This window comes from Streptomyces sp. NPDC002671 (genome assembly GCF_053592475.1).
On record NZ_JBSFVU010000004.1, the window covers coordinates 239913 to 295462 of the forward strand.

The window sequence follows — 55550 nt, forward strand, 5'->3', positions numbered from 1 at the left end:
AGACCGACCCGTCCCGCGCCCGCGCCCTGGCCCGGCAGCACTTCGCGGTCTACCTCCAGCTCCCCAACTACACCAACAGCTTCCAGCGGCTCGGCTTCACCGAGGACGACCTGGCCGACGGCGGCAGCGACCGCCTGGTCGACAAGCTGTACGCGTGGGGCGAGGAGCACCGAATCCGGGACCGCATCAACGAGTTCCACGAGGCGGGCGCGGACCACGTGGCGATCCAGGCGGTGCACGACGGCGAGCGCGACGCGCTGCCGCGGGAGACGTGGAGGAGGCTTGCCGCCATTTTGGAGGCGTAGCCGACAAATAGGGGCGCGGGGAACTGCGCGACCAGCCACGACGAACCCGCAGTCGCCGTACGACCGCAGTTCCCCGGCGCTCTCAGCGGAGCGCCTACGCGTTCTTCAACTCCTGCCGCTGACGCCCGAGCCCGTCGATCTCCAGCTCCACCACATCCCCGGCCCTGAGGAACGGCTTCGGCTCGGGCTGCCCCATGGCAACCCCCGCCGGCGTCCCCGTGTTGATGACGTCGCCGGGGTACAGAGTCATGAACTGGCTGACGTACCGCACGACTTCACCCACCGGGAAGATCTGGTCGGCCGTACTGCCGTCCTGCCTCAGCTCCCCGTTGACCCACAGTTTCAGCGACAGCTGCTGCGGGTCGGCGACCTCGTCCCTGGTCACCAGCCACGGCCCCAGCGGGTTGAACGTCTCGCAGTTCTTCCCCTTGTCCCAGGTCCCGCCCCGCTCGATCTGGAACTCCCGCTCGGAGACGTCGTGCGCGAGGGCGTACCCGGCGACATGCGCGAGCGCGTCCTCGGCCGACTCCAGGTAGCGGGCCGTACGCCCGATGACGACGGCCAGCTCGACCTCCCAGTCGGTCTTCACCGACCCGCGCGGCACAAGCACGGTGTCGTTCGGCCCGACGACGGTGTCCGGCGCCTTGAAGAAGACGACCGGCTCGGCGGGCGGCTCCGCCCCGGTCTCGCGGGCGTGGTCGTGGTAGTTGAGCCCGATGCACACGACCTTGCCGATCCGCGCGAGCGGCGGCCCGATGCGCAGCCCGCTGGCGTCCAGCGCGGGCAGTTCGCCCGACTCGGCCGCCGTACGCACCCGGGCGAGCGCGGAGTCGTCGGCGAGCAGGGCGCCGTCGATGTCGTCCACGACACCCGACAGGTCCCGCAGGGTCCCCTCGGCGTCGAGCAGCGCGGGCCGCTCCGCGCCCGCCGTACCTACTCGCAGCAGCTTCATGGTCACCGTCTCCCTCGATCGCGAGCGCCCGACCGATGGGTGCGGCCATCGCAGGACTGGACGATCCTCCAAGCCGCCAGTCCACTCCGCAAGACCCTGTTCACGTACTGGACCGTAACCGCGCCCTGTCACACAGGGTCGGCCTCCAAGGGCTCCAGCAGCCGCTTCGGCTTCAGCAGCGCCCTGCTGACCGGATCCGCGGGCGCGGGATCGAGCCCCGGCCCCGGCACCATCACGACATCCGGCACGGGTACGACGACTCCGCAGGCGGGACACTCGCCGCACGGCCCGATCTCGGTGCCGCAGTCGGCGTGCCGGAAGGACCGCAGCGGGGCGCCCTGGAGCTGCTCGCGCCCCCAGCGGCCGAGGGCCCGCAGCGCCGGCCACAACGCGATCCCGCGCTCGGTGACGACGTACTCGTCACGCGGCGGCGCGTCCTGGTAGCGGCGCTTCTCCAGGATCCCCTCCTCGGTGAGCGCACGCAGGCGGGCCGAGAGCACGGCGCGCGGGATGCCGAGGTGGACGAGGAAGTCGTTGTAGCGCCGGACGCCGTAGATCGCGTCACGGACGACGAGGAGCGTCCAGCGCTCACCGACGATCTCCAGCGCGCTGGCGATCGAGCATTCCTGCGTCGCGTAGTCCTTGCCCAGTGCCATGCGGTCCACTGTAGCCATTTTCCGGCAGTTAGTTCATTGACCGAACCGAGGATGCTACGGTTCGAGGCATGACGAGGTTCAATGAACGAACCGTGGACGTTCAGGCGGCAGAGAAGGCCACCGGCGGCTCCACGCCCCCGCACCCCCGAGCCACACCGGCCCTGACCCTGGCCCTGACCAGCGCGGCGACGGCGGTCGCCCTGATGACGTACACCGCCCCGATGGTCACCCTCCCGGCCACGGCGGCTGCCCTGCACACCCCGCTCTCCGCCCAGGCCTGGCTCCTGAACGGCGCCCCGCTCGGCCTCGCCGCCCTCCTCCTGGTGGCCGGCAGCCTCGCCGACGACTACGGCCGCCGCCGGGTCTTCCTCGCGGGCACGCTGGCCCTCGGTCTGACGACGGCGCTCGGTGCCTTCACGACCTCGACCTGGCTGTTCACCCTGGCCCGCATCGCGCAGGGCGCGGCGAGCGCGGCGATCCTGGCGAGCAGCCTGGGCCTGCTGGTGAAGGCGTACCCGACCCCACGCGGCCGGCTGCACGCGACCGGCGTATGGGGCGCGTTCGTGAGCGGCGGCATAGCGGTAGGCCCGCTGCTGTCCGGCGCACTGCCGACCTGGCGGGTGGCGTACGGCGTCCTGGGTGCGGCTGCACTCGTCCTGACGGCCCTGTCCGTAAAGCCTCTCGTGGAGTCCCGAGCACCCCGCGGCGGCCGTCCCGACGTGACAGGCGCGGTGACCTTCGGCCTGGCACTGGTGTCCCTGGTGGCGGCCCTGACCCTGGGCCGGGACGGCTGGCTGCGCGCGCCGGTGGGACTGTTGCTGCTGGCGGCGGCGGTGCTGGTGGGCGTCTTCGCCCTGGTGGAACTCCGCAACCGCACCCCCATGATCGACCTGGGCCTGCTCCGCCACCCCCGCTTCCTGGCCTCCTCGGCGGGCGGCCTGTTCACGGGCCTGGCGGTGATCGGCCTGTTCAGCTTCCTGCCGACGCTGCTCCAGCAGACGCTCGGGCTGTCGCCGATGGACACGGCATGGCTGTTCCTGCTGTGGTCGGGCCTGTCCTTCGTAGTGGCGCTGCAGGCCAAGCGCCTGGCGGGCCGGATACCACCGCGCCACCAACTGGCCCTCGGCTTCCTGCTGCACGCGGCCGGCGTACTCGCCCTGCTCGGCGCCCCGGACTCCGGCTCCTGGCCCCGCCTGCTGCCGGGCCTGGTGCTCGCCGGGATCGGCAGCGGCCTGCTGAACGCCGCGCTGCCGCTGCTCGCGGTGGAGTCGGTACCGACGGAGCGGGCGGCCATGGGCTCCGGGGCCCAGCAGACCTTCCGCTACATCGGCTCGTGCGCCGGGGTGGCCCTGACGATCGCCATCGCCACGTCGACGGGCGGCGGCCTGGCGAAGGGCGCGGATGTCGCGATGATGGTCTCGGCAGGCCTGGCGGTGCTGGCGGCGGTAAGCGTGCTGACGCTGAAGGACCGTTGAGCGAAGGGTGGTTGAGCCGCTACCCCCGGGACCGGGGCCGCATGGAGACCAGCTTCCCCCACACCGCCATCCGGTACCGGGAGGTGAACTCGGGCGTGCAGGTGGTCAGGGTGATGTAGTAGCCGGGCTCGTGGTACCCGTACCCCGGCCGGACGAGGGACCGCGGAACGGGCCGTACGACCCCCGAGTCACGGGCGGAGGTCTGCGGCAGGACCTTGTCGACGGCGTACGTGTAGATCGCGTCCCGTGTATCAACCTCCACGGTGTCCCCGGGCCGCAGCCGCGGCAGATACCGGAACGGCTCCCCGTGCGTGTTCCGATGCCCGGCGAGCGCGAAGTTGCCTGCCTGGCCCGGCTGTTGAGTGCCGGGGTAGTGCCCGACATACCCCTTGTTGAGGACGTCCGCCTTGCTCACCCCTTCGGCAACGGGGACGCGGAGCCCCAGCCGGGGGATGACGAGGATGGCGTAGGCCTGCGAGCGGCGGGGCGGGAAGGAGACGGGGACGGACCGGTACGAGCGCGGCGGCGCGGAACTCCGTGGGTTAGACCCGGAAGAGACACCCGTACCTTCGGAACCGGAGCCAGAGCCGGAGCCGGAGCCGGAGCCGGTGACGCCCCCGCCGGAGTCACCGTCGGCGACGCCGCTCCCCCACTCCCGCTCCAGCGCCTCCACCTTCCGCTCGGCGCCGCGCCGGGCCTCCCGGTTGGTCCACCACAGCTGGTGCACGACCAGGAGCATGAGCACGACCCCGACCGTGACGAGCACCTCGGCCCCGCCGAACACCACCCGCCGACGCCGGGCACGCCGGCGCCGGTCCCGGTGCCGTACGACCGGCACGCCCGCCGAAGCCCGCATGCGCACGCCCACCACCTCCACCGGAGCCGCCCGCGCACGATAGGTCCAACCTCGCCAACTCACCAGTGCCAGAAGGGCGTGGCGACGTAAACACACATCCCCGGAACACCCGCGCAGAGGGGACACGCTCCTCCCCCGCACCCCCCTCGGCAGTACGGTGTCCCCCATGCGCCCCGACACGCCTGCCGAGAACGTCGACCACACCGCCGAAGCGGCACGCCTGGAGCGAACCGCCGGCCTGTATCCCGAGGACGCCGAGGCCCTGCTCCTGCGCGCCGCCGCCCACCTGGAACTCTCCGGCGACCGCCCCGCCGCGACAGCGCTCTATGACCGCCTGCTGTCCACCCCGGACACCCTGGAGAACCCCTCCCTCGTACGAGCCCTGAAGGCGTCGAACCTCTGGGAGTACGACCACGAGGCGGAGGCAAGGGCGATCATCGAGGGCATCCGGGTGGCCGCCCCCCGCGACCCGGCCCCCTGGGTGATCGTGGCCGAGTCCCTGGAGTCCCACGACGAGCTGGAAGCGGCGGCGGAGACCTTCACGGAGGCGGCGACGCTGCTGCTGCCGGACTCCCCCTCCGAGCCTCCCTACGCCACCCACCCGGTCCTCTACGGCCGCCACCGCGTGCGCCGCATGCTGGGCCTGCCGCACGACGACTGGGACACGCTGGCGGACACCCTCCACACGTCCCCGGTCCCGTTGGACGAACTCCACGACCCGAAACGCGTATGGTCCCTGGGCTCGGACAACCCGGCCGAGCTGGAGGCGGAAATCTCCCGCCTCCACGCCGAACTGGGCGCCTACCGAGAGGCCCTCTCCCGCCCCTTCCCGGTGGCGGTCCTGCACTGGCCGGCCCCCGAACTGACCGAACTCCTCACGGCGTACCCGACCCTGTCCACGGAGTACTCCACCCACGAGGAGCACCTCTCGACCATAGAGTCCTCCCTCCGCGAACTCTCCACCTCCGGCACCCCCAACCTGGGCATCGTCACGGGAACGGTCCCCTCGTACGAGGCCTTCGCCGCCTCGGAGGGCACGTCCCCGGAGGACATGACACTGCTCCCGCAGTACGCGACGACGCTGGCGGCACGGGGGCGGGCTGTGGCTTGGCCGCCGCAGAGGGGGGCGGGGTGTTGGTGTGGGTCGGGGAACTCGTATGCCGGCTGCCACGGGCCGACTACCTGACTTGCAGAGCCCGCCGGTGCCGAATAGCCCCTCCTTCGCGTCGGGTGTCAGTGCGTCCTGTTAGAACAGAGTCACGTTGATGTGTGATCGAGGGGGTCGCAGTGGCGGGAGTGGGGGATTCGGCGCAGCCGGTCGCTGGGGTGTACGAGAAGCTGATCACCCAGAGCATGCACGATGAGTTGGGCCAGCTTGAGGCCATGGGGTGGAAGGCGATCGACGCGGAGGTCAGCGCCGAGTCCTCACCCCATGTGCTGGCCCGTCACATCGGCGAGGCGGTCGCCCGTAGGCTCAACCAGCTTCCATCTGACCAGCAGGTTCCCTTCGCCAATCAGATACTCGAGTCCCTGGCCAGCGGTACGGCTGGGCAGGGCGACGCCGAGCCCATAAGCACAGTCGTCGAGGGACCGCGACAGTTGCTCGCTCTCGTCAAGCAGGAGGCGCCGGGGGCCTACGCGATCCGCCCGCTCACCCCGCTCTCCGAGACGTCTTTGCTCACGAACTCACCGGAGGACGTCAGCCTGGGCGCGGAGCTGCGCGCAGAGTTGGCCACCGCAGACCGTATTGACCTGCTCTGCGCGTTCGTGAAGTGGTACGGCATACGGGTCCTGGAGGACGCTCTCCGCGCCGCAAAGAAGCGGGGCGTTGAGATCCGGGTCATCACGACCACGTACATGGGTGCCACCGACCGTCACGCGCTGGACCGTCTCGTCCGCGACTTCGGCGCCACAGTCAAGATCAACTATGAGACCCGCTCCACGCGTCTGCATGCCAAGGCCTGGCTGTTCCGTCGCGAGACAGGCTTTGACACCGCCTACGTCGGCAGTTCAAACCTGTCCAGGGCCGCACTGCTGGACGGCCTGGAGTGGAACGTACGTCTGTCGTCCGTCGCCACACCCGCGGTCCTCGACAAGTTCGAGGCGACCTTCGACGCGTACTGGAACGACATCGCCTTCGAGGCGTACGACCCCGATCTTCACGGTGAGCGCCTCGATGGAGCACTGGCCCAGGCGAGCGGGACTACGGCGACTACAGACCTCAAGATCAACCTCTCTGGTCTTGAGGTACGCCCGTTCCCGCACCAGCGGGACATACTCGAGCGGCTCAGTGTCGAACGTGAGATCCGCGGGCGGCACAGAAACCTGCTCGTTGCGGCCACGGGCACGGGCAAAACCGTGATGGCCGCGTTGGACTACCGCAGTCTGTGCAGGCAGTCGACCAACGGACGACCCACGTTGTTGTTCGTGGCCCACCGCAAGGAAATTCTTAACCAGTCCCTGCGCAAGTACCAGGAGGTGCTGGACGACGCCTCCTTCGGGGAACTGCTGCACGCAGGACAGGAACCACGCGAGTGGAACCATGTCTTCGCCAGCGTCCAGTCGCTCAACATCCGGCGGCTGGAGGAGTTGGCACCCGATCACTTCGACGTCATCGTCATCGACGAGTTCCACCACGCCACCGCCGCCACGTATCGCCGGGTCATCGACCACTTCGCACCGAAGGAGCTGCTTGGCCTGACGGCGACCCCGGAGCGGATGGATGGGCTCAACGTCCAGGACGAGTTCTTCGACGGGCGCATCGCTGCCGAGATGCGCCTGTGGGAGGCCCTGGAGAACGACTTGCTGTGCCCGTTCCACTACTTCGGCATCCCGGACGGCACCGACCTGAGGAATCTGGGCTGGCAGAAGGGCACGTACGCCGACCAGGACCTCGACAACGTCTACACGGGCAACGACGCTCGGGCCCGGATCGTGGTGAAGCAGATCCGGGACAAGGTCTCCAACCCTGCGGCAATGCGGGCGCTGGGCTTCTGTGTAAGCAAGAAGCACGCCCACTTCATGGCGGAATTCTTCACCAAGGCCGGGTTCCAGGCCGTGGCGCTCGACAGCGGCTCGCCCGCTGACGTACGCGCCCAGGCGCTGAGAGATCTGAGCGACGGCAAGCTCCAAGTGATCTTCTCCGTCGACCTGTTCAACGAGGGACTCGACATCCCCGACGTCGACACCCTGCTCCTCCTCCGGCCCACCAACAGTGCGACGATCTTTCTCCAGCAGTTGGGCCGGGGTCTGAGGCGCACGGAGACGAAGCCCGTGCTCACGGTCCTCGACTTCATCGGGCATCACCGAGCGGAGTTCCGCTTCGAGGAGCAATTTCGGGCGCTCACGAACCTGTCGCGGAACCGGCTTGTCGACCACATCGAGCATGACTTCCCTCAGCTGCCGTCTGGCTGCCAGATCATCCTGGAGGGCAAGTCCAAAGACCTCGTTCTGGACAACATCCGGACCCAACTGGGAGCCACGGTCCGGACGTTGGTGAGCGAGGTCAAGGCGTACAGCACGCCGCGCCTCGCGGACTACCTCCGCGAAAGCCGTCGGGAGATCAAGGAGCTGTACAAGAGCGACAACTCCTGGACGACCGTCCTGCGCCGGGCCGGACTGATCAAGGAAGCCGCGCCGGCAGGAGAGGCGGCACTACTCAAGCGGGTCCATGCCTTTCTCCACGTGGACGATCCCGAGCGCGCCCAGGCCTACCTCCGCCTCCTTGAAACCGATGCCCCTCCGTACGAGGAACTGGGGCCAACGGATCAGTCGTACGCCCGCATGCTGTTCTTCAACATCTGGGATGACGCTGGCGGCTTCACCAGCCTCCAGGACGGCCTCAAGTCGCTGCTCACTCAACGCGAGTTCCGTGACGAGCTGAGGCAGGTGCTGTCGTACGTCATCCAGCAGGCAGACCACTTCCCCATCCCGCTCTCGGGCCGCCTCAGCAATGTCCCACTGAAGGTCCACAGCTCATACAACCGCTCGGAGATCCTCGCCGCGCTCGGTGTAGCGCGCTTCGGCGGCCAGATGCCCCGGTCCTTCGCGCAGGGTGTGCAGTGGGTCGAGGAGCTCCAGACGGACGCCCTGCTCATCACGTTGGAGAAGAACGAGAAGGACTTCTCGCCCACCATCCGGTACAAGGATTACGCGTTGAGCCCAACGCTCTTCCACTGGGAGTCCCAGAACTCGACGGCCGCTGACTCCCGCACTGGCATGCGATACCGGGAGCACGAGCAGCGAGGAAGCGAGGTCCTGTTGTTCATACGCCGTTACAAGAACACGGACATAGGCAAGGCCCAACCGTGGATGCTCCTTGGCCCTGCGACCTACGAGACTCACACCGGCAGCAAGCCGATGGCGATCACCTGGCGGCTGAAACACGAGCTTCCGGCCGACGTGTGGACGTACTCGGCCATCACGGCGAGCTGACCAAGTCTGCCGGTTTCGAATGCTCTGGCACCATCATGAGCTTCAGCTGCCACATGCTCGACACTCCACCTAGCGCTACCTTCCCCCGAGCACATTGCGAGTAGAAGCGAGCCATGCCTCCTGGTCAGGAAGGGTGCGGCCTTCCTGGGAGAAACGCTGAGGCTGGATGGTGTCAGCAGGACACATGCGCATTGACGGACCATCAGTATAATTTGCCCGTCGCAGCCCGCGACCATGTCCTGAGGGGGGCTTATGGTTTGGCAGGAGCAGCACCCGTCTAAGCAAATGTCGACTCCCGATACACCGTCCATCAAAGAACTGATGGACGATATGACGCGCGGTCGTCTGGCTATACCCGACTTTCAGAGAAGCTACGTTTGGGATCCGGCGGACACGCAAAAGCTTCTCGTCTCTATTATCGCCCGCTACCCGGCTGGAACCCTCCTCTTCTGGGAACAAAAGACGCCACAAATTAAACGGCGCCCATTCGAGGGGTTCGATGTCCAACTTAAAGAATCAGCCACGCTGGTACTGGATGGACAGCAGCGACTCACCTCAATATTTCAAGCACTGACCGGTACGGGCCAGCAAAGATTTTTCGTCGACCTTGCGCTCCTCGCTTCGCTTGACTCTGACGCGTCGGGTCTTCTCGATGCAAGCCGTCTCGATGATGTAATCGTGTACCGGGAGGTCAATGCCAGGTCACTGCGCAAGCGCCCACCGGCCGGCGCCGTAGAGGAGATTAGACAATCCCTATTTCCACTTTCTCTAATCGCGTCCGAGTTCATCGATGAATGGCTCGATCACATGGAGGAGGCGATAGAAGGTGAAGACTGGAGAGCTCGCCGCGCCGAAGTTCGCCAATTGGCGCGTAAGTACCTGCGTCCGATCGGAAACTATAGATTTCCGGTGGTTGAACTGCCGGAGGCTACTCCACTGGATGCGGTGTGCCGAATCTTCGAAACCATCAATCGGACAGGCGTGAAGCTGAGTGTCTTCGAACTCTTGGCCGCCCGCTTCTGGCCCGCCGGCGTTGACCTGCGGAGGAACTGGGAAGATGCCCAGCGAAAGCATCCGATTCTAGCCTCATTCGAAGTCGACGCCTACTACTTGCTTCAAGCCGTCTCACTCCGAGCCACGGCCGATAAATCACAGGGCGCCAGGGCTTCAGCTCAACGTAGTGACGTCCTGGAGCTAACTCCTACAGAATTTGAGAAATATTGGGATCAGGTGGCCCAGGGGGCAGCACGCGCTCTAGCCTTTCTTCGTGATGAATGCGGAGTGCTTGCCCCGAAATGGCTCCCATATTCCATGATTCTCGTTCCCTTGGCGGCCGTATGGCATGAAGTTGAGTCTAAGCGGTCTGTAGAGAGCGGCGCAGCGCTGCGAAAGATTCGCCGCTTCTTCTGGTGCTCGGTATTTTCCAGAAATTATGATCAGGGAGGCAACAGTCAGGCAGGAAAAGACTTTGCAGATCTCACCTCTTGGCTAAACGAAGGCGAGATAGTGCCTGAGGCTGTCGATGGATTCACCTTCACCGGTGAGGTGCTGGATGCGGCTCGAATCAACTTGCAGGCCCTGTACAAGGGGGTTATGGCGTTGACGCTGAGCGGCGGAGCGCGAGATTTTCACTCAGGTTCGAACTTGACCCCTGGGAAGATCCTGGAAGACAGAGTAGACGCGCACCATATCTTCCCCAAGAAATATTTGGAGGAAATGGGTGACTCGGGTAATCCGGAGTTGATCCTTAACCGCGCCCTGATTGATAGGAGAACTAACCAAAGCATCGGAAAGCGTGCTCCGTCTGAGTACCTTGCCACCATGGAAGAAGGCCTGGGAGAGGAAGAGGTGCCTGGGATCCTGAAGTCACATCTGCTGCCGGCGGACCGGAACTCTCCGCTTTGGCATGACAACTATGCGGCCTTCCTTCTCTCGCGTAAGAACTTGGTAGTTAAGGCAATTGAGGCGGTTACTAGCGAGTGAGTCGAGCGGGGACGGGCTGGTCTCCGTCCCCTTGGCAACGCCTCCTGAGTCCGGGCGGCGGGAGGCGAAGAGGTACGTCTGCCTCGTCCCACGAGCCGGCGCCACGGCCTGCGCTACCAGCACCACGCCGAGCAGGGCAGTCACGTCCTGCTATTCCTGCGCCGCTACAAGACCAACGCCATCGGCAAGTCCGAGCCGTGGATGTTCCTGGGCCCGGCCACGTACGACAAGCACACCGGGAGCAAGCCCATGGCGATCACCTGGGATCTGCGCCATGAGCTTCCCGCCGACGTGTGGTCGTACGCAGCTGCCATCACCAGCGGGTGATGCGCTCGGCTCCCGCCTCGAAGTGCGTCTGGGCCCGGTCGAGCACCTCATCCGCGTCGCGGCCACAGGCCTGCATCCAGCGGAGGAGGTCGGCGATGATGTCGATCGCCGCTTCCTCCGCCATGGTCAGGGCCAGCACTTCCGATTCCGCACCCGTCGCATTCAGCGCCTTCTTGGCTCTGTAGCTCTGGATCAGATCCTCGACACCAACGAACTGAGGTCGCACCGTATGGATGCAGACCAAAGGCAAGCCGGTGTCCATCTCACACCATGTCACCTTGCGGTCCGCGCGGAGTTCGACGCCCCAACGATCGGCCGTGGCATCGACGAGGGCCATCCCGCGGCCGGCCTCGGAGTCCAGGCCCGCCTGGAGCAGTGTCGGTAGAGCACGGGCGTCGGGGTCGTGCACCTCAACGCGCAGATAGCTGCCGTTCATGGAGACGGCAAGGGTGGTGGGGGTTTCGTGCCCGACGTGGGCGATCACGTTCGAGACGAGCTCGCTGACACAGAGTTGGGCCGCGTCAATCACTTCGGGCAGGCCCCACACCTTCAGGTGGAGCCGAAGAACGCGGCGTAGAGCCGCTACCTCACGGGGATCCGCCAGGAACGGAAGATCCCACGGCTTCCTGGGCATGCAGGTAATGCAGTCCATGGTTCAACTCCCTGAGCCAGAATGGCGAGTGCCATGCGCAGTCGAGCGCACACACAGAGTTGCACTGGAACTCTCAAAATGGAACTCTCATCATGCGCGGATTGGAGCGCATGATGTGATCGCACGCCCCCGGCGCACCTCGTCTTGCCGTCACAGGGCAGCGGCCAGGAGGATCTGATGGAACGACACGAAGGGCTCACCACATGCCAGTCGGACCCACGACTCGCCGTCGGCAGCTCGGCGCCGACCTGCGCCGACTTCGCGAACTCAAAGGCCTGACCCTTGAGGAGGCGGGGGCTCGGGTCGGCATCTCGAAGGCGACGCTCAGTCGCTACGAGACGAAAGAGGGCATGGTCAAGTGGCCTGCTGTTGACGCACTTTGCCGCGAATACGGCGCATCTGATGAGGAGCGTAGGGCCCTTGTCGAGCTGGCGAAGGGCGCCAAGATCCAGGGCTGGTGGAGATCACTCGCCGACCCCATCCCCGAGTCGATGAACCTCATGCTCACCCTGGAAGACGAGGTCGTACGCGAAGACCACTACGCATGCGTGTACGTCCCTGGGCTCCTACAGACGCGCGCCTACGCAGAGGCCGTGCACCGCGCATCCGAAGTGCAGTGCGGGGAGCGGGAAGTGCAGCACATGGTTGACATCCGCATGAAGCGGCAGGAGCTCCTTCAGCGGGACGAGCCACCACACATCTGGTGCGTGATCGATGAGGCGGTGCTATGGCGCCGAGTAGGCGGGAGCGGCGTCATGCAGGAACAGCTTCGCCACCTGCTCACCATGTCGCAACTGCCACATGTCACCGTCCAGGTACTGCCCTTCTCGACAGGCGCACACGCAGCCGCAGTAGGCAGCTTCGCCATCCTTCGAGGCCCAACGCGTGAGCTGGACGTCGTGTACATGGACCTTCTCGGCGGCGGGCTCTTCATGGAGAAGCAGGCCGAGTTGGAGCGCTATAGGTTGGCGTTCGAATATCTCAGCGCGCAGGCGCTCGATCTTGAGACCTCCGCTGAACTTGTCGACCGTATAAGCAGGGAGTCCTGATGACCGCGTCCTCGACGCTCCGGTGGTTCAAGTCCTCGTACAGCGGTGGCAGCGGCACCGAGTGCGTCGAGTGCGCGCGGTCAGGCGAGAGCACACTCGTGCGTGATTCGAAACATCCAGACGGACCTTCCCTCTCCGTTCGAGGACAAGCATGGATGTCGTTCCTGGGCGCGTTGAGCAGCGGGACGGTGAGAAGGTAACGGTGACCCGCTGATCCCGTGTCTGCGCAGCTCCATGTGCTGCATGCACTTTGATCACACTGCTACGGTCGCCCCATGCCGCTCTCCGCATCCACAGCTCGGTCGGTCGACCTGCGGGTCAAACCGATCGATCAGGTCCTCGATCATGTGGAGCGGTCGCTTCGGACATGCCTGGACAGGGACACAGTCGTACGCAAGCGCCGCACGGTGGGTGCCCGGACAAGCCGCGAGACCTGGGTGCGTATCGAAAGGCGGGCGTGCACCACGATCGGAGTCCAGGGCTGGAACGGCACGGAATGTGCCGCTCGTCTGGAAGGCATCGCGCAGCCCCCATGGCTCGGGTGCGTGGTTTGGCGGGACGCGGAAGAACCCGTGATGTGGCGCGCCGACGAGACGGAACTCCTACCCGGATCACCCATCGGCACGGCTGTGCTCAGCGAAGACCCAAAGCTGCCGGACGAGTGGTGGCAAGCGTTCAACGCCTCGATGGACGCACTTGCCAGTCAGGAGACAAGGCGTGTCGCCACGCCGGATACCGTCACCATCACCCAAGCCCACGTCACGGAGTCCATCCGAGGTGTCTTCTTTGGCGGCGTCGATACGACCGTTGAGCGGTGGATGCCCGCCCACGCCGATCTGAACTGGGCCAACATGACGGCGCCGACGTTCAGCGTCTTCGACTGGGAGGACTGGGGGAACGCTCCGCATGGGTTGGACTCCGCCTCGCTGTGGGCCAGTTCCCTTGCCGTCCCGGCTCTGGCCGATCGCGTATGGGGCGAACGGCACTCCGATTTCGAGAGCCGGGACGGCAAGCTGATGACTCTGTTCGCGTGCTCGAAAATCCTCGGCCCTCACGCGCACGCGGAAGACCCTCGATTGAAGCCCGCACGCCGTATGGCAGAGCAAGTCATCGAGGAGCTTCAGAAGGGTTGACGGCGCAGCCAGTCGCGAAGGGGGCCGCGGTACTCATGGATTGCCCGCTCGTCGACATCGGCGGCCACAGCACAGATCAGTTCGCCCAGGTGCGCAGGTTCATCGGTTCCCACAGCCACTGCGTCGACCTGCAGGTCGCGGACCCTGGTGTGAGTGGCCGGTGGGCCCCTCGTCATTTGCAGCGCCCCTCCTGCACCGCTCCGCTCACGCTCAGGCGGCCCCCGCGTGCACCCGGTAGACGATCTTGCCGTCGAACTCCGCGAAGCCGAGGGACTTGTAGAAGGCCCGGGCGCTCGGGTTGTCGCGGTCCGTCATCCACTCGACGCGACTGCAGCCAGGGCGAGCGTAGGCCAGGGTGCGCAGTTCGTTCATGAGCTGGGCGCCCACACCCTGACGACGGAGGGTGTCACGAACGTACAGCTCCTTGAGGAAGAGCGAGTGGGAGGAGCCCGCGGCCGGCCAGAGGAAGGAGTAGGCGGCGAGGCCGACGAGGTCGCCGCTCTCGTCCTCGACCACGAGGGCGGCTGCGAGAGGCGGTGAGCCGAAGAGGGCCTCCTCGACCTGTGTACGACGCTCTTCGAAGGGCTGGACTTCCGTCGCCCCGTAGAACCGCTCGATCTCCTCGATCAGCTCGGCCAGGGCTACGGTGTCCCGCTTGTCAGCGGTACGGATCGTCACACCCATCGGCATCTCCTGTCGTTCCTTGTTGACTTCACTCGACCAATCCAACGCGTGATCTCTCGTCTCGGCACGGCACAGCTGGGGCTACGTCGGAGCAGCTGCCGGGCCGAGACTCCACCCGTGCTCCCGCAAAGACCTCTGCGTGCCGCATCAGGTCTCCACGTCCGCGCAGTAGACGCAGGGATTCCGGTAGGACGTGGTCGAAGGAGCCAGTGGTGTCGTCCGGGCCGGTGATGCGATCAAGGTCAAGGTTCTTGAGGGAGCGCATCGGCCGCTCGAGCGGGTCTGAGGGGCCCGACCGAAGGCGGTGCCTGGCTGCGCGTTAGCCTCGGACGAGAATCACGACAGCACAGACAACAGGGACACGAGGAGGCACTAATGGCCAAGGTTCCCAGCGCGCTGGTCGCCGCCAGTGGGCTCGTCGGGGGTTACGGGGTCGCCCGTTGGACGAAGAAGCGGCAGCTCGGCGGGGCCGTGCTGGCCGTCGCGGGGGTCGCCGCCGCGCAGCAGTGGCGTCAGCAGGCCGGTGGGAAGGCCGCGGGTGCGCTCACCGCCGCGTACGTCGCCGCCTTCGCCGGGTCCCATCCGCTGGCCAAGAAGGTCGGTGCCTGGCCGTCCGTGTTCGGTGTCGCCGGGGCTGTGGCCCTTGCCTCCTGGGCCGTCGCCGACCGCAAGGCCTGAGCACACCGCAAGGCCTGAGCACGCCCAGGGGCACCGTCGGCCCCAGGGCGCAGCCAGCCCCAGGGTGCCCGTGCAGGCTTACGGCGCCCCCTCCCGGAACGCCCTCCGGTAGGCCTGTGGGCTCGTCCCCACCACCCTTCGGAAGCGTTCCCGGAATGCCGTCGGTGAGCCGAAACCCGCCTGGGTGGCGATCCGCTCCACCGGGTGCGGTGTCGTCTCCAGGAGGTACTGGGCGCGTCGTATCCGTGCCCGGTGCAGCCACTGCACCGGTGTCGTGCCGGTCTGTTCGCGGAAGCGGCGGTTCAGGGTACGGCTGCTCATCCTCGCCCGCGCCGCGATCTCGTCCAGTGTGAGGTCGCGGTCGCAGTTGTCCTCCAGCCAGGTCAGGAGGGGTTCAAGGGTTGCACCCGCCGGGGCCGGGGGCAGGTCGTGGACGATGAACTGGGACTGGCCGCCCTCCCGTTCCAGGGGCATGACCGACATGCGGGCCGCGTGTGCCGCCACCGCCGAGCCGTGGTCCTTGCGGATCATGTGCAGGCACAAGTCCAGGGCCGCGGCGGCGCCCGCCGAGGTGAGGAACTGGCCGTTGTCGACGTAGAGGACGTTCGGGTCGACCTCGATCCGCGGATACCTCGCCGCCAACTCCGCCGCCGCATGCCAGTGAGTCGTCGCGCGCAGGCCGTCCAACAGGCCGGTGGCCGCGAACACGAACGCGCCGACGCAGATCGAGGCGATCCGCGTGCCGTCGGCCGCCGCCGCGCGCAGCGCCTCCGCCACGCCCGGCGGCAGCGGCACGGAGAGGTCCGCCACCCCCGGCAGGATGATCGTGTCCGCGTCCGCCAGCGCCTCCAGGCCGTACGACGCCCGCACCGCGAAGGCGCCGGCAGCCGCCCCCACCTCCGGCTCCGGGGCGCAGACCCGCACCCGGTACGCGGGGCGGCCATCCGGCAGTCTCGCCCAGCCGAAGGTGTCGATCGGCACGGAGAGGTCGAACGGGATCACCTGGTCAAGCGCCAGGACGGCCACGGTGTGCATGGCAGGAAGGTAGCCGGGCGGCGGAATGTCGCCAAGCGGGGGCGGCAGGAGACCATGTCAGGCGGCATTCGCAACGGCCTGGGTGGCGGGAATCCGGTGGGTAGTGGCAATCTCGCCGCTTCTGCGTGATCCCCTTCCCCGCTTACCGTCCCCCCGTGACCAAGTTCCTCCTCGCCGTCCACGTCCTCGCCGCGATCGTCGCCATCGGGCCCGTCACCGTCGCCGCCAGCATGTTTCCGCCCGCCGCGCGGCGGGCCATCGCCGAGCCGGGTGACCTGCGTGCCGCCGCGACACTCCAGCTCCTGCACCGGATCTGCCGGGTCTACTCCGTCGCCGGTGTCGTCGTCCCCGTCTTCGGGTTCGCCACCGCCGGTCAGATGGGCGTGCTCGGGAGTGGGTGGCTCATCGCCTCGATCGTGCTGACGAGTCTCGCCGCCGTTGTCCTGGCCGCGCTGGTGCTGCCCGCCCAGACCGCCCTCGTGAGCGGCACCGGGAGCGAGGCCATGGGGAGCGACGGCACCGTCGGCAGCCGGGCGCAGACCGTGCGACTCGCCATGGTCACCGGGCTGTTCAACCTGTTGTGGGCCGCCGTGACGGTCCTGATGATCGTCCGGCCGGGGTCCACGACGGGAGCCTGACCGGACGCCGGCAGGAACCGGAACCGGAACCGTCTACAGCTCCGCCCGCGCCGCGCCCTCCAGTGTCCGCAGGTCGAAGATCTCCGCCATCCTGCGGTAGCCCAGGTCGCTGGGGTGCAGGTGGTCGCCGGAGTCGTACTCGGGGCGCAGGCTGCGCGGGTCGTAGGGGTCCCGGAGGGCCTTGTCGAAGTCGACCACCTCGTCGTACACCCGCCCCGCCCTGATCTGGGCGTTGACCTGCTGGCGTACCGCCTCCCTGGGCTTCGTCCAGCCTCGGTGGCCCTTGAAGGGCATCAGGGTGGCGCCCACGACCTTCAGGCCGCGGGCGTGGGCCTGGCGGACCAGGGTGCGCAGGCCCGCGATGATGCGGTTCGGGTCGGCGAGGCGGGGGTTGCGGAGGATGTCGTTGATCCCCAGGTCGATGACTACGACCTTTACGTTCGGGCGGGAGAGCGCGTCGCGCGTGAAGCGGGTCACGCCGCTCTCGTTCTCGGCGATGGGGGTGCCCCCGCGCGAGCGCATTCGAGCGTGGGGGAGGCCCAGGCCGTTCGCCAGCACCTGGTTGCCGCTGATGCCCTCGTTCACGACGCTGTAGCGCGGCAGTTGCTCGCCGCCCGTGACCGCCGTGCGCAGCCGGCCCCACAGGACGTCCGGCCAGCGGTGGTTGGCGCCGACGGTGGAGGTAATGCCGTCCGTGATGGAGTCACCGAAGACCACGACCGTGCCGGTGGACTCGTTGCTCAGGACGTCCAGGGCCGTCAAGTAGCGCCAGTACGGGGTCTGTTCGGTGTACGGGGTGCCGGTGGCGTCCTCGGTGCGGTCGCCGTCGGCGACGTACGACAGCTGGCGGGCTCGGAGGTGGTACGTGACCGGGCCCGAGGGGGTGGGCGAGTACGAGGTGACCAGGACGTTCGTGTCGTGCGGGATGGCAAGGCGGACGGGGTCGCTCACCGTCTGGGCGCCGGGCGGGATGACGACGGTGGTGCTGCCGCTGAAGGTCAGCCGGCGCATCGTTTCCGCGGCGGCAGCGGCGGTGTCGTCGCCCGCCGCCAGGGCGAGGGACGCGTGCGTGATCGTCAGCGGCGACTGGCCGTAGAGGTTGGAGAGGGTGACCCGGGCGGCCGTCCCGCCCGTGCTCGCGTGGACGACGTTGCGCACCGAGTGGCCCGCCAGGCCCGCCGTCTCGGTGCCCGGCTCACCGCCCACCGGAGAGGTCGCCCAGGAAGCGACCCAGGGGCCGGTGGAGGCGGGGGCGGCGGAGGAGCCTTGGTGCGGGCGGTTGCCGGCGATGCTGTTCTGCGGGGTGCCGTCGTCGGCCGCCACCGCGACGTAGATGACCGCCGACAGGGCCACGACCAGCGCGACCAGCGCGCTCAGGACCGCACGGTGCTTCGCGGGGGCGCCGGCCTTCGGCTGCTCCGCAGCGGGCCCCGCACCCCCGTCATGACGCCTGGTCACGCTGTTGTTGTTCTCCTCGGGCAGAGTGGAGCCTGAGGCTCCGGTCCGATCAGCCCATGATGCGTCATGGGCTGAAGAGGGATGACAGCGGCCCGCCGGAAACCCCTGGCCGGCCCGGCGGCCCGGTCCGTCAGTCCCTGTCAGCCCCCGTCAGTCCCCGTCTGTCCCTGTCAGTTCTCGTCCGTCTCCGCCAGAAGGCTGCCCACCCCGTCTCACACAGACGCCGGGAACTTCCGTTCCGTTCCGGTAGTCGGTCAGGCAGGGACAATTGTCTGCGGGATCACCGAACGCCGAACGGTGGAGCTGAACGGTGGAGCTGATGGAACCAACCGAGACCGGAACACCGGCCCGGGTCGCGTCGTACCGGACCATGACCGCCTTCACCCCCGCCGACGAGGAGCGCCGGCGCGGGGTACGGCACATGAAGCTGACGGCGGCCGGGCTGCTGCTGTTCGTGGCGGTGGTGTACGTCCTGGCCAAGTGGGCCGACCAGGCGGGCGCCGGGTCCTGGGCCGGGTACGTGGCCGCGGCGTCCGAGGCCGGCATGGTCGGCGCGCTGGCCGACTGGTTCGCCGTCACCGCCCTCTTCCGCCACCCCCTCGGCCTGCCCATCCCGCACACCGCGATCATCCCCACCAAGAAGGACCAGCTCGGGGTCTCCCTCGGCGAGTTCGTCGGCGAGAACTTCCTCTCCGAGGACGTCGTACGGCAACGGCTGCGCGCCGTCGGCATCGGCAGCCGCCTCGGCGCCTGGCTCGCCGTGCCCGAACACGCGGACCGGGTGACCGCCGAGCTGGCGACCGCCCTCCGCGGCGCGCTGGCCGTACTGCGCGACTCCGACGTCCAGGCCGTCGTCGGCGAGGCGATCACCCGGCGCGCCGACGCCCAGGAGATCGCGCCCGGCCTCGGCAAGATGCTGGAGAAGATCGTCGCCGACGGCGGCCACAAACGGGCCGTCGACCTGATCGTCTCCCGCGCCCACGACTGGCTCGTCCTGCACGGCGAAAGCGTGATGGACGCCGTCGAGGGCGGCGCTCCCGGCTGGACCCCCCGCTTCGTGGACCGGAAGATCGGCGAACGCGTCTACAAGGAGCTGCTGCGCTTCTGCGCCGAGATGCGCGACATGCCCTCCCACCCCGCCCGCGGCGCCCTCGACCGCTTCCTCACCGACTTCGCCTCCGACCTCCAGTCCGACACGGACACGCGCGCGCGGGTGGAACGGCTCAAGGGCGAGGTGCTCGGCCGGGGCGAGGTCCAGGACCTGATCGCCTCCGCGTGGACCGCCGTACGGTCGATGATCGTCGCGGCGGCCGAGGACGAGCGCAGCGAGCTGCGGCTGCGGGTACGGGCCGCGCTGCTGTCCCTGGGCACGCGGATGGCGAACGAGCCGAAGGTGCAGGAGAAGGTCGACAACTGGGTGGAGGGTGTGGCCGTGCACATCGTCACCACCTACCGCAAGGAGATCACCTCGCTGATCACCGAGACCGTGGCCGGCTGGGACGCGGAGCACACCACCCGCAAGATCGAGGCGCACATCGGACGCGACCTCCAGTTCATCCGGATCAACGGCACGGTGGTGGGTTCGCTCGCGGGTCTGCTGATCTACGTCATCTCGCGGGCGGTGGGGGCCTGAGGCGGGCACGCTTCGGGAGCTCTGCGGGGCCAGGAATACTGGCCTGCATGACCCGCTTGATCCTCGCCACCCGCAACGCCGGAAAGATCACCGAGCTGAGGGCGATCCTCGCCGACGCCGGGCTCCCCCACGAACTGGTCGGCGCCGACGCCTACCCGGACATCCCCGACGTCAAGGAAACCGGCGTCACCTTCGCCGAGAACGCCCTGCTGAAGGCCCACGCGCTCGCCCAGGCCACGGGGCTCCCGGCGGTCGCGGACGACTCCGGGCTGTGCGTCGACGTCCTGAACGGCGCCCCGGGCATCTTCTCCGCCCGCTGGGCGGGCCAGCACGGCGACGACAAGGCCAACCTGGAGCTGCTGCTGGCCCAGCTCGCCGACATCGCGGACGCGCACCGGGGCGCGCACTTCGCCTGCGCGGCGGCGCTGGCGCTGCCGGACGGGACGGAGCGGGTGGTCGAGGGGCGGCTGGTGGGTGTGCTGCGGCATGCTCCGTCCGGCACGAACGGGTTCGGGTACGACCCGATCCTCCAGCCGGAGGGAGAGACGCGGACCTGCGCCGAGCTGAGCCCCGAGGAGAAGAACGCGATCAGCCATCGGGGGAAGGCGTTCCGGGCGTTGGTGCCGGTGGTGCGGGAGCTGTTGGGCTGAACCCTGGTGCGGCCGGAGGGACTCGAACCCTCACGGGAGTTACCCCACTGGGACCTAAACCCAGCGTGACTGCCAATTCCACCACGGCCGCGTGGTGTTGCCCGGCCATGCTAGCGGCCGGGCAGCATCGTCAGATCCCCAGGTCCTTGATGATCTTGGCCACGTGGCCGGTGGCGCGGACGTTGTACAGGGCCCGTTCGACCTTGCCCTCCTCGTCCACGATCACCGTGGAGCGGATGACGCCGAGGTACTTCTTGCCGTAGTTCATCTTCTCGCCGAAGGCGCCGTACGCCTGAAGGACCTGCTTGTCGGGGTCGGCGAGGAGGGTGACCTTGAGGGACTCCTTCTCGCGGAACTTCGCCAGCTTCTCCGGCTTGTCGGGGGAGATGCCGATGACGTCGTAGCCGGCGTCGGCCAGCAGGGAGAGGTTGTCCGTGAAGTCGCAGGCCTGCTTGGTGCAGCCGGGGGTCAGGGCCGCCGGGTAGAAGTAGATGATCACCTTGCGGCCCTTGTGGGCGGACAGGGAGACCTCGTTGCCGTCGGCGTCGGGGAGGGTGAAGGCGGGGGCAACGTCCCCGGGCTGGAGTCGCTCGCTCATCGGAACAGCCTAACCGGGGGGCCTTGCCGTGCGGCGAAGCCGGGAGCTGACAGACTGTCCAGAACAGCATCAGGAGACTTCGGAGGCCGTACGGTGGCGGACACGTCGGACACGAGAACCCCGGCGCAGATCGAGGCGGACATCAAGCGCCGCCGTGAAGTGCTGGCGGAGACGCTCGACGAGATCGGGATGCGGGTGCACCCGTCGACGATCGTCGGGGACGCGAAGGCCAAGGTCGTCGCCCATATCGATCACACCGTCGGACGGGCCTACGTGCAGGTGAACCGCCTGGTCAGTGATGTGCGGGCGCAGTTCGTGGACGAGGAGGGCGCGCCGCGGATGGAGCGGGTCGTGCCCGCCGCGCTCGTCGTCGTGGGGGTCGTGGGGCTGCTCGCCCTAGGGTCGCGGCGGCGCAACAAGGACTGAGTGAGGCGGTGACCCGGGCGGGCACCGGCGTGGTCGAGGCAGGTAGGTTCGAGGCGTGAGCGCCAACAGAAACGAGCACAGGACCCCCCATCACGACAAGCTCCCCATCCGGATGCTGCACGACCGCGTGCTGGTCAAGCAGGACACCGGTGAGGGCGAGCGCCGGTCGGGGGGCGGGATCCTGATTCCGGCCACGGCGGCCGTCGGGCGGCGGCTGGCCTGGGCCGAGGTCGTCGCGGTCGGGCAGAACGTCCGGACCGTGGAGCCCGGGGACCGGGTCCTGTACGACCCGGAGGACCGGGCCGAGGTCGAGGTGCGGGGCGTGGCGTACGTGCTGATGCGGGAACGTGATCTGCACGCCGTGGCCGCGGACCGCTTCGAGGGGTCGGAGGACTCCACGGGGCTTTATCTCTGATCCACGGGCAGGTATCTCTGGTTCAGAGGCTGAGAGGGCCGGTGACTGTTGTCACCGGCCCTCTTTGTCGTTCCTTTGCTATCGGTCCTACAGTGCTCCGCCGCCTGTCGTCGGGCCTCCGGGGCCGCCACCTGTCGTCGGGCCGCCGGTGCCGCCGCCGGTGCCGCCGCCGTCGGTGCCGCCGCCGTCGGTGGTACCGCCTGTGGTGGTGCCTCCGGTGGTCGTACCGCCGCCGTCAGTGGTGGTGCCGGTGGTGCCGCCGCCGTCCGTCGTCGTACCGCCGCCGTCGGTGGTGGTGCCGGTGGTGCCGCCGCCGTTCGTCGTCGTGCCGCCGTCGGTGGGGTTGCCGTTGGTGGTGCCGTCGGTCGGGGTGCCGGTCGTGCCGCCGTTGTCCTGGTTGTCGCCGGTGGTGCCGCCGCCGTTGTCGTGGCCGCCGTCGGTGCCGGGCTCGGTGGAGGGGTCGGCGGTGGGCGGTGCGACCTGGTCGGCGCCCTGCTGGAGCTGGAGGTCGAAGTCGGCCGCCGGCTTGCCCTGGAGCGCGTCGTGCGTGTATTGGGCCCAGATCTGGGTGGGCGGGCCGCCGCCGTTCATGCGGGGCTGGCCGAGGGCGCCGTAGAGGGACACGTGCTTCGCCGTCACCGGGTCCTGGCCCATGACGGCGACGACGGTGGCCAGGTCGGGGGTGTAGCCCGCGAACCAGGCGGCCTTGTCCTCCTCGGCGGTGCCGGTCTTGCCGGCCGCCGGGCGGCCCGCGGCCTGCGCGGCGATCGCCGTGCCGTTGTCGACGACGCTCTGCAGGACGGAGGTGGTGGTGTCGGCGGCCTCGCGGGTGACGGCCTGCTTGACCGTCTGCTCGGGCAGCTTGACCTCTGTGCCCTCCTTGGTGATCTTCTCGACCAGGGTGTACGTGCCGTGCTTGCCGTGGTTGGCGAGGGTCGCGTACGACTCGGCCATGTCCAGCACGCTGGCGTTGGCGGTGCCGAGGGCGATGGACGGGTACGGGTTGAGGTCCGGGGTGCCGGTGGGGACGCCCAGGTCGATCGCGGTCTGCTTGACCTTGGCCGGCCCGACGTCGACGGCCATCTGGGCGTACACCGCGTTCACCGACAGGTCGGTGGCCTTGCGGACGGTGATCTGGCCGTACGACTTCTGGTCCTCGTTCTCCGGGGCGTAGGCGCCGCCGGACCAGCCCTCCACGGGGCGCTGGTTGGTGCCGTCGTAGTAGGTGTTCGGGGTGATGGGGCGGCCGTCCTGGGTGGTCGAGCCGTTCTGCACCGCGGAGGTGAACACGAACGGCTTGAAGGTCGAGCCGACCTGGAAGTCACCGCGGGTGGCGCCGTTGGTGTACTGCTTCACGTAGTCGATGCCGCCGTACATGGCGACGACCTTGCCGGTCTTGGGGTCGACGGAGGCGCCGCCGGCGCGGACGTAGGTGTCGGCCTTGTTGTTCTTCTTGTCCAGCTTGGAGATCAGCTGGTCGTTCACCGCCTTGACGAAGGAGTCCTGCCTGTCCTTCTGGATGGTGGTGGTGATGCGGTAGCCGCCGGCCGCGAGTTCCTCGGCGCTGATGATGTTGTTGGTGATCAGGTAGTGCTTGACCGCGTCCACGAGGTAGCCGCGCTGGCCTGACATGCCGGTGGAGACGGTCTGTTCCTTCGGCATCGGGAACTTCATGCCGGTGCGCTTGTCCTCGCTGAGCCAGCCCTTCTTGACCATGCCGTTGAGGACGTAGTTCCAGCGGGCGACGGCCGCGGACTTGTTCTCGGGGTGGGCTACGACGTCGTACTCGCTGGGCGCGTTGACGAGCGCGGCGAGGTAGGCGGCGCGGGCCGGGTCGAGGTCGGTGGCGTTCACGCCGTAGTAGGCCTGGGCGGCGGCCTGGATGCCGTAGGCGTTGCGGCCGAAGTAGCTGGTGTTGAGGTAGCCCTCGAAGATCTCGTCCTTGGTCTTGTTGCGGTCCAGCTTGATCGCGATGAAGAACTCCTTGGCCTTGCGGGTCAGGGTCTGTTCCTGGGCCAGGTAGTAGTTCTTCACGTACTGCTGGGTGATGGTCGAACCGGACTGCGTGCCCTTGCCGGTCGCCGTGTTCCAGGCGGCGCGCAGCATCGCCTTCGGGTCGACGCCGGACTCGGAGTAGAAGTCGCGGTCCTCGGCGGCCAGTACGGCGTGCTGAGCGTCCTTGGAGACCTCGGCGAGGCTGACGTTCTCACGGTTGACCTGGCTGTCGCGTGTGTCGCGGGCGATCTGGGAGCCGTCGGCGTAGAGGTAGACGTTGGCCTGCTTGGTGGCGAGGGCGTTGGCCGGCGGGATCTTCACGAGGGAGTAGCCGAGGAAGAACAGGCCGATGAGCAGCAGCATGCCGACGATGAAGGTGCTGAGCACCATGCGCCAGGTGGGGATGATCCGCCGCCAGCCGGTGCGCTTGGGCCGCTTGGGCTTCTTGCCCTTGCCACCGCCGGCTCCGCCGTTTGCGCCGCCGTTGCCGCCACCGGTTCCGCCGTCGGCGGAGGGGGTGGGGGTCGCCGCGGTCGCGGAGGCTGCCTTGGCGGCGGTGCCGAGTACGGCTGCGCGGGCGGCCTCGGCACCGGCCGCGGCACCCAGAGCTGCGGCACCGGCCGCGGCGGGGTTGGGGCGGGGGGTACGGGCAGCAGCGGGGTTCACCCCGGCGGACGCGGAGGCCGCGGTGGCCGTACCCTCGCCGCCGGGCTGGCCGGGCTCGGGCTTCCGGGGTGCGTTGACACGCCGGAGGACCTGGGTGCTCTCGGCGGGACGGTCCCCGGCGCCCTGAGCAGCGGGGCCGGCCTTGCCGGAGGGGGCGGGCGACTGGGACGCCTGCGCCTGCCGGGCTTGAGACGACTGGGACGACTGCGGTGCCTTGGGCGCATTCACGCGCCGGAGGACCTGCGTGCTCTCCGGCGACTGAGGCTGCTCGGCGGCAGAACGCCCTGCGGAGCCGGCGGACCCCCGGGCAGCCGAGGCCTCCCGGGAGCCGGCGGAGTCACCGGCAGCCGGAGTCTGCCCGGAAGCAGCGGAACCACCGGAAGCCCGGGTCTCCCGGGGAGCAGCGGACCCACGGGGGGCCGGGATCTCCCGGGAAGCAGCGGACCCACCCGCAGCCGGGGTCCCCTGAGAACCAGCGGACCCACCAGCGCCCCGGACCTCCCGGGAACCAGCGGCCCCACCCGCAGCCGAGGCCCCTCGGGAACCGGCGGACGCACCCGCAGCCGAAGCCTGCCCCGAAGCAGCGGAACCACCCGCAGCCCGGGTCTCCCGGGGAGCAGCGGACCCACGGGGGGCCGGGATCTCCCGGGAAGCAGCGGACGCACCCGCAGCCGAAGCCTGCCCCGAAGCAGCGGAACCACCCGCAGCCCGGGTCTCCCGGGGAGCAGCGGACCCACCGGCAGCCGAGGCCGCCTGGGAGCCAGCGGACGCACCAGTGCCCCGGACCTCCCGGGAAGCAGCGGACCCACCCGCGGCCGGAGTCTCCCCGCCCGCGCCGGCTCCCGTACCGGCCGACCGGCCGGGCTGCTCCCTGCGGGCCGCCTGGGCAGCCCGGCGGGCCCGGGCCATGGACATGGTCTGGTCCTGACGCGGCGGACCCGCGGGGGCGGCCCCGCTGTCCTTGGCGCGCGTGGCCTCCGGAGTCCCCGGGGCGGCCTTCGTGCCCGAGGTCCCCTCGGTGCCCGCCGGCTTCCCGGCACTCCGCGACTCCCGCGTACCCCCGGGGGCACCGGCGTTCCCCGGCTCCCGAGCGCTACCGGACCCACCGGCGCTCCTGGGGCTCCCGGCGCTTCCCGGCTCCCGGGCGCCCCTCGGCCCCCCGGCACCCCCCGGCTCGCCCGTCTGCTTCTTCGCCGTGCTCCCCTCGCTCCCCAGGTTCCTCTCGGTGGCCGTGCTGTCACGGCCCTCGGGGTTTTCGGGCCCTTCAGCCTGCTGCGGCTGCGGCTCGTCGCTCATGTCGTGCACGGACTCCTGTTTCGTCGTACGTCGTTCCCGTACGCCTCGTACGCCTTCTGCGCCCCCAGTTTGAAGACTCTCGCACCTGGCGTTCCGTTCCCGGATTCCGGCACGCTTCCGCAGAAAATGCGTGGCCGGTCGCCGGGCCTCGGACTAGGCTCCTGCGCTTCGGTGTCGAGCTGTCTCGAGGAGGTCGACTGGCGTGGGTGCGGGACGGTTGTACGCGGCCGTCGCGACGGGGGGGTTCAGACGGTACGCGACCTATCGGGCCGCCACTGCGGCAGGGGTGTTCACCAACACGGTCTTCGGGCTGATCCTCGTCTATACGTACCAGGCGCTGTGGGACGTGCGACCGCACCTGGGCGGGTACGACCAGGCGCAGGCCGTGACCTATGTGTGGCTGGGGCAGGCGTTCCTGTCGACGCTCGCGATCGGCGGCGGGGGCGTCGAGGACGAGTTGATGGAACGCATCCGTACGGGGGACGTGGCGATCGACCTGTACCGGCCGGCCGATCTTCAGCTGTGGTGGCTGGCCGCCGATGTGGGCCGGGCGTTCTTCCAGCTGCTGGGGCGGGGGCTGGTGCCGTTCGTCTTCGGTGCGCTGTTCTTCCCGGTGTATCTGCCGACCGCCGTCGGCACCTGGGTGGCGTTCCTCGTGGCCGTGCTGCTGGCGATGCTGGTGGGCTTCGGGATCCGGTTCCTGGTGGCGCTGAGCGCGTTCTGGCTGCTGGACGGCACGGGGGTGACGCAGATGGCGTGGCTCGCCGGGTTCTTCTGCTCGGGGATGCTGCTGCCGCTGAACGTGTTCCCGGGCGCGCTCGGGGAGGTCGTACGGGCGCTGCCGTGGTCGTCGCTGCTGCAGGCGCCGGCGGACATCCTGCTGGGGCACGCGGATCCGTGGAGCACGTACGCGTTCCAGGGGGCGTGGGCGGTGGCGCTGCTGGGGGCCGGGCGGCTGGTGCAGTCGGTGGCGACGCGGCGGGTGGTGGTCCAGGGTGGCTGAGGACAGCCGGGTGTGGGAGAGCGGCCGGGTGCGGGAGGGGGTTCGGGCGTACCGGCTGATCGCGGGGATGTGGGTGCGGTCCACGATGGCCTACCGCGCGTCCTTCGTGATGACGGCGTTCGGGAACTTCGCGGCGACCTTTCTCGACTTCGTCGCGATCATGCTGATGTTCTCGCGGGTGGACGCGCTGGGCGGCTATGCGCTCCCCGAGGTGGCGTTCCTGTACGGGCTGTCGGCCGTGTCCTTCGGGCTGGCCGATCTGGTGATCGGGTCGATGGACCGGCTGGGGCGGCGGGTGCGGGACGGCACGCTGGACACGCTGCTGGTGCGTCCGGCGCCGGTGCTGGCGCAGGTGGCGGCCGACCGGTTCGCGCTGCGCAGGCTGGGCCGGGTGACGCAGGGGTCGCTGGTGCTGGGCTGGTCGCTGACCCGGGTGGACATCGACTGGACGGCGGCGAAGCTGCTGCTGATGCCGGTGATGGTGGTGAGCGGCTGCGGGATCTTCTGCGCGGTGTTCGTGGCGGGCGCGGCGTTCCAGTTCGTGGCGCAGGACGCGTCGGAGGTGCAGAACGCGTTCACCTACGGCGGCACGACGCTGTTGCAGTATCCGCCGACGGTGTTCGGGCGGGAGCTGGTGCGCGGGGTGACCTTCGTGGTGCCGCTGGCCTTCGTCAACTGGCTGCCCGCGGCCTTCGTGCTGGGGCGGCCCCTTCCGCTGGGCCTGCCGGGGTGGGCGGCGTGGGCGTCGCCGCTGGTGGCGGTGGGGTGCTGTGCGCTGGCGGGGCTGGCGTGGCGGGCGGGACTTCGTTCGTATCGGAGCACAGGGAGTTAGCGCGGTGCCGGACAGTGACGTCAGTGCGGTGGAGGGTGCGGTGGAGGATGAGTTCATTCACCTCGACCGGGTCGAGAAGGTCTTCGAGGTACGCAAGAAGACGGGGTTCCTCAAGCGGGAGCGGCGGCAGGTGCGGGCGGTGGACTCGCTCTCCTTCGGTGTGGCGCGGGGGGAGATGGTCGGGTACATCGGGCCGAACGGCGCCGGGAAGTCGACCACGATCAAGATGCTGACCGGCATCCTGACGCCGAGCGGGGGCCGGCTGCGGGTGGCGGGGATCGATCCGTCGCGGGAGCGGCGGCGGCTGGCGCACCGGATCGGGGTGGTGTTCGGGCAGCGGACCACGCTGTGGTGGGATCTGCCGCTGATCGACTCGTACCGGCTGGCGCACCGCATGTACCGCATCCCGGACGCCCGTTACCGGGAGAACCTGGACCGGTGTGTCGAACTGCTGGAGCTGGGCGGCCTGTTGGATGTGCCGGTGCGGCAGCTGTCGCTGGGGCAGCGGATGCGCGGGGACATCGCGGCGGCGCTGCTGCACGATCCGGAGGTGCTGTACCTGGACGAGCCGACGATCGGCCTGGACGTGGTCTCCAAGGCGAAAGTGCGGGGTTTCCTGAAGGAGTTGAACGCCGAGCGCGGCACGACCGTGCTGCTGACCACGCACGACCTCCAGGACATCGAGCAGCTGTGCTCGCGGGTGATGGTGATCGACCACGGGCGGCTGATGTACGACGGCCCGCTCGCGGGGCTGCACGAGGCCGGGGAGGGCGAGCGGACGCTGGTGGTGGACCTGGAGCGGGAGTTGCCGCCGATCGAGGCGCCGGTGGGCCGAGTGGTGCGGGTGGAGGGGCCGCGGCAGTGGCTGGCGTTCCCGGCGGGCCAGTCGGCGGCGCCGCTGGTGGCATACATCGCGGCCGAGTATCCGCTGGTGGACCTGTCGGTGCGGGAGCCGGACATCGAGGCGGTCATCGCCAAGATGTACGTGGACAAGGCCGTCTCGTAGGCTGCCCTCATGACGGAAGACGCTGTCCCGGACCTCCCGGATCTCCGGGCGTCCGACGCCGACCGTGAGCGGGTCGCCGAGGTCCTGCGGGACGCCCTCGCCGAAGGGCGGCTCGACATGGAGGAGTTCGAGGAGCGGCTGGAGGCGACCTACAAGGCCCGTACGTATGCCGAGCTGACGCCGCTTACCCGGGATCTGCCGGCCGCCGGGGCGGTGGCGCCGCCTCCGGTCTCGTTCACCAAGGCTCCGGTGGAGAGCGGGAGTTGGGCGGGCCGGTTCGTGGGTGGCGAGGGGTCGTCCGCGTGGGCGGTCGCCATCCTGTCGGGGTTCGAGCGCAAGGGCCGCTGGACGGTGCCGAAGCGGTTCAGCTGCTTCGCGTTCTGGGGCGGTGGCGAGATCGACCTCAGGGAGGCGAATTTCGCGGACCGTGAGGTCGAGATCAACTGTGTGGCGATCATGGGCGGGATGCAGGTGATCGTGCCGCCGGGGGTCGAGGTCGTCGTGCGCGGCATCGGTGTGATGGGCGGCTTCGAGCACCCCGAGGACGACGGCCCGCCCGAGCCCGGCGCGCCGCGCGTGGTGATCAGCGGGTTCGCCTTCTGGGGCGGGGTCGGTGTGGAGCGCAAGATCACCCGGGCCGAGCGGCAGCGGCTGAAGGAGCAGCGCCGGCAGGAGAAGCTGGAGCACCGGGACTCCCGCAAGGAGCTGCGGGACCGGCGCCGGCACGGGGAGTACTGAGCCGGCACTCCCCCGGCCCTGTCGTCGTTACGGCGTGCACACCTTCGTCAGTTCACCCGCCGCGTCGGTGACGGGGCTGACGTCGGGGGTGCGGTCGCCGTTCTTGATGGCCGTACGGACGTTGTCCACGGCCTTGTTGAGGTCGTCCACCGCCTTGTTGACGTCGGTGTCGTCCGTCTTGTCGCCGATCTTCTTCAGGTTCTTCTCGATGGAGTCGAGGGAGGCGTCCGCCTGGGTGGGGTCGTTCGCCGCGTTCTCCACGGCCTGCTGGAGGTCGGTGACACTGTCGGCTATCGAGTCCGCGGTCTGCACGCAGTCCAGGGCCTTGCTCACGGCATCACAGCCGGTGGTGAGGCCTGTGGTGAGCGCGGCGGTCGCTACGACGGCGGCGACTGCGGTGAGACGGCCTCGGCGTCGGCTGGCGGCCATGGTGGTGTTCCCTCCCCTGTATACGGTGGCCGGGCGCACGGCGGTGATCCGTGCGCCCGTAATCGTAGGGACGCCGGGGAGGGTGCGGGGGTTGCCCTGCTGTACCCCGGGTTTTGGCGCGCCCTTTACTTTGCGCGTTACTTCTCGAGCGCGCTGGCCAGCGCGGCCTTCTGGATCGTGGTCAACTCGGCGCAGCCGCTGACGGCGAGGTCGAGCAGGGCGTTCAGCTCCTCGCGGGCGAAGGGCTCGGCCTCGGCGGTGCCCTGGACCTCGACGAAGCGGCCGTCGCCGGTGCAGACGACGTTCATGTCGGTCTCGGCGCGCACGTCCTCCTCGTAGCAGAGGTCGAGCAGCGGGACGCCGCCGACGATGCCGACGGAGACGGCGGAGACGGTGCCGATGAGCGGCTGGCGGCCGGCCTTGATCAGCTTCCGGCCGCGCGCCCAGGTGACGGCGTCGGCCAGGGCCACGTAGGCGCCGGTGATCGCCGCGGTGCGCGTGCCGCCGTCGGCCTGGAGGACGTCGCAGTCGAGGACGATGGTGTTCTCGCCGAGCGCCTTGTAGTCGATGACGGCGCGCAGGGAGCGGCCGATGAGGCGGGAGATCTCGTGGGTACGGCCGCCGATCTTGCCCTTGACGGACTCTCGGTCTCCCCGGGTGTTCGTGGCGCGGGGCAGCATGGCGTACTCCGCGGTGACCCAGCCCTCGCCGCTGCCCTTGCGCCAGCGCGGGACTCCTTCGGTGACGGAGGCGGTGCAGAAGACCTTGGTGTCGCCGAAGGAGACGAGGACGGAGCCCTCGGCGTGCTTGCTCCATCCGCGCTCGATGGTGATCGGGCGCAGTTGTTCAGGGGTACGGCCGTCGATGCGAGACATGACGTCGAGCCTATCCGGAGTAACGGAAGGGGCTCCTCCCCCGGCGGGAAGAGCCCCTAACAGGTGAACCGGCACGGCTCACATCATGTCTTCGATCTCCCCGGCGATCGGGTCGGCGTCGGTGCCGATGACGACCTGGATGGCGGTGCCCATCTTGACGACGCCGTGGGCGCCGGCGGCCTTCAGGGCGGCCTCGTCGACCAGCGAGGCGTCGACCACCTCGGTGCGGAGCCGGGTGATGCAGCCCTCGATCTCCTCGATGTTGTCGAGCCCGCCGAGCGCGGCGACGATCTTCTCAGCCTTGGTGGCCATGTTCCGTCTCCCTGAATTCCCTGATCCGAACCGATTTGACGCAGTAACCCACAGTTGGCCCAACTTTGCGAGCGGTCATGCTGTACGTGCCGAATGATGGCGATCACGACAGCGGAACCGTCCGCCAACTGGTCTACACCACCCGGGGGACGGTCGCCAAACCGCGTCCGAGTCGAGCGGCCCGGGAGGACGTCGATGAGCGCCAACAGCGCCGAGAGCGCGGTCGGTCCGGCACGGGAACGCTGGCACCGGCTCTTCCAGGGCATGCAGAAGATGGGCCGCAGTCTCCAGCTCCCGATCGCGGTGCTCCCGGCCGCGGGCATCCTCAACCGGCTGGGCCAGCCGAACGTGTTCGGTGCCGAGGGGCTCGGCTGGACCGACGTCTCGAAGGTGATGGGCGGCGCGGGCGGCGCCCTCCTCGACGGCTCCCTCGGCCTTCCCCTGCTGTTCTGCGTGGGCGTGGCGATCGGGATGGCGAAGAAGGCGGACGGCTCGACGGCGCTCGCGGCGGTGGCGGGCTTCCTCGTCTACTACAACGTGCTGCACCAGTTCCCCGCGTCCTGCCCCGGCGGCTCGAAGGCGGTCCCGGACGTCGGCTGCCAGGTCAGCGTCGGTGCGGGCGGCGGCGCGGTGACTCCCTTCACCTTCCAGAACCCGGGGGTGTTCGGCGGCATCGTCATGGGCCTGCTGGCGGCCTTCTTCTGGGCGCGCTACCACCGCACCAGGCTGGTCGACTGGCTCGGCTTCTTCAACGGGCGCCGCCTGGTGCCGATCATCATGGCGTTCGTCGCCATCGTCTTCGCGGCGCTGTGCCTGTGGATCTGGCCGCCGGTCGGCCACGGCCTGGAGAGCTTCGGCAAGTGGCTGCGGGACGCGGGCTCGTGGGGCGCGGGCATCTTCGGCGTCGCCAACCGGGCCCTGCTCGTCGTCGGGCTGCATCAGTTCCTGAACGTGCCCATCTGGTTCCAGTTCGGCAGCTACACCAAGCCGGACGGCACCGTGGTGCACGGCGACATCAACATGTTCCTGCAGGGCGACCCGCACGCGGGCCAGTTCACCTCGGGCTTCTTCCCGATCATGATGTTCGCCCTGCCGGCGGCGGCGCTGGCGATCGCGCACTGCGCCAAGCCGAGCCGCCGCAAAGAGGTCGGCGGCATGATGCTCTCGGTGGCGCTGACCTCGTTCGTCACGGGGATCACCGAGCCGATCGAGTACTCCTTCATGTTCATCGCGCCCCTGCTCTACGCCGTCCACGCGCTGCTGACCGGGGTGTCGATGGCGGTGACCTGGGCGCTCGGGGTGCACGACGGCTTCAGCTTCTCGGCGGGCCTCATCGACTACGTCATCAACTGGAACCTGGCGACCAGACCCTGGGCGATCATCCCGATCGGTCTCGGCTTCGCGGCCGTCTATTACGCCGTCTTCCGCTTCGCGATCACGAAGTTCGACCTGAAGACACCGGGCCGGGAGCCGGAGGACGAGGTCGAGGACGTCACGAAGGTCTGAGCCACTGCGCGTAGCCCTTTCGTAGCGGATTTCGTGGTTCCTTATCTGCCCTTCATCGTGTACAACAGGTCTACACCACTGAGTGGTGTAGACCACCCCCGATGGAGGACCTATGACCACCGCCACCGCAACGGCGGCCCCCGCGAAGAAGCGGGGATCCGGCCTGTTCCAGGGTCTGCAGAAGGTCGGCCGCAGCCTGCAGCTCCCGATCGCCGTGCTGCCGGCGGCGGGCATCCTGCTCCGGCTCGGCCAGGACGACGTGTTCGGCAAGGACGGTCTCGGGTGGAACAAGGTCGCGGCCGTGTTCGCCACCGCCGGCGACGCCGTGTTCAGCAACCTGCCGCTGCTGTTCTGCGTGGGCATCGCCATCGGCTTCGCCAAGAAGGCCGACGGTTCCACCGCGCTGGCCGCGCTGGTCGGCTTCCTGGTGTACAAGAACGTGCTGACCGCGTTCCCGATCACCGAGGCCAAGGTCACCAAGGGTGCGGACATCGCCGCCACCTACAACGACCCCAAGGTCTTCGGCGGCATCATCATGGGCCTCATAGCCGCCGTGACCTGGCAGCGTTTCCACCGGACCAAGCTGCCCGACTGGCTGGGCTTCTTCAACGGCCGCCGTCTGGTCCCGATCCTGATGGCCTTCATCGGCACCGGCGTCGGCGTGGTCTTCGGTCTGATCTGGGAGCCCATCGGCAACGTCATCACGAACTTCGGCGAGTGGATGACCGGCCTCGGTGCCGTCGGCGCGGGCATCTTCGGCGCCATCAACCGAGGGCTTCTGCCGGTCGGCATGCACCAGTTCGTCAACACGGTGGCCTGGCAGGAGATCGGCTCCTACAAGGACTCCTCCGGTGCCGTCTGGCACGGTGACCTGCCGCGCTTCTTCCACGGCGACCCGACCGCCGGCCAGTTCATGACGGGCTTCTTCCCGATCATGATGTTCGCCCTGCCGGCCGCCGCCCTGGCGATCACCCACTGCGCCCGGCCCGAGCGCCGCAAGGTCGTCGGCGGCATGATGCTCTCGCTGGCCCTGACCTCGTTCGTCACCGGCATCACCGAGCCGATCGAGTTCGCGTTCATGTTCATCGCCCCGCTGCTGTACGCGATCCACGCGGTCCTCACCGCCGTCTCGATGGCCGTCACCTGGTCGCTGGGCGTGCACCACGGCTTCAGCTTCTCGGCCGGTGCGATCGACTACTTCCTCAACTGGGGCCTGGCCACCAAGCCCTGGATGATCATCCCGATCGGCCTGGTCTTCGCGGTGATCTACTACGTGGTCTTCCGCTTCGCGATCATCAAGTTCAACATCCCCACCCCGGGCCGCGAGCCCGAGGAGGAGGTCGAGGACCTCACCAAGGCGTGAGTCCCGCCACCACGGCATGAACAAGGCCCCGGAACCGGCGAGGTTCCGGGGCCTTCGCGTACGTCCGACTAGATCTCGTACGTCTTCCGCGGCGCGGCCAGTTCCACCGGGCCGTCGTAGACCGCGCGGGCGTCCGCGAGGTTGACCTGCGGGTCGGTCCACGGCGGGATGTGGGTGAGGACCAGGCGCCGCGCGCCCGCGCGGGCGGCCGTCTCGCCCGCCTCGCGGCCGTTGAGGTGCAGGTCCGGGATGTTCTCCTTGCCGTACGTGAACGCGGCCTCGCACAGGAACAGGTCGGTGTCCCGGGCCAGCGTGTCCAGCGCCTCGGTGACGCCCGTGTCGCCGGAGTACGTCAGCGAGCGCCCCCCGTGCTCAAGACGGATGGCGTACGCCTCCACGGGGTGGCTGACCCGCTCGGTGTGCACCGTGAAGGGGCCGATCTCGAACGTGGACGGCTTGACCGTGTGGAAGTCGAAGACCTCGCTCATCGAGGACGCGGAGGGCGTGTCGGCGTAGGCCGTGGTCAGCCGGTGTTCGGTGCCCTCGGGGCCGTAGACCGGGATCGGGTCACAGCGACCGCCCTCGTGGCGGTAGTAGCGCGCGACGAAGTACCCGAGCATGTCGATGCAGTGGTCGGCGTGCAGATGGCTGAGGAAGATCGCGTCGAGGTCGTAGAGACCGCAGTGGCGCTGCAGCTCGCCGAGGGCGCCGTTGCCCATGTCGAGGAGCAGCCGGAAGCCGTCGGCCTCGACGAGGTAGCTCGAACAGGCCGATTCCGCGGACGGGAACGACCCCGAGCAGCCGACGACGGTGAGCTTCATGAAGCAGAAACCTCCGTTGGCGGGAAAACGGTGGGCGGGAGCGGAAGAGCGGTGAAGAAAGGGTCGCGAACACGTGGGGGCGCAGGGGTCGTGCGGTCCGTCGAGAGTAAGGCGCGGAAGGGCGGGTCGCTTCCCTGCCAGGGGCCGTTGTGGGCGAACTCACCTGTGCTGTCACCGGTTCGGCTGGACCCGTGGCGGATACGGCGCGCAAGAAGGCGCGCGATGCTCGGCGCGCGCCGGTAACGTCGTGGCTATGGACACGTCCTGGTGGCTGGCGCTCGCGGCGGTGGTGCTGCTCGCGCTGGTCGCCACGCTCGTCGACGGCTGGGGCCGCGGGCGGCGGCCCGGCGGTCACCGGCTGCGTCCGCCCGGACGGCCCGGCGGCCGGCGGGCGCCGGGCGCGCGGCCGAGTCCGGGCGACATCTGGTGGGCCGAAGTGCCTTACGAGGAGGACAGGACCGGGGTTAAGGACCGGCCCTGTCTGGTGCTGGCCGTGCATGGCGACCGGGCCACGGTCGCGAAGATCACCACCAAGTACCACGACGAGCGCGCCGGGGTGATCCCGCTGCCGCCCGGCGCGGTCGGCGACGCCCACGGCCGGCCCAGCTTCCTGGAGACCGACGAGCTGCGCGAGGTGCCGGTGGGCGACTTCCGGCGCCGGGTGGGCGTGGTCGACCCGGTCCTGTGGGACCAGGTACGGCACCTTGCGGGCTGAGCCGACGGACGAGGGCTGTCAGCGGACGGTGACGGTCACCTTCCACTCTTGGATGCCCTTGCAGGACATCTGGCCGGGCGCGGTGGGCTCGGCGCACAGCGGGCGGGACGAGGTCAGCTCGGCCTTTCCGGCCGCCACCGCCCGGTAGGCCGCCGAGGCGTCGCCCGGTAGGAGGACGAGGCCCGCGTTGATCGCCTCCAGGGCCGTGCCGGTCAGGCTGACCGGCTTCCAGGGGCGCTCCTTGGTGCCGTCCAGGGTGAGCCGCAGCTCGCCACCCTTGACCAGGCAGACGGTACGGCCGTTGTCGGCGGCCGTCAGCTCCAGCCGGCTCGTGCATGCCCCGGCGGTCGGGTTCGGCGAGCGCGTGGGGGCGGACGGCGACACGTTGTCGTTGCTGCCTGAGTCCCCGCCGCCGCTCTGGGAACCGCAGGCGGTGAGGAGCAGCGCTGCCGCCGCGAGAGCGATGGGCGTCGTACGGCGCATGAATCCGCCTTTCTGCCGTGGCCGGGGCCGGCCGCTGGTGCAGATGTGACGTACCAGCGGCACAAACGGATCCCCTGCACAGCAGGATCCCGCACACGGCTCGCGTGTGCGGGATCCCAGGGCCGTACGGGTCAGCTGGTCGTCAGGGCGGTGTCGTCCACGACGAAGCTGGTCTGCAGCGAGGAGTCCTCCACGCCGTTGAACTTCAGGGTGACCGTCTGACCGGCGAACGAGGACAGGTCGAAGGTCTTCTGCGCGTACCCGGAGGCGGCGTTGACGTTGGAGTACGTCGCCAGGGTGGTCGAACCGGCGGACACGGTCAGCTTGTCGTACGCGGTGCTGCCGGTCTCGGCGGTGTCGATGTGCAGGTAGAAGGTGAGCGTGGCCTTGCAGCCGGCCGGGATCGTCACCGACTGGGACACCGTGTCGGTGTGCGAGGAGCCGTAGCCGTCGAGCCAGGCCTTGTAGGAGCCGCCGTGCGCGGCCTCACCGGTGTCGTTGGTGATGACACCGCTGGACGCCGTCCAGCCGGTGGCGCCCGACTCGAAGCCGGGGTTGGCCAGCAGCTGGGAGGAGGTGCAGGTGCCGCCCGTGGCGGTGACCGTCCAGGTGAAGGAGGTCGAGCCGGAGGCGCCGGTGGAGTCGGTCGCGGTCACGGTGACCTGGTAGGTGCCCGCGGCGGACGCCGTGCCGGAGATCAGGCCGGTGGAGCTGTTGATGGACAGCCCGGTCGGCAGACCGGAGGCGCTGTAGGTCAGGGTCGCGCCCGCGCTGTCGGTGGCGTTGACCTGGAGGCTCGCCGCGCTGCCGGTGGCCGTGGACTGGCTGCCGGGGTTGGTGACGGTCACCGTGTTGCCGCTGGTGGTGCCGGAGGTGAAGGCGGCGGTGCCGTTCGGGGTGCCCCAGCCGGTCGGGCCGTCGTAGCCGGTGCCCGCGGTGCAGAAGTACGAGGTGGTGCAGGAGCCGTTGGAGCCGCTGGTCACGTCGTACAGGTTGCCGGTGTGCTGGTACGGGTACTTCGCCGGGTAGTCGGTCGAGCCCGGGGTGCCCGCGAGGGCGTAGACGCCGGCGACGATCGGGGCGGAGGCGCTGGTGCCGCCGACGACGCCCCAGCCGGTGCCGCCGTAGGTGTCGTAGACCGCGACGCCGGTGGCCGGGTCGGCGACCGCGGAGACGTCGGCCTCCATGCGCTTGGTGCAGCCGGTGTCGGTCTGCCAGGCCGGCTTCGGGTCGTAGGCGGAGCAGCCGGAGCCGGTGCCCTCGGTGGAGTTGGTGTGCCACACCGACTCGGACCAGCCGCGGGAGTTGGTCGAGGTGGTGAGCGCGGTGCCGCCGACGGCGGTCACGTACTGGGAGGTCGCCGGGTACTCGGCGCCGTAGGCGGAGTCACCGGAGGAGACGGTGATGGCGACGCCCGGGTGCTTGAAGTACTGGGTGTCCTCGGTGGTCTGGCTGGACGCCTCGGAGCCGCCCCAGCTGTTGGAGACGAACTTGGCGCCGAGCGCGACCGCCTCGTTCTCGGCGATGCCGAGGTCGGTGTCGTTCGCGGAGTTGGCCTCGACGAGGATGATGTTGCAGTTCGGGCAGACGGCGCTGACCATGTCGAAGTCGAGCGCCTCTTCACCGGCCCAGCCGGTGTCGTTGGTGGGCAGGCTCGTCGTCGAACCGGTCTGGCTTACCTGCTTGAAGCAGCCGTTGGCCTTGGTGCAGGAGGACAGGCCGTACTGCGAACGATAAGTGGCCAGGTCCGACTCGGCGTTGGGGTCGTTGTACGCGTCGACGATGGCGACCGTCATGCCGGAACCGCCCGTGGTGGGCAGCTTGTAGGCGCTGTGCAGGTTGGCCGGGGAGAGGCCGGAGGGCGTGGCGGCGGCGAGGGCCGAGGCGAGCCGCTGCTTGATGTCGGTACGGCGCTCGGCGAAGCAGGACGCGTGACCCGGCGCAGGCTTGGCGCACAGGTGCTCGGTCGGGACCTTCTGGCCGGCCTTGCCGGTCGTGTGGAAGGTCTGCCGCGTGGGGTCGGTCAGGGCCTTGGTGTTCTGCCCGACCTTGGTGGTGGGGTGCGCGGCGGCCGGGGCCGCCGCGGGCTGGGCGCCGGCCACCGGTGCCGCCGCCAGTCCGGCGACGGTGAGGGCGAGCGCGGGGAAGGCGACGGCGAGGAGTCTTCGCAGACCCGTCGTCCGCTCGCCCGTGCGTGACTCACGCATGGGGTACTGCCTCCATGGGGAAGTGGGGTTTCTCGCATTGGAAGGGCAGGCCCGTGATGCGCGTAGCGGCGGCGAAATGACGCAATCATGAGCATGACACTGTCCGGGAGGAACCTAGCCTTGGCCCTGGCATCACCGGCAGTACTGAAGGCAAGTCTTTGCCCAGCCATAAAAAGCGCTTAGCCCCCTCATAGGAGGGGGCTGGTGTGCGCTTGGGACGATCTAGGCCCAGAGCTGGCCCTGGAGGGTCTCGATGGCCTCTTCCGTCGTGGCCGCCGTGTAGACGCCGGTGGAGAGGTACTTCCAGCCGCCGTCGGCCACGACGAAGACGATGTCGGCGCTCTGGCCGGCCTTGACCGCCTTGTTGCCGACGCCGATCGCCGCGTGCAGGGCGGCGCCGGTGGAGACGCCCGCGAAGATGCCCTCCTGCTGGAGGAGTTCCCGGGTGCGGGTGACCGCGTCGGCCGAGCCGACCGAGAAGCGGGTGGTGAGGACGGAGGCGTCGTACAGCTCCGGTACGAAGCCCTCGTCGAGGTTGCGCAGGCCGTACACCAGGTCGTCGTAGCGCGGTTCGGCGGCGACGATCTGCACGTCCGGCTTGTGCTCGCGCAGGTAGCGGCCGACGCCCATCAGGGTGCCCGTGGTGCCGAGACCGGCGACGAAGTGGGTGATGGAGGGGAGGTCGGCCAGAATCTCCGGGCCGGTGGTCGCGTAGTGGGCGCCCGCGTTGTCCGGATTGCCGTACTGGTAGAGCATCACCCAGTCGGGGTGCTCGGCGGCCAGCTCCTTGGCCACGCGCACGGCGGTGTTGGAGCCGCCCGCGGCCGGGGAGGAGATGATCTCGGCGCCCCACATGCCGAGCAGGTCACGGCGCTCCTGCGAGGTGTTCTCGGGCATCACGCACACCATGCGGTAGCCCTTGAGCTTGGCGGCCATCGCGAGCGAGATGCCGGTGTTGCCGGAGGTGGGCTCCAGGATCGTGCAGCCCGGGGTCAGCCGGCCGTCCTTCTCCGCCTGCTCGACCATGTGCAGGGCGGGACGGTCCTTGACCGAGCCGGTCGGGTTGCGGTCCTCCAGCTTGGCCCAGATCCGGACCTCGGCGGACGGCGACAACCGCGGCAGGCGCACCAGAGGGGTGTTGCCCACCGCGGCCAGCGGGGAGTCGTAGCGCATCGTCGGTCAGCGGCCGATCAGGCCATGCCGCCGGCGACGGCCGGCAGGATCGTCACGGTGTCGCCCTCGGACAGCTTGGTGTTGATGTTGTCGAGGAAGCGGACGTCCTCGTCGTTCAGGTACACGTTGACGAAGCGGCGCAGCTGACCCTTGTCCACGATGCGGGCCTCGATGCCCGTGTAGCGGGTCTCCAGGTCGGCGAACAGCGCGGCGAGCGTCTCACCGTTGCCCTCCACCGCCTTCTGGTTGTCGGTGTACTGGCGAAGGATGGTGGGGATGCTGACCTTGATGGCCATGGTTGCGGGCTCCTGTCGGGGAAAGTTCGTCGTTTCGGTGTGCGCGCGCGGAGCGGCGCGCCGCGGCGTACGGCCGTACGGCGGGGCGGGGAACGTCAACAGATGGCGCTGTTCAGCCTGCACAGGTCGACGTGCAGCCGCGCCACGAGCAGGATGCCCGGCGTCTTCTCGCTCACGTCGTTCAGAACCATGGACTCATCGTATCGATTCCCGATCCGGGTCCCCGAGTGTGATCTCGAATGGCGGATGACTTTTGACCGGATGCTGAGATCAGTAGGCCTCGACGACCTTGACCTCCTCCTCCGTGACCTCGCCGTCCACGATGCGGTACGAGCGGAACTGGAACTCACCGAGGCCGTCGGTGTCGGCCGTCGACACGAGGACGTAGTGGGCACCCGGCTCATTGGCGTAGGAGATGTCGGTGCGGGACGGGTAGGCCTCGGTCGCGGTGTGGGAGTGGTAGATGATCACCGGCTCCTCGTCGCGGTCGTCCAGCTCCCGGTAGAGCTTGAGCAGATCCTGCGAGTCGAACTCGTAGAAGGTGGGCGAGCGGGCCGCGTTGAGCATCGGGATGAAGCGCTCGGGGCGGCCGGCGCCCTCCGGGCCCGCCACGACGCCGCACGCCTCGTCGGGGTGGTCCTCGCGCGCGTGGGCGACGATCTGGTCGTAGAGCGCCTGGGTGATGGTCAGCATGACGCTCAGAATAAGCATGTGGGCCGCCCTGTACCGAGGTTCGGTACAGGGCGGCCCACATGGTGGACGTCCTGAGCGGCAGCGGCCGGGGGCGCCACGAGTGCTCCCGGCCGCCGGACGTCCTGGGTGGAAGTCAGCGCTTGGTGAAGGCGGCGGCCTCCGGGTTGCGGCGCTTGAGCGCCCAGTAGGAGACACCGAGGATCGCTGCCCACAGCGGTGCACAGTAAAGCGAGATCCGGGCGTCCTTGTCGATGCCCATCATCACGATCACCATGCCGATGAAGGCGAGCGCGGACCAGCTGGCCAGCCGGCCGCCCGGCGCGCGGAACTCGGAGCGGGGCAGCACACCGCGGTCGGACAGGGTCCGGTAGCGGATCTGGCAGATCAGGATGACGATCCAGGCCCACATGCCGGAGATGGTGGCGAAGGAGACCACGTAGTCGAACGCCTTGCCCGGCCACTGGTAGTTGATCCAGACGCCCACCATCATCAGCGCGGCGGAGACCGTCGTGCCCACCAGCGGGGTGCCGCTGGAGGTCAGCTTCGTGAAGGCCTTCGGGCCCTGGCCGTTGAGCGCGAGGTCGCGCAGCATGCGGCCGGTGGAGTACATGCCGGAGTTGCAGGACGACAGCGCGGCCGTGAGGACCACGAAGTTGACGATGCCCGCGCCCGCGGCGAAGCCCATCTTCTCGAAGGCGGCCACGAAGGGGCTGACGCCCGGGTGGAACTGCGTCCACGGCACGACCGACAGGATCATGATCAGCGCGCCCACGTAGAAGACGGCGATGCGCCACGGCACGGTGTTGATCGCCTTGGGCAGCACGGTCTTCGGGTCCTTGGACTCGCCCGCGGTCACACCGACCAGCTCGACGGCGAGGAAGGCGAACATGACCATCTGCAGGGTCATCAGGGTGTTGCCGATGCCGTGCGGGAAGAAGCCGCCGTCGCTCCACAGGTGGCTCACGGAGGCGGTGTCGCCGGCGTCGGAGAAGCCGAGGGTGAGGATGCCGGCGCAGATCAGGATCATGCCGATGATCGCGGTGACCTTGACCATCGAGAACCAGAACTCCAGCTCACCGAAGAGCTTCACCGAGATCAGGTTGGCGCCGTACAGGATGACCGTGAAGACCAGGGCCGACAGCCACTGCGGGATGTTCCACCAGTACGTCATATAGGCAGCCGCGGCGGTGACCTCGGTGATGCCGGTGACGACCCAGAACAGCCAGTAGGTCCAGCCGGTGACGAACCCGGCGAAGGGACCGATGAACTCGCGCGCGTACTCCGAGAAGGAACCGGACACCGGCCGGTACATCAGCAGTTCGCCGAGCGCCCGCATGATGAGGAAGATGACCAGGCCCGCGACGGCGTACGCCAGGATCAGGCTGGGGCCCGCCTTGGAGATGCCCTTGCCCGCGCCGAGGAACAGGCCGGTGCCGATGGCACCGCCGATGGCGATCATCTGGATCTGCCGCGAGCCGAGCCCGCGCTGATACCCCTCGCCGCCGCCCTCTGCCGCGTCCCGCACGGCCTCGTTGCCGTCCCGATGCTGATCGACCTGCGCTGAGGTCATTGTGTGGATCGCCTTTCTCCATGCCGAACCGGGCCTTTCGTCGGCCTCGGATCGGGTTTCGATCCCCCCGGATTGATGGAGCTGGGCGGCTTTCCAGGTCCGCCCGTGCCTGGCCGGCGGTTGCCGGCTCGGTGGCGCACCCGGCCGAACATGGGTGGTGTTGGCCGGGCGGTCGTGAAGATTTATCACGGCCGCAATATTGATCGCGGGGGCGCGTTGTGAGGCATCACACAGGGAAAAGCGGACAAAGAACTACCAATTGCGGCAAACATGGCCGCAACGGTAACGGGATCGTTATCCGGATCTGAGCGTCCGTTGAGCGAACACTTTCGCGCCCATATCGGGGCACAAAGGTCGGCGGTTACGGCATCAGAGTCGCCACGAGGGTCTCCTGGAGCCCGCCCAGCCACAGATAGGCCATCACCATCGGCTTGCGCGGGTCCTCGTCCGGGAGCCGGTAGAGCATGTCGGTGTCGTCCTCGTCGGTGATCTCCAGCCGGGCGCCGATGGCCAGGCGGAGGTCGTTGAGGGCGCCGAGCCACTGCCGGGACTCGTCCGGGCTCAGCTGGAGCACCGCTCCGTCGTCCCCGCCCGGGGTGAGCGCGTCCAGGGTGCGGATGACCGCGAGCGCGTTGTCCCGCTTGCCGGCCCTGAGGTCGTTCTCGGTGTAGCGGCGGAACTCCGCGGAGTGCGCCCGCTGTTCCTCGGCCTGCCCCGGCGAGTCGGGCACCCGCTCCGGGTCGCTGTAGGCGTCCGGGAAGAGCCTGCGCAGGACCGGGTCGGCGGGCGGCTCGCTCGGCCCCTCGGCGAACAGCTCGGCGAGCGGGTCCGCGGGGGCGCCCTCGGCGGGGCCGGGGCCGATGAGCTCCAGGAGCTGGACGGCCAGCGACCGGATGATCGAGATCTCGACGTCGTCGAGCGCGACGGCCGCGCCGCCGCCGGGAAGCGGTTCAAAGGTTCCGGGCATGGGTCTTTTCGCTGCTTGGCGGTCTACTGGCTGGCTACTTGCTGGCTACTTGCGATCCTGCTGAAGGGTGGCCCACAGACCGTAGCCGTGCATCGCCTGCACGTCGCGCTCCATCTCCTCGCGTGTACCGCTGGAGACGACCGCCCGGCCCTTGTGGTGGACGTCGAGCATGAGCTTGGTGGCCTTGTCCTTGGTGTAGCCGAAGTACATCTGGAAGACGTAGGTCACGTAGCTCATCAGGTTGACCGGATCGTTGTGGACGATCGTCAGCCAGGGGACGTCGGGCTCGGGTACGGCGAAGACCTCCTCCGCCGATTCGGTGCGTTCGATCTCTACGGGCGCGGGTGACGTCACAGTGCCCATGCTGCCACGCCCCCGATAAATCGTCACACTGACGAAATGGGGGTAGCATCTATCGTCATGAACACAGCGGACCTTGGGCTGCCGGTGGCTGTTCCCTCGACGGCGCTTTTCACGGACCAGTATGAGCTGACCATGCTCCAGGCCGCACTGAAGGCCGGTACGGCCGAACGGCGGAGCGTGTTCGAGGTCTTCACCCGGCGCCTGCCCGACGGGCGCCGCTACGGCGTGGTCGCGGGCACCGGGCGCGTCCTGGACGCGGTGGAGAACTTCCGCTTCGACAACGGCATGCTGGGCTTCCTGAGCGAGCAGAAGATCGTCGACGAGGAGACCCTGAAGTGGCTCGCCGGCTACCGCTTCAGCGGTGACATCTGGGGCTACCCCGAGGGCGAGGTGTACTTCCCCGGCTCGCCGATCATGCGGGTCGAGGGCACCTTCGCCGAGTGCGTGCTGCTGGAGACGGTGATCCTCTCCATCCTCAACCACGACTCCGCGATCGCCGCCGCGGCCTCCCGCATGGCCTCCGCCGCGGGCGACCGGCCGCTGATCGAGATGGGCGCCCGGCGCACCCACGAGCTGGCCGCCGTGGCCGCCTCGCGCGCCGCGTACATCGGCGGCTTCGCCACCACCTCCGACCTGGCGGCCGGCTTCCGCTACGGCATCCCGACCGTCGGCACCTCCGCGCACGCCTTCACCCTGCTGCACGACCACGAGCGGGACGCCTTCCAGGCCCAGGTGAACTCCCTCGGCCGGGGCACGACCCTGCTGGTGGACACGTACGACGTCGCCGAGGCCGTCCGTACGGCGGTGGAGGTGGCCGGGCCGGAGCTGGGCGCGGTCCGCATCGACTCGGGCGACCTGCTGCTCGTGGCCCACCGGGTGCGGGCGCAGCTGGACGAGCTGGGCGCCCGGCACACCAAGATCGTCGTGACCTCGGACCTGGACGAGTACGCCATCGCCTCGCTGGCGGCGGCGCCCGTGGACGCGTACGGCGTCGGCACCCAGCTGGTGACCGGCTCCGGGCACCCGACCTGCTCGATGGTCTACAAGCTGGTCGCCCGCGCCGGCTCCGCCACCCGGAACGCTCCGCTGATCCCGGTCGCGAAGAAGGCCACCGGCGGCAAGACCTCCATCGGGGGCCGCAAGTGGGCGGCCCGCCGGCTGGACGCGGACGGGGTCGCGGAGGCCGAGGTCGTCGGCACCGGCGCCGTACCGGCCGGGCTGGCGGACCGGCAGCTGCTGGTGGAGCTGGTCAAGGGGGGCGAGGTGGTCACCCGGGAACCCCTGGACGTCCCACGGCAGCGCCACATCGCGGCCCGGGCGAATCTGCCGCTGTCCGCTACACAGCTCTCGCGCGGGGAACCCGTCCTCCCGACGGAGTACGTCCACGTGCCCTCGGGTAGCTAAAGCGGGTCGCCACCCACCGCTCACGCCGTCTCCCGCCCCGGCCCAGAAGTCTCTAGGCTCAGTAGTTCCATCCTCAGTCGAAGGACACCCATCATGCGCCGCGCCTTGATCGTCGTAGATGTGCAGAACGACTTCTGCGAGGGGGGCAGCCTCGCGGTGAGCGGCGGTGCGGACGTGGCCGCCGCGATCACCGAGCTGATCGGGCAGGCGGCCGGCACCGGCTACCGGCACGTGGTGGCCACGCGCGACCTCCACATCGCACCCGGCGGGCACTTCGCCGACAACCCCGACTACGTCCGCTCCTGGCCCGCGCACTGCGTCGCGGGCACGGAGGGCGTCGGCTTCCACCCGAACTTCGCCCCGGCCGTGGCTTCCGGGGCGGTGGACGCGGTGTTCGACAAGGGCGCGTACTCGGCGGCGTACAGCGGTTTCGAGGGCAAGGACGAGAACGAGGTCCCGCTCGCCGAATGGCTGCACGAGCGGGGGATCACCGAGGTGGACGTCGTGGGCATCGCCACCGACCACTGCGTACGCGCCACCGCGCTGGACGCCGCGCGAGAGGGCTTCCGCACCCAGGTCCTGCTGGACCTCACGGCGGGGGTCGCCCCCGAGACGACGGAGCGGGCCCTGGAGGAGCTGCGAGGAGCGGGCGTCGAACTCACCGGCAAGCCGGTGGTGAGCGGCTAGGACAGGGCCTGGGAAGCCCCTTCCGGCACGCCTCTCCCCCGGCTACGGAACCGCCACTGAGCTGCGGAGCAGCGCTCGGATCGGGCGCCACAGCTCCGTCACCGTGACACCGTTGTCGGGCGCCGTGCGCCATATCAGGCCGTCGGGGTGGTGCAGGACCGCCGTGATCTCGTCCGGTGTCGGTGGGGCGGTGTTGCCGCGCAGGTAGATCGCGCGCAGGCCCAGGTTGCGCAGCCTGGTCAGGGCCCGGGCACGGTTCTGGGCGTGGACGAGCACCCGTACGCCGGTCGAGCCGTCGGCGAGGGGCGGCAGGTTCAGCGCCACCACCATCGTGCCGTTCGGCAGCTTGCAGAAGCCTCCTGCGGCCATGCGGTCACATCCCCGTTTCGTTCGGTGTCAATAAGCGAGCCACAGGACGCACCTAAACACGATCGGCGGCAACCCGCCAGGGGTTGCCGCCGATACGCTTCTGACCTGCGAAATTACCGCTTAGTTCACCGCGGGGCCGACTTCGAGCTCGATCGTGGAGCCATTCTGGCCCTGCTTGATGATCTTGACCTTGGTGTTGGTGTCAGTGATCTTGACGCCACCGGTCGGGTTGGTCGAGTCCCAGTAGGTGTGGGTGTGGTCGTTGAAGACCGACACACCCTTGCGCGCCGGGATGGTGGTCGCGACATCGGCCTTGTGCAGCGTGAGCGCGTCCGTGTCCTGAAGGCTGAACGGCGAGTCGAAGGCCTGCATGCGGTTGCGCAGCAGCGTGCCGTCGGCCCACTTCAGCGCCTTCGCGTGGGCGTCCACCGGCAGGATCAGACCCGTGCCCGGGTGGTCCTTGGTGTTGTCGTCCGCCTGGGAGGTGTCCCACTTCCAGATGAGCAGGCCGGGCTGGTACGAGTAGTGCTCCACCCACTCCGGACGGGTCGTCGAGAAACCGTAGTTGTACGGGCCGACCTTCAACGTCTTGTCGTACGACGCGTACTGGCGGTTCTCGGCGATGTAGTACTGCTTGTAGTCCTTGGTGAAGGACGCGCCGATGCGGGAGAAGCCGCTCGCGGTCCAGGCGGCGTCCGCCGACTCGGCGTTGTCGGAGAAGACGGTCGAGCCGTCCGCCGTCAGCGTGATCTCGTCCGCCGCGAAGCCCTTCAGGGCCACGCCGCCGTCGCTCTGGTAGCGGAAGCGGATGTCGATCTTCTTGCCCGCGTAGGCGTCCAGCGAGTACGACAGCTTCTTGTAGCCGTCGACCGAGCCGGTGAGGACCGGCTTGCCCGAGCCGTCACGCGGGATGGCCTGGCCGTCGACCGTGCCGTCCAGGGCGGTCCAGTTGGCGCCGCCGTCGGTCGACACCTCGGTGTAGAGGTAGTCGTAGTCCTTCTCGATGTCGTACCAGCCGTCCAGGCCCAGGGTGGCCGAGGACTTGCCGGTCAGGTCGACAGAACGAGTCAGCGTGTTCTTGAGGTTGTCACCGCTGCCGCTCCACCACTGGGTGGCGCCCTCGGCCGGGGTGACGATCTCGGTCTTGACCGCCTTGTCGGGCAGGTTGATCACCAGCGCCTGGCGGTACTTGGTGTTGTACTCGGCCAGACCCAGCTTGTGCCAGGACTTGATGCCGGCCTTGGCGGTGTCGAAGTTCAGCCAGCCCAGCTGGAGCTTGTCCCAGGCGTTGAAGTCGCCGGGCAGGTTGCCGATGGACTCCTTGCCGGTGCCGAGCCAGGAACCGGAGGACATCAGCGTCCAGAAGCCGGTGGAGTTGTCGCCGCCGTTGGTGTCGTACTCGTCCGGCAGGCCCAGGTCGTGGCCGTACTCGTGGGCGAAGACGCCGAGGCCGCCGTTCTCCGGCTGGATGGTGTAGTCGCCGACCCAGACGCCGGTGTTGCCGACCTGCGCGCCGCCCAGCTTGTTGTTGTCGGGGCCGGTGGCGCCGGCGTCGGTGCCGAAGGCGTACCAGCGGTGGGCCCAGATCGCGTCCTTGCCCTGGGCGCCGCCGCCCGCGGACTCGTCCTCACCGGCGTGCACGATCTGGAAGTGGTCGACGTAGCCGTCGGGCTCGTTGAAGTTGCCGTCGCCGTCGTAGTCGTTGCGGTCCCACTGGTCGTACTTGGCCAGGTCCGCCTTGATGTCGGCGTCGGACTTGCCGGCCGCCTTCTGCTTGGCGACCCAGGCGTTCAGGCCGTCGCTGACGACGTTCCACACGCTCGGGCAGTTGGTGGAGCCGCAGGCGTTGTTGCCGTAACGGGCCTCGTTGTAGGGGACCTTGACCCAGTCCGTGACCTCGCCGTCGACCGAGTAGCGGCCCGAGGACTGCTTCTCGTAGTACTTCTTCAGCGACTGCGTCTTGCTGCCGGTGCCGAAGTAGAGGTCCTGGTAGTGCTTCTGGTTGTAGTCCGCCTGCCAGGCGGTGCTGTTGTTCTTGGCGCGGTCCGGCGCGGCGATCTGGTTGTGCAGCGGGCCGGGGGTGCCGCCGTACTTGGGATCGGTCTGGTCGCCGAACTCCACCAGGATCGTGAAGATCTTGTCGGTCCGCTCGCGGCTCAGCTCGACGTACTTGCTGTCGCCCTTGCGGCCCTTGAGCTGGACCACCTTGGAGCCGTTGCGCTCCTGCGCCTTGGCCTTGCCCGATATGAGCTGGTTCAGCGCCTCCTGGCGCTGGGCCCGCTGGGTCTTGCTCATCGGACCGTCGAGGTCGTCCGACTTCTGCTTCACCGTGGCCGGGTCGTGCCGGTTCTCGGCTGCGGACCGGGCGGTGGTGCTCGCCTCCGCGACGGCAAAGGTCGCGAAGCCGGCGGAGGCCGCGGCGAGCGCCACACCGATCGCGGCAGCTCTGAACGTCCAGGTTCTACTGATCACTTGAGATCCTCCCCCGCGCCGCGCGCACGGACAGGGGGTCCTGGTCAATGGAGGGTCCGCGCACGCACGAACAGCGCGTGTTCAAGTGACGTCATTTGACTAGAGGTTTAGAAGAAAAGACAGACCTTGACTTGAGCAGGACAAGTGCACTATGCGGAGGTGAAGTTCGTTTTACGAACAACCTTGTGTCTCGCTCAACGGGCGCAGGAGTCCGGCCGCCCGGCGGACCCGATGACTCAGTGCGCCCCCCATGCACCTGTACCGTGGGTTAGGTCACGCTTACCGGGCGTCCGGCTCGGGCATGCACGCGAAGAAGAGTCCATTGGCACCCGCCCCCCGCAACTGCCGAAATCTTCCGAGGACACGATTGCCATGCCTCGTCCGACCGCCGCACAGCTCGCCTACGGTTCGTGCACCGTGATCTTCTCGACGCTCGCCATGCTGCTGCTGTCCCAGACGAGTTCAGCCCTCGGCATCACCGTCATCGCCCTCGCCGCGCTCGCGCTGGGGCTACTGGTCGCCATGACGGCATCGCTGCCGAGAACCCGCACGGCCGAAGCGCCGACGGAGGCCCCGGCCGGTGAGGAACGGGTCCCGACGACGCTCTGACCGAACCCCCCTTCGCGTCAGCTGAGGATGATCAACTGGTGCTGACCACCACCGTCTTGGCCGCCTTGTCGTGCAGGCCCTGCTTGTACGGCTTGTCGAAATAGCTCCAGCCGCCCGAGATCGCGGTCCAGATGCATGCGCAGCAGAAGGCGAACGGCACCCACAGCACCAGGGCGCGGATCAGCGAGGTCTGCACGGAGGGGGTGGCGCCGTTGTCCAGGTTGGCCACCCGCATGCTGAGCCACTTCTTGCCCAGGGTCTGGCCCGTCTTGGCGATCATGATGGTGTCGTAGCCGACATAGAGGACGGCCGCGGTGAAGGACTGCGCGACCGATCTGCCGACCTCGACGCGGTCGCCGTTCACCGTGTACTCGCGGACCCCGAACGCCCAGGTGAGCAGCCAGACGACGATGCCGACGAGGATCATGTCGATGATGCGCGCGAGGGTGCGCTTGCCGCTGTCGGCGAGCGGGGGCATCCCGGCGAGGGGGTCGGTGGGATAGCCGCCGGTGCCGTAGGGGCCGCCGCCGTAGGGGGGTTGGCCTTCGCCATAGGGGGGTTGGCCTTCGCCATAGGGCGGCTGACCGCCGTACGGGGGCTGGGCGCCGCCGGGGGGCGGGGGCTGCTGGCCGCCGTACGGTGGCTGGCCGCCGGCGGGGGGCGTGTCGTACGGCGAGCCCGACCCCTGGTCCGACGGGGGCCGCTTCTTGAACGGGTCGTCTTCCGGAGGCTGCGGTCCGGAGCCGGGGGGCGGTTCGCTGCTCATGGCCCGAGTGGATCGCGAACCCCTCGGCTCCGCACGCCGCGGACGGCCGTACGGGTGTACGGCCGCCCGTCGCCTCAGTCCGCGACGAAGGTGTGGGCCGCCTTGTCGTGCCAGCACTGGCGCCAGGGCCGGTCGAACAGGCACCACAGGACACCGATGAGCCCGATGCCGAGCAGGCCTGGGACGACGTACACCAACCAGCGGCGCAGGGCGCGGCCGAAGGTCGGGGGCTCGTGCCCCTCGATGTCCCGCACCTCCAGACCGCACAGCTTCTTGCCCAGGGTGCGGCCCCACTTGGCGGTGGGCAGCGCCTCGTACAGGACGCCGAACACGAGGAGGACGGCGAGCACGATGCCGAGGCCGGCGCCGGTCGTGCCGTCGAGCAGCCAGACGGTGACGGTACGGCCGGACAGCTTGGCCTGGTCGATCTTGTCCTGGATGTGGTCGGCGGCCCTGATGCCGAGCGGGACCGCGGCGGCGGCGGTCACGGCGCCGACGACCAGGGTGTCGATCAGCCGGGCGGCGAGCCGCTTGCCCAGTCCGGCCGGGCGGGCGGCGGCCTGCCGGCGCGCGGCGGCCTGGAACACATCCTCCACCGGCGGCTTCCACGGAGCCACCGGCTGCTCGTCCCCGGCACCGGCCAGCTGGTGCACCTGCTGCGCCCACGAGGCCTGACCACCACCGGGGCCGCTGGTCACCGGGGTGACGGGGGCGGCACCTTGCGGCGGCACGGACTGCGCCGGGGTGGCCTGCGGGGGCACGCCCGGCTGAGGCCCGCTGGACTGAGGCCCGTTCGGCTGAGGGCCGAGGTGCTGGGGTCCGCCCTGCCGCGGCCCTCCCTGCTGGGGCACCGAGGGGGCCACGGCGGCCTGGTGAGCCTGCGCGGCAGCTACCTGCGCGGCTGAGGTGGGCGCCCCCACCGGCCCCTGGGCCCCGACCCCGGACGCGCCGGAACCCTGGGCCTGCGCCGGCACGGAGGCCTGACCCTGCAGGCCGGCGCCCGGTTCCACCTTGCGGAAGGTCATCGTGCCGTCGTCCGGCGGGGACGCCGGGCCGGGGGTGGGGCGGCGGAAGACGAACGTGCCGCCGGTGTCGGGGGTGGCGCCCTCCTCCGCGGCCGGAGTGTCCGCGGGGATACGCGGGTCCGTACCCCAAGGGGCCTGGGCCTGGGCCTGGTTGGCGGAGGCCCGGGAGCCCGGAGTCTCCTGCCCGAAGGGTCCGGGCTCCGGCTGCGGGTCCTCGTCGAAGAAGTGCGGACCCGTCTCCTCCACTGCCGGCACCGCGGGGCGGACGCCGGGCGGCGGGGTGAGCAACTCGCCGTCCTTCGGCGCGGGCCGGCTGGTGCCGGGCACCCAGGAGGCGCCGTTCCAGTACCGGACGTAGCCGGGGATGGACGGATCCGGGTAGTAGCCCTCGCGGGGCCTGTCGTCACCTGGGGCCGGGGTTGGGGCGCTCATGTCCGTCGTCCCGTATCTGCTCGGGGGTGGGATGGGGGCCTCCACATCTATCAGACCGGGGCATGCCACGGCGCCAGTCCCGCCGGACCGACTCCTTTCCGGGCAACGCCGCGCGCGGCTCTCACAGGTCCGCGGAAAAAATTTCTCCGAACCCGCGTAATGCCCGCGCCCCTGCCCCCTCTCTCCTGGCACGGGCCCACCCGAGGCGGCCCCGAACGGAAAGGAACGCAGGTCATGCATCACACCGTGGTGGAGCGGGAGCTGGAGCTGAAGCTCATCCTGTCGCCGGAGCACAGCATCCCGGTCCCGGCGCTGCTCAGCTACCGCTCCGACGACCCGTACGCCGTCCACATCACCTTCCACATCAACTCCGAGCACCCCGTCAACTGGACGTTCGCCCGCGAACTCCTGCTGGAGGGCGTGTTCCGGCCGTGCGGGCACGGGGACGTGCGGGTGTGGCCGGCCAAGGCCGAGGGCCGCAGCGTCGTGCTGATGGCGCTCGGTTCGCCCGACGGCGACGCCCTGCTGGAGGCGCCGACCCCCCAGGTGTCGGCCTGGCTGGAGCGGACGCTGCGGGTGGTGCCCCCGGGGACCGAGGGCGGGCAGCTGGGCATCGACGACGCGCTCGACCAGCTGCTCGCCCAGTGAGGGCCGGAAGGGAGAAGGCGAAGGAGTCGGTAGAGAGGGAGTCAGAAGAGCTTGCCGGGGTTGGGAGCTGCTGGAGTTTGGCTGAGTCCGAGTGAGTTCTGGCATGCATGAGTGAGTGCCGGTGGTCCCGTGTTGCGGCGCGTGAATCTCCGGAAGGGGACAGAGGTTCCTGCGTCGAATGTGTGACCTTTCCGGGTGGTGGTCGTTGGAGGTGATGAAAGGATCTTCGGCGCCGGTGCGGGGGTGAGGGGTGGGCGGGCTGCGGGAGCTGGCTGCGCCGTTCGTGGTGCCCGGCCCGGCGGGGGTGGCCATCCGGACCCGGCTGCGTGTCTCGGCGACGGATGCTGCGGTGCTTCGCGAGGTCGGAGCGTTCCTCGGCTCCCTGGCCGCCGCGGATCTCGCAGTGCGGTGCAGGCAGGGCCTGGTCCATGATGCGACTGGTTGGGCGGCGCGGAAGCGGGGGCTGACGGAGGTCTCGTCGGCCCGCTGGGCGGGCAGCATCACCAAGGCCACCCACGACCAGTGGGCGCTCGCCCGGCGCGGGCAGGCAGCGGAGATGGTCTGGCTGCGCGGGCAGATCACGTCGATCGGGGCCCGCCTGGCCCGGCCTCTGGGCGCCAAGGCCGACAAACGTGCAGGGCTGCCGCGCGGCTACGGCTCGCGGACGGAGTGGCATGCCAAATCCCGGCGCCTGCACGTACTCAAGGACCGGCTGGCGGGGCTGGAGGCGGACTGGGCGGCAGGCCGGGTGCACGTGGTGCGCGGCGGCAAAGCCCTTGCCCGCCTGCGTCACAACCTCGCTACCTCGGGGCTGAACCAGGAGGCGTGGCGACAGCGGTGGCAGGCGGCGCGGATGTTCCTGGCCGCCGACGGGGAGTCCGGCAAACGCCTGGGCAACGAGACCATCCGCATCACCACCAACGGGCACATCTCGATCAGACTCCCCGCCGCCCTGGCCCACCTCGCCAATGCCCCGCACGGCCGGTATGTGCTGGACGCGGTGGTGGAGTTCAAGCACCGGGCCGGGGAGTGGCTGGACCGGATCACCGCCGACCGGGCGGTGGCCTACCGCATCCACCACGACACTGTGCGAGGCCGCTGGTATGTCACCGCCTCATGGCAGCGCATCCCCGTTCCCGTGCTGCCGCTGGGGGCGGCCCTGGCCCGGGGTGTGGTGGCGGTGGACATGAACGACGACCACCTCGCCGCCTGGCACCTCGATGTGCACGGCAACCCGGTCGGCGAACCCCGGCGCTTCTTCTACGACCTGTCCGGCACCGCATCGCACCGCGACGCGCAGATCCGGCACGCCCTGACCCGGCTGCTGCACCACACCCGCCACAGTGGGGCCATGGCGGTCGCGATCGAGGACCTCGACTTCACCGACGGCACATCCCGGGAGAAGCACGGCCGCAACAAGCGCTTCCGCCACCTCATCTCCCGTTTCCCCACCGCCAGGTTGAAGGCCCGGCTGGTGGCGATGGCCGCCGAGCAGGACATCGCCGTCGTCGCGGTCGACCCCGCCTACACCAGCCGCTGGGGAGCCCAGCACTGGCAACGGCCCCTGACCACCAAGACCCGTACAACCACTCGTCACGACGCTGCGGCCGTGGCGATCGGACGACGCGCCCTCGGGCACCCGATCCGGCGACGGACGGCACCACCCCGTACCCACCAGAGCGATGGGCACGGGCATCGGACCGTCCAGGCCGGACCAGGCGCCCCGGAGCGTGAGGGACCCCGCCCCCGCATTCCCGGACCACGCACCAGATGCGTGCCGCCCGGACGCGGAGCGAAAGCGGGCGACCAGCGTGCCCAAAACCGTTCGGGGCACGCGGCTGAGCACGAGTCCTGGCACCAGGACTCACTCCCACTCAGCCTTTAGGAACGGTTTGTTCGGTACGTCCCCCAGCCCCCGCAGCGCCGCCTGCGCCACAGGCACCCGCAGCGGCGAGAAGTACGGGTTGATCCGCAGCGCCTCCTGAAGATGCCGGCGCGCGGGTGCCGTCCGGTCCAGGCCCTTCTCGATCATCCCGCGGTGGAACGCGTGGAGGGCGCTGCGCACCCCGCCGCCCTTCTCCTTGTCCGTCGCGGCCGAGGCGTACTTCAGCGCCGCCTCGTCGTCACCGACCTTGTGCAGCGCCCAGCCGAGCGCGTCGGCCACCTCGATGCCCGGCTGGCGCCGCCACTCCGCCTGCAACCGGTCCACCGCCTCCTCGGCCTTCCCGTGGTCCGCCTCGAACCGCCCGACCAGCAGCTCCTCGTCGACCCCGGCCGCCACCGCCTGCCGGACCAGTTCCTGCATCCGGTCGTACTGCTCCCAGGCGGGCCGGGCCATGCCCAGCGACTCGTACAACTCGCCCAGCTCCAGGGCGATTTCGGGGCTCGGCTGCTTCGCCAGGGCCCGCTGGTACGCGGTCAGCGCCTCGGTCGTACGGTCCAGCGCGGCCAGCGCCCGCCCCTGCCCGGCGTACGCCGCCCGCTGGTCGGGGTCGAGACGTACGGCCGCCTCGAAGTGCCGCAGCGCGTCCTCCCGGTCGCCCCGCTCCCAGGCCAGCTGCCCCACCCCGGTGAGATACGCGGCCTGCTCGGCGGGCGTACGGGCGGCTGCCGCCGCCTCGGTCAGCTGGGCCACCGCGTCCTCGCGCCAGCCCCGGTCCCGGTACGCCGCCGAGGCCCGCGCCATCACCGCGGGCCGGGCCGCCGCTCCGGGGTGCAGGGCCAGCAGCTTGTCCAGGATCTGCTGGGCCGCCTTGTAGTCGTTGAGCCCGGTGTAGGCGTCGAGCAGCGGCGGATACGCCGTCCACTGCTTCGGGGCCAGCTTCAGCGCCTGCTCGCCGTACTGTTTCGCCGTCGGGAAGTCCCGGCGCGCGTTCGCCAGCGCGGCCAGCCCGTCCAGGGCCGCCGTGTCTTTGTCGCCGGCCAGCTGCGAGGCCTTGCGCAGGGCCTGCTCGGCCTTCGGATAATCCTCCGCGCCGGCCGTCCGGCGCCCCCGCTCCACGTAGGCGGACCCCAGCACCGCCCACGCCCGCGCGTCCTGCGGCCGGGCCCGCACCCTGCTCTCCTGCCGTCCGATGAGCGCCGTCACCTCGGGCAGCGCGGCCGGCACCCCGGAGGTGACCGCCGCCAGCGTCAGCTCCTGCGCCCGCGCCCGCGCCTGGGGACCGGCAGCGGGCGGCTTCGCCCGGCGCGGCCCGTGCGACGGCAGCACCAGCAGCGCGCCCACCGTGGCCCCGCCCGCCACCGCGGTGACCAGCGTGGCGACCAGCAGCCGCCGCGGCCACCGGCGGCGACGCTGCGGCGCGGGCGGCTCGGCCATCAGGGACGTGCCCGGCGCGGACGGCCCGTTCGGTCGGTTCTCCATGCCGCTCACTGTGCGTCGTACGACCCGTCGATACGACGAGCGCGGCCGGGTGGCCCAAAGGCGCGGTCGGCGGGTTCACACCGATGGCCCCGGGTGCGACGCTGTGATCATGAGCCGTATCGAAGCGCCCAGCGAACAGGCGACCGGTAGTCTCACCGACCGGCTCCTGACCGGCCTGCCCGCCGAGGCCGTCCTCACCGATCCCGACGTCACCGCCTCCTACGCCAACGACATGGCCAGCTTCTGCCCGGCCGGCGCCCCGGCCGTGGTCGTGCTGCCGCGCACGGTCGAACAGGTGCAGCACGTCCTGCGCACCGCCACCGAACTGCGCGTGCCGGTCGTCCCGCAGGGCGCCCGCACCGGCCTGTCCGGCGGCGCCAACGCCACCGACGGCTGCATCGTGCTGTCCCTCACCAAGATGGACCGCA

At 69.3% G+C, this 55550-nt stretch carries 54 protein-coding genes, 1 tRNA gene and 1 pseudogene (2 of these 56 cut by a window edge); 28 read left to right on the plus strand and 28 right to left on the minus strand.

Going from position 1 to position 55550, the window contains the following annotated elements:
- Positions 1-305, plus strand: partial view of an LLM class F420-dependent oxidoreductase gene (locus tag ACWD35_RS07945; protein ID WP_451350287.1) — the final stretch only. It extends 571 nt beyond the left edge of the window; 305 of the gene's 876 nt are visible here — the last part of the coding sequence; its start codon lies off the left edge, out of view; it ends in the stop codon at positions 303-305.
- 94 nt (positions 306-399) lie between these two features.
- Here ACWD35_RS07945 and ACWD35_RS07950 read toward each other — a convergent pair whose 3' ends face one another.
- Both ACWD35_RS07950 and ACWD35_RS07955 read right to left on the minus strand, forming a co-directional pair.
- The gene (locus ACWD35_RS07950; protein WP_451350288.1) at positions 400-1257 is read right to left on the minus strand and encodes a fumarylacetoacetate hydrolase family protein; all 858 of its coding nucleotides are present in this window, start codon (positions 1255-1257) and stop codon (positions 400-402) included.
- A gap of 128 nt (positions 1258-1385) precedes the next feature.
- Positions 1386-1913 carry a winged helix-turn-helix transcriptional regulator gene (locus ACWD35_RS07955; protein WP_451350289.1) on the minus strand — a complete coding sequence of 176 codons (528 nt, stop codon included), beginning with the start codon at positions 1911-1913 and terminating at the stop codon, positions 1386-1388.
- 68 nt (positions 1914-1981) lie between these two features.
- On the opposite strand from ACWD35_RS07955, the gene ACWD35_RS07960 reads away from it, so the two are divergent.
- Positions 1982-3388 (plus strand): MFS transporter, encoded by a 1407-nt coding sequence (locus ACWD35_RS07960; protein ID WP_451350290.1) that lies wholly within the window; start codon positions 1982-1984, stop codon positions 3386-3388.
- A gap of 19 nt (positions 3389-3407) precedes the next feature.
- On the opposite strand, the gene ACWD35_RS07965 is transcribed toward ACWD35_RS07960, so the two are convergent.
- Complete coding sequence (locus ACWD35_RS07965) at positions 3408-4244, minus strand: class E sortase (protein WP_451350432.1); 837 nt, start codon at positions 4242-4244, stop codon at positions 3408-3410.
- A gap of 166 nt (positions 4245-4410) precedes the next feature.
- Here ACWD35_RS07965 and ACWD35_RS07970 point away from each other — a divergent pair, with 166 nt between their 5' ends.
- The 4 genes and pseudogenes from ACWD35_RS07970 to ACWD35_RS07985 form a co-directional block, all read left to right on the plus strand.
- Positions 4411-5430 carry an SEC-C domain-containing protein gene (locus ACWD35_RS07970; RefSeq protein WP_451350291.1) on the plus strand — a complete coding sequence of 340 codons (1020 nt, stop codon included), beginning with the start codon at positions 4411-4413 and terminating at the stop codon, positions 5428-5430.
- A gap of 167 nt (positions 5431-5597) precedes the next feature.
- Positions 5598-8678: a DUF3427 domain-containing protein gene (locus tag ACWD35_RS07975; RefSeq protein ID WP_451350433.1), complete on the plus strand. Its 3081-nt coding sequence runs from the start codon at positions 5598-5600 to the stop codon at positions 8676-8678.
- 285 nt (positions 8679-8963) lie between these two features.
- Positions 8964-10661 (plus strand): GmrSD restriction endonuclease domain-containing protein, encoded by a 1698-nt coding sequence (locus ACWD35_RS07980; RefSeq protein WP_451350292.1) that lies wholly within the window; start codon positions 8964-8966, stop codon positions 10659-10661.
- Between the two features lie 105 nt (positions 10662-10766).
- A pseudogene (locus ACWD35_RS07985) lies at positions 10767-10988 on the plus strand (hypothetical protein); the annotation flags it as partial.
- On the opposite strand, the gene ACWD35_RS07990 reads toward ACWD35_RS07985, so the two are convergent.
- Positions 10975-11640, minus strand: coding sequence for an ATP-binding protein (locus ACWD35_RS07990; RefSeq protein WP_451350293.1), 666 nt, complete (start codon positions 11638-11640; stop codon positions 10975-10977). The pseudogene ACWD35_RS07985 and the gene ACWD35_RS07990 sit on opposite strands and share 14 nt — an antisense overlap.
- A 203-nt stretch (positions 11641-11843) precedes the next feature.
- On the opposite strand from ACWD35_RS07990, the gene ACWD35_RS07995 reads away from it, so the two are divergent.
- The 3 genes from ACWD35_RS07995 (at position 11844) to ACWD35_RS08005 (ending at position 13822) form a co-directional block, all read left to right on the plus strand.
- A complete protein-coding gene (locus tag ACWD35_RS07995) occupies positions 11844-12689 on the plus strand; it encodes a helix-turn-helix domain-containing protein (RefSeq protein WP_451350294.1) in 846 nt (281 codons plus the stop codon).
- A complete protein-coding gene (locus tag ACWD35_RS08000) occupies positions 12689-12889 on the plus strand; it encodes a DUF397 domain-containing protein (RefSeq protein WP_451350295.1) in 201 nt (66 codons plus the stop codon). The genes ACWD35_RS07995 and ACWD35_RS08000 overlap by 1 nt, the downstream gene beginning before the upstream one ends.
- Positions 12890-12964: 75 nt before the next feature.
- Positions 12965-13822 (plus strand): hypothetical protein, encoded by an 858-nt coding sequence (locus ACWD35_RS08005; RefSeq protein ID WP_451350296.1) that lies wholly within the window; start codon positions 12965-12967, stop codon positions 13820-13822.
- 210 nt (positions 13823-14032) lie between these two features.
- Here the strand turns inward: ACWD35_RS08005 and haaN are convergent, their stop codons facing one another.
- Positions 14033-14506, minus strand: a complete 474-nt coding sequence (gene haaN / locus ACWD35_RS08010) for a cyclophane-containing RiPP N-acetyltransferase HaaN (RefSeq protein ID WP_451350297.1) — start codon at positions 14504-14506, stop codon at positions 14033-14035.
- Between the two features lie 375 nt (positions 14507-14881).
- Here haaN and ACWD35_RS08015 point away from each other — a divergent pair, with 375 nt between their 5' ends.
- A complete protein-coding gene (locus ACWD35_RS08015) occupies positions 14882-15184 on the plus strand; it encodes a hypothetical protein (RefSeq protein ID WP_451350298.1) in 303 nt (100 codons plus the stop codon).
- 78 nt (positions 15185-15262) lie between these two features.
- Here the strand turns inward: ACWD35_RS08015 and ACWD35_RS08020 are convergent, their stop codons facing one another.
- Positions 15263-16219 carry a GlxA family transcriptional regulator gene (locus ACWD35_RS08020; protein WP_451350299.1) on the minus strand — a complete coding sequence of 319 codons (957 nt, stop codon included), beginning with the start codon at positions 16217-16219 and terminating at the stop codon, positions 15263-15265.
- A 155-nt stretch (positions 16220-16374) separates the two neighbouring features.
- Here ACWD35_RS08020 and ACWD35_RS08025 point away from each other — a divergent pair, with 155 nt between their 5' ends.
- Positions 16375-16857, plus strand: a complete 483-nt coding sequence (locus ACWD35_RS08025) for a hypothetical protein (RefSeq protein ID WP_451350300.1) — start codon at positions 16375-16377, stop codon at positions 16855-16857.
- Between the two features lie 33 nt (positions 16858-16890).
- On the opposite strand, the gene ACWD35_RS08030 is transcribed toward ACWD35_RS08025, so the two are convergent.
- Positions 16891-18315: an SGNH/GDSL hydrolase family protein gene (locus tag ACWD35_RS08030; RefSeq protein ID WP_451350301.1), complete on the minus strand. Its 1425-nt coding sequence runs from the start codon at positions 18313-18315 to the stop codon at positions 16891-16893.
- Between the two features lie 319 nt (positions 18316-18634).
- Between ACWD35_RS08030 and ACWD35_RS08035 the strand changes: the two genes are divergently transcribed.
- On the plus strand, positions 18635-19948 hold the full coding sequence (locus ACWD35_RS08035) for a DUF445 domain-containing protein (RefSeq protein ID WP_451350302.1): 1314 nt from the start codon (positions 18635-18637) through the stop codon (positions 19946-19948).
- Between the two features lie 47 nt (positions 19949-19995).
- Positions 19996-20598, plus strand: a complete 603-nt coding sequence (rdgB, locus tag ACWD35_RS08040; protein WP_451350303.1) for an RdgB/HAM1 family non-canonical purine NTP pyrophosphatase — start codon at positions 19996-19998, stop codon at positions 20596-20598.
- Positions 20599-20602: 4 nt separating this feature from the next.
- Here rdgB and ACWD35_RS08045 read toward each other — a convergent pair.
- Together ACWD35_RS08045 and bcp are read right to left on the minus strand one after the other, a co-directional pair.
- Positions 20603-20689 (minus strand) — tRNA-Leu (locus ACWD35_RS08045).
- Between the two features lie 39 nt (positions 20690-20728).
- Positions 20729-21196 (minus strand): thioredoxin-dependent thiol peroxidase, encoded by a 468-nt coding sequence (gene bcp, locus ACWD35_RS08050; RefSeq protein WP_451350304.1) that lies wholly within the window; start codon positions 21194-21196, stop codon positions 20729-20731.
- Positions 21197-21289: 93 nt separating this feature from the next.
- Here bcp and ACWD35_RS08055 point away from each other — a divergent pair, with 93 nt between their 5' ends.
- Together ACWD35_RS08055 and ACWD35_RS08060 are read left to right on the plus strand one after the other, a co-directional pair.
- On the plus strand, positions 21290-21622 hold the full coding sequence (locus ACWD35_RS08055) for a DUF3618 domain-containing protein (protein WP_451350305.1): 333 nt from the start codon (positions 21290-21292) through the stop codon (positions 21620-21622).
- Positions 21623-21734: 112 nt separating this feature from the next.
- Complete coding sequence (locus ACWD35_RS08060) at positions 21735-22037, plus strand: GroES family chaperonin (RefSeq protein ID WP_076089203.1); 303 nt, start codon at positions 21735-21737, stop codon at positions 22035-22037.
- 87 nt (positions 22038-22124) lie between these two features.
- Here the strand turns inward: ACWD35_RS08060 and ACWD35_RS08065 are convergent, their stop codons facing one another.
- Positions 22125-24926: a transglycosylase domain-containing protein gene (locus ACWD35_RS08065; protein WP_451350306.1), complete on the minus strand. Its 2802-nt coding sequence runs from the start codon at positions 24924-24926 to the stop codon at positions 22125-22127.
- Between the two features lie 1270 nt (positions 24927-26196).
- On the opposite strand from ACWD35_RS08065, the gene ACWD35_RS08070 reads away from it, so the two are divergent.
- The 4 genes from ACWD35_RS08070 to ACWD35_RS08085 are packed head-to-tail and all read left to right on the plus strand — an operon-like array spanning position 26197 to position 29573.
- Positions 26197-26997: an ABC transporter permease gene (locus ACWD35_RS08070; protein WP_451350307.1), complete on the plus strand. Its 801-nt coding sequence runs from the start codon at positions 26197-26199 to the stop codon at positions 26995-26997.
- The gene (locus ACWD35_RS08075; RefSeq protein WP_451350308.1) at positions 26990-27829 is read left to right on the plus strand and encodes an ABC transporter permease; all 840 of its coding nucleotides are present in this window, start codon (positions 26990-26992) and stop codon (positions 27827-27829) included. The genes ACWD35_RS08070 and ACWD35_RS08075 overlap by 8 nt, the downstream gene beginning before the upstream one ends.
- Before the next feature lie 4 nt (positions 27830-27833).
- Positions 27834-28835, plus strand: a complete 1002-nt coding sequence (locus tag ACWD35_RS08080) for an ABC transporter ATP-binding protein (protein ID WP_451350309.1) — start codon at positions 27834-27836, stop codon at positions 28833-28835.
- 9 nt (positions 28836-28844) lie between these two features.
- Positions 28845-29573, plus strand: coding sequence for a DUF1707 SHOCT-like domain-containing protein (locus tag ACWD35_RS08085; RefSeq protein ID WP_451350310.1), 729 nt, complete (start codon positions 28845-28847; stop codon positions 29571-29573).
- A gap of 27 nt (positions 29574-29600) precedes the next feature.
- Here the strand turns inward: ACWD35_RS08085 and ACWD35_RS08090 are convergent, their stop codons facing one another.
- The 3 genes from ACWD35_RS08090 to ACWD35_RS08100 all read right to left on the minus strand — a co-directional run bounded on the left by ACWD35_RS08090 (position 29601) and on the right by ACWD35_RS08100 (position 31189).
- Positions 29601-30002, minus strand: a complete 402-nt coding sequence (locus ACWD35_RS08090; protein ID WP_451350311.1) for a hypothetical protein — start codon at positions 30000-30002, stop codon at positions 29601-29603.
- Positions 30003-30139: 137 nt separating this feature from the next.
- Entirely contained in the window at positions 30140-30877 is a 738-nt protein-coding gene (rph, locus tag ACWD35_RS08095; RefSeq protein ID WP_451350312.1) for a ribonuclease PH, read from the minus strand.
- A 78-nt stretch (positions 30878-30955) separates the two neighbouring features.
- Complete coding sequence (locus tag ACWD35_RS08100) at positions 30956-31189, minus strand: glucose PTS transporter subunit EIIB (RefSeq protein WP_451350313.1); 234 nt, start codon at positions 31187-31189, stop codon at positions 30956-30958.
- 195 nt (positions 31190-31384) lie between these two features.
- Between ACWD35_RS08100 and ACWD35_RS08105 the strand changes: the two genes are divergently transcribed.
- Positions 31385-32695 carry a PTS transporter subunit EIIC gene (locus ACWD35_RS08105; RefSeq protein WP_451350314.1) on the plus strand — a complete coding sequence of 437 codons (1311 nt, stop codon included), beginning with the start codon at positions 31385-31387 and terminating at the stop codon, positions 32693-32695.
- Between the two features lie 112 nt (positions 32696-32807).
- Positions 32808-34058, plus strand: a complete 1251-nt coding sequence (locus ACWD35_RS08110) for a PTS transporter subunit EIIC (protein ID WP_451350315.1) — start codon at positions 32808-32810, stop codon at positions 34056-34058.
- Positions 34059-34126: 68 nt separating this feature from the next.
- Here ACWD35_RS08110 and ACWD35_RS08115 read toward each other — a convergent pair whose 3' ends face one another.
- Positions 34127-34879 carry an MBL fold metallo-hydrolase gene (locus tag ACWD35_RS08115; RefSeq protein WP_451350316.1) on the minus strand — a complete coding sequence of 251 codons (753 nt, stop codon included), beginning with the start codon at positions 34877-34879 and terminating at the stop codon, positions 34127-34129.
- A gap of 253 nt (positions 34880-35132) precedes the next feature.
- Between ACWD35_RS08115 and ACWD35_RS08120 the strand changes: the two genes are divergently transcribed.
- Complete coding sequence (locus ACWD35_RS08120; protein WP_451350317.1) at positions 35133-35594, plus strand: type II toxin-antitoxin system PemK/MazF family toxin; 462 nt, start codon at positions 35133-35135, stop codon at positions 35592-35594.
- Positions 35595-35612: 18 nt separating this feature from the next.
- Here ACWD35_RS08120 and ACWD35_RS08125 read toward each other — a convergent pair whose 3' ends face one another.
- From ACWD35_RS08125 to clpS, 9 genes are all read right to left on the minus strand, one after another.
- On the minus strand, positions 35613-36077 hold the full coding sequence (locus ACWD35_RS08125) for a hypothetical protein (RefSeq protein ID WP_451350318.1): 465 nt from the start codon (positions 36075-36077) through the stop codon (positions 35613-35615).
- 131 nt (positions 36078-36208) lie between these two features.
- On the minus strand, positions 36209-38284 hold the full coding sequence (locus ACWD35_RS08130; RefSeq protein WP_451350319.1) for a putative Ig domain-containing protein: 2076 nt from the start codon (positions 38282-38284) through the stop codon (positions 36209-36211).
- Positions 38285-38506: 222 nt separating this feature from the next.
- Positions 38507-39457, minus strand: coding sequence for a PLP-dependent cysteine synthase family protein (locus ACWD35_RS08135; RefSeq protein WP_451350320.1), 951 nt, complete (start codon positions 39455-39457; stop codon positions 38507-38509).
- 17 nt (positions 39458-39474) lie between these two features.
- Complete coding sequence (locus tag ACWD35_RS08140) at positions 39475-39753, minus strand: MoaD/ThiS family protein (RefSeq protein WP_451350321.1); 279 nt, start codon at positions 39751-39753, stop codon at positions 39475-39477.
- 95 nt (positions 39754-39848) lie between these two features.
- Positions 39849-39944, minus strand: a complete 96-nt coding sequence (locus tag ACWD35_RS08145; RefSeq protein WP_020940333.1) for a putative leader peptide — start codon at positions 39942-39944, stop codon at positions 39849-39851.
- 79 nt (positions 39945-40023) lie between these two features.
- The gene (locus ACWD35_RS08150) at positions 40024-40446 is read right to left on the minus strand and encodes a Mov34/MPN/PAD-1 family protein (RefSeq protein WP_451350322.1); all 423 of its coding nucleotides are present in this window, start codon (positions 40444-40446) and stop codon (positions 40024-40026) included.
- A gap of 133 nt (positions 40447-40579) precedes the next feature.
- Positions 40580-42016, minus strand: a complete 1437-nt coding sequence (locus ACWD35_RS08155) for an amino acid permease (protein WP_451350323.1) — start codon at positions 42014-42016, stop codon at positions 40580-40582.
- Positions 42017-42377: 361 nt separating this feature from the next.
- The gene (locus tag ACWD35_RS08160) at positions 42378-42983 is read right to left on the minus strand and encodes a DUF2017 domain-containing protein (RefSeq protein ID WP_451350324.1); all 606 of its coding nucleotides are present in this window, start codon (positions 42981-42983) and stop codon (positions 42378-42380) included.
- Between the two features lie 45 nt (positions 42984-43028).
- Entirely contained in the window at positions 43029-43346 is a 318-nt protein-coding gene (clpS, locus tag ACWD35_RS08165; protein WP_451350325.1) for an ATP-dependent Clp protease adapter ClpS, read from the minus strand.
- A gap of 57 nt (positions 43347-43403) precedes the next feature.
- Between clpS and ACWD35_RS08170 the strand changes: the two genes are divergently transcribed.
- The gene (locus ACWD35_RS08170; RefSeq protein WP_451350326.1) at positions 43404-44750 is read left to right on the plus strand and encodes a nicotinate phosphoribosyltransferase; all 1347 of its coding nucleotides are present in this window, start codon (positions 43404-43406) and stop codon (positions 44748-44750) included.
- Between the two features lie 93 nt (positions 44751-44843).
- On the plus strand, positions 44844-45437 hold the full coding sequence (locus tag ACWD35_RS08175) for a nicotinamidase (RefSeq protein WP_451350327.1): 594 nt from the start codon (positions 44844-44846) through the stop codon (positions 45435-45437).
- Between the two features lie 42 nt (positions 45438-45479).
- Here ACWD35_RS08175 and ACWD35_RS08180 read toward each other — a convergent pair whose 3' ends face one another.
- Together ACWD35_RS08180 and ACWD35_RS08185 are read right to left on the minus strand one after the other, a co-directional pair.
- Positions 45480-45806: a hypothetical protein gene (locus tag ACWD35_RS08180; RefSeq protein ID WP_451350328.1), complete on the minus strand. Its 327-nt coding sequence runs from the start codon at positions 45804-45806 to the stop codon at positions 45480-45482.
- A gap of 120 nt (positions 45807-45926) precedes the next feature.
- Positions 45927-48278, minus strand: a complete 2352-nt coding sequence (locus ACWD35_RS08185; protein WP_451350329.1) for an immune inhibitor A domain-containing protein — start codon at positions 48276-48278, stop codon at positions 45927-45929.
- A 372-nt stretch (positions 48279-48650) separates the two neighbouring features.
- On the opposite strand from ACWD35_RS08185, the gene ACWD35_RS08190 reads away from it, so the two are divergent.
- Positions 48651-48887 carry a hypothetical protein gene (locus ACWD35_RS08190; protein ID WP_451350330.1) on the plus strand — a complete coding sequence of 79 codons (237 nt, stop codon included), beginning with the start codon at positions 48651-48653 and terminating at the stop codon, positions 48885-48887.
- A 31-nt stretch (positions 48888-48918) separates the two neighbouring features.
- On the opposite strand, the gene ACWD35_RS08195 is transcribed toward ACWD35_RS08190, so the two are convergent.
- On the minus strand, positions 48919-49653 hold the full coding sequence (locus ACWD35_RS08195) for an RDD family protein (RefSeq protein WP_451350331.1): 735 nt from the start codon (positions 49651-49653) through the stop codon (positions 48919-48921).
- 74 nt (positions 49654-49727) lie between these two features.
- Positions 49728-51110, minus strand: a complete 1383-nt coding sequence (locus ACWD35_RS08200; RefSeq protein ID WP_451350332.1) for an RDD family protein — start codon at positions 51108-51110, stop codon at positions 49728-49730.
- Between the two features lie 234 nt (positions 51111-51344).
- Here ACWD35_RS08200 and ACWD35_RS08205 point away from each other — a divergent pair, with 234 nt between their 5' ends.
- Positions 51345-51758 (plus strand): SsgA family sporulation/cell division regulator, encoded by a 414-nt coding sequence (locus ACWD35_RS08205; protein WP_451350333.1) that lies wholly within the window; start codon positions 51345-51347, stop codon positions 51756-51758.
- A gap of 250 nt (positions 51759-52008) precedes the next feature.
- A complete protein-coding gene (locus tag ACWD35_RS08210; RefSeq protein ID WP_451350334.1) occupies positions 52009-53643 on the plus strand; it encodes an IS200/IS605 family accessory protein TnpB-related protein in 1635 nt (544 codons plus the stop codon).
- Here ACWD35_RS08210 and ACWD35_RS08215 read toward each other — a convergent pair.
- Complete coding sequence (locus ACWD35_RS08215) at positions 53623-55122, minus strand: tetratricopeptide repeat protein (RefSeq protein ID WP_451350335.1); 1500 nt, start codon at positions 55120-55122, stop codon at positions 53623-53625. The two genes, ACWD35_RS08210 and ACWD35_RS08215, sit on opposite strands and share 21 nt — an antisense overlap.
- Before the next feature lie 103 nt (positions 55123-55225).
- Between ACWD35_RS08215 and ACWD35_RS08220 the strand changes: the two genes are divergently transcribed.
- Positions 55226-55550, plus strand: partial view of an FAD-binding oxidoreductase gene (locus tag ACWD35_RS08220; protein ID WP_451350336.1) — the start only. Its footprint extends 1130 nt past the window's final position; 325 of the gene's 1455 nt are visible here — the first part of the coding sequence; it begins with the start codon at positions 55226-55228; its stop codon lies beyond the right edge, outside the window.

Coding starts and splice junctions, on each gene's coding strand:
- ACWD35_RS07950 (WP_451350288.1), bottom strand. CDS start 1,257: ATGAAGCTGCTGCGAGTAGGTACGGCGGGCGCGGAGCGGCCCGCGCTG.
- ACWD35_RS07955 (WP_451350289.1), bottom strand. CDS start 1,913: ATGGCACTGGGCAAGGACTACGCGACGCAGGAATGCTCGATCGCCAGC.
- ACWD35_RS07960 (WP_451350290.1), top strand. CDS start 1,982: ATGACGAGGTTCAATGAACGAACCGTGGACGTTCAGGCGGCAGAGAAG.
- ACWD35_RS07965 (WP_451350432.1), bottom strand. CDS start 4,244: ATGCGGGCTTCGGCGGGCGTGCCGGTCGTACGGCACCGGGACCGGCGC.
- ACWD35_RS07970 (WP_451350291.1), top strand. CDS start 4,411: ATGCGCCCCGACACGCCTGCCGAGAACGTCGACCACACCGCCGAAGCG.
- ACWD35_RS07975 (WP_451350433.1), top strand. CDS start 5,598: ATGCACGATGAGTTGGGCCAGCTTGAGGCCATGGGGTGGAAGGCGATC.
- ACWD35_RS07980 (WP_451350292.1), top strand. CDS start 8,964: ATGTCGACTCCCGATACACCGTCCATCAAAGAACTGATGGACGATATG.
- ACWD35_RS07990 (WP_451350293.1), bottom strand. CDS start 11,640: ATGGACTGCATTACCTGCATGCCCAGGAAGCCGTGGGATCTTCCGTTC.
- ACWD35_RS07995 (WP_451350294.1), top strand. CDS start 11,844: ATGCCAGTCGGACCCACGACTCGCCGTCGGCAGCTCGGCGCCGACCTG.
- ACWD35_RS08000 (WP_451350295.1), top strand. CDS start 12,689: ATGACCGCGTCCTCGACGCTCCGGTGGTTCAAGTCCTCGTACAGCGGT.
- ACWD35_RS08005 (WP_451350296.1), top strand. CDS start 12,965: ATGCCGCTCTCCGCATCCACAGCTCGGTCGGTCGACCTGCGGGTCAAA.
- haaN (WP_451350297.1), bottom strand. CDS start 14,506: ATGGGTGTGACGATCCGTACCGCTGACAAGCGGGACACCGTAGCCCTG.
- ACWD35_RS08015 (WP_451350298.1), top strand. CDS start 14,882: ATGGCCAAGGTTCCCAGCGCGCTGGTCGCCGCCAGTGGGCTCGTCGGG.
- ACWD35_RS08020 (WP_451350299.1), bottom strand. CDS start 16,219: ATGCACACCGTGGCCGTCCTGGCGCTTGACCAGGTGATCCCGTTCGAC.
- ACWD35_RS08035 (WP_451350302.1), top strand. CDS start 18,635: ATGGAACCAACCGAGACCGGAACACCGGCCCGGGTCGCGTCGTACCGG.
- rdgB (WP_451350303.1), top strand. CDS start 19,996: ATGACCCGCTTGATCCTCGCCACCCGCAACGCCGGAAAGATCACCGAG.
- bcp (WP_451350304.1), bottom strand. CDS start 21,196: ATGAGCGAGCGACTCCAGCCCGGGGACGTTGCCCCCGCCTTCACCCTC.
- ACWD35_RS08060 (WP_076089203.1), top strand. CDS start 21,735: ATGCTGCACGACCGCGTGCTGGTCAAGCAGGACACCGGTGAGGGCGAG.
- ACWD35_RS08085 (WP_451350310.1), top strand. CDS start 28,845: ATGACGGAAGACGCTGTCCCGGACCTCCCGGATCTCCGGGCGTCCGAC.
- ACWD35_RS08090 (WP_451350311.1), bottom strand. CDS start 30,002: ATGGCCGCCAGCCGACGCCGAGGCCGTCTCACCGCAGTCGCCGCCGTC.
- rph (WP_451350312.1), bottom strand. CDS start 30,877: ATGTCTCGCATCGACGGCCGTACCCCTGAACAACTGCGCCCGATCACC.
- ACWD35_RS08100 (WP_451350313.1), bottom strand. CDS start 31,189: ATGGCCACCAAGGCTGAGAAGATCGTCGCCGCGCTCGGCGGGCTCGAC.
- ACWD35_RS08105 (WP_451350314.1), top strand. CDS start 31,385: ATGAGCGCCAACAGCGCCGAGAGCGCGGTCGGTCCGGCACGGGAACGC.
- ACWD35_RS08110 (WP_451350315.1), top strand. CDS start 32,808: ATGACCACCGCCACCGCAACGGCGGCCCCCGCGAAGAAGCGGGGATCC.
- ACWD35_RS08115 (WP_451350316.1), bottom strand. CDS start 34,879: ATGAAGCTCACCGTCGTCGGCTGCTCGGGGTCGTTCCCGTCCGCGGAA.
- ACWD35_RS08120 (WP_451350317.1), top strand. CDS start 35,133: ATGGACACGTCCTGGTGGCTGGCGCTCGCGGCGGTGGTGCTGCTCGCG.
- ACWD35_RS08125 (WP_451350318.1), bottom strand. CDS start 36,077: ATGCGCCGTACGACGCCCATCGCTCTCGCGGCGGCAGCGCTGCTCCTC.
- ACWD35_RS08130 (WP_451350319.1), bottom strand. CDS start 38,284: ATGCGTGAGTCACGCACGGGCGAGCGGACGACGGGTCTGCGAAGACTC.
- ACWD35_RS08135 (WP_451350320.1), bottom strand. CDS start 39,457: ATGCGCTACGACTCCCCGCTGGCCGCGGTGGGCAACACCCCTCTGGTG.
- ACWD35_RS08140 (WP_451350321.1), bottom strand. CDS start 39,753: ATGGCCATCAAGGTCAGCATCCCCACCATCCTTCGCCAGTACACCGAC.
- ACWD35_RS08145 (WP_020940333.1), bottom strand. CDS start 39,944: ATGGTTCTGAACGACGTGAGCGAGAAGACGCCGGGCATCCTGCTCGTG.
- ACWD35_RS08150 (WP_451350322.1), bottom strand. CDS start 40,446: ATGCTGACCATCACCCAGGCGCTCTACGACCAGATCGTCGCCCACGCG.
- ACWD35_RS08155 (WP_451350323.1), bottom strand. CDS start 42,016: ATGACCTCAGCGCAGGTCGATCAGCATCGGGACGGCAACGAGGCCGTG.
- ACWD35_RS08160 (WP_451350324.1), bottom strand. CDS start 42,983: ATGCCCGGAACCTTTGAACCGCTTCCCGGCGGCGGCGCGGCCGTCGCG.
- clpS (WP_451350325.1), bottom strand. CDS start 43,346: ATGGGCACTGTGACGTCACCCGCGCCCGTAGAGATCGAACGCACCGAA.
- ACWD35_RS08170 (WP_451350326.1), top strand. CDS start 43,404: ATGAACACAGCGGACCTTGGGCTGCCGGTGGCTGTTCCCTCGACGGCG.
- ACWD35_RS08175 (WP_451350327.1), top strand. CDS start 44,844: ATGCGCCGCGCCTTGATCGTCGTAGATGTGCAGAACGACTTCTGCGAG.
- ACWD35_RS08180 (WP_451350328.1), bottom strand. CDS start 45,806: ATGGCCGCAGGAGGCTTCTGCAAGCTGCCGAACGGCACGATGGTGGTG.
- ACWD35_RS08190 (WP_451350330.1), top strand. CDS start 48,651: ATGCCTCGTCCGACCGCCGCACAGCTCGCCTACGGTTCGTGCACCGTG.
- ACWD35_RS08195 (WP_451350331.1), bottom strand. CDS start 49,653: ATGAGCAGCGAACCGCCCCCCGGCTCCGGACCGCAGCCTCCGGAAGAC.
- ACWD35_RS08200 (WP_451350332.1), bottom strand. CDS start 51,110: ATGAGCGCCCCAACCCCGGCCCCAGGTGACGACAGGCCCCGCGAGGGC.
- ACWD35_RS08205 (WP_451350333.1), top strand. CDS start 51,345: ATGCATCACACCGTGGTGGAGCGGGAGCTGGAGCTGAAGCTCATCCTG.
- ACWD35_RS08215 (WP_451350335.1), bottom strand. CDS start 55,122: ATGGAGAACCGACCGAACGGGCCGTCCGCGCCGGGCACGTCCCTGATG.